Raw genomic sequence first — 54,832 nt, forward strand, 5'->3', positions numbered from 1 at the left:
GATGCCGAAGTCGATGACCCGCGGTCCGTCCGAGGCGAGCAGCACGTTCGACGGCTTGAGGTCCCGGTGCACGATCCCCGCACCGTGGATGGCCTGCAACGCCTCGGCGACCCCCGCCATCAGCCACAGCACTGCCGGCACCGGCAGCTGCCCGCTCCGGGCGACGACGTCCGACAGGGCGGGGCCGGGCACGTACAGCGTGGCCAGCCAGGGCGGTGTGCCGTCCGGGTCGGCGTCGATCAGTTCGGCGGTGTAGGCGCCCTTCACCTTCCGGGCCGCCTGGATCTCCCGGCCGAAGCGTCGCCGGAAGGTCGGGTCGTCGGCCAGTTCCGACCGTACGACCTTGATGGCGATCGGCCGGCCGCCCTGGGTGTGCGACAGGTAGACCCGGCCCATGCCGCCCGCGCCGAGCCGCGCCGCGAGGCGGTAACCGGCCACCGTGCGTGGATCGTCGTCCTGCAAGGGCTGGAAGACCTCGGCCGTGTGGTTCATCGGTTCCTCCCCATGATCCCGATGAGATGACCAGGTCCGCAGCCTATGCGTTGCGGATGACCATGGGTCGGGCCGGGGGCGGTCGCGGCCGCTACGGCATGTCCGGGAGCGCCTTCACCCGGCGCCGCCCCACCTGCGTACGCACCGCGCCCATGCTGGCCGCGATGACCAGGGCGATGGCGGCGGACTGGGTGGCGGACAGGGCCTGGTCGAGGATGAGGAAACCGGCCGCCGCGGCGATGGCGGGCTCCAGGCTCATGAGGATGGCGAAGGTGGGCGCGGGCAGGCGGCGCAGGGCGAGGAGTTCGAGGGTGTAGGGCAGGACGGAGGAGAGCAGGGCGACCCCGGCGCCCAGCGCCAGTGTCATCGGGTCGAGGAGCTTGCCGCCCGACTCGGCGATGCCCAGCGGCAGGAACAGCACCGCCCCGACCGCCATGGCGAGGGCCAGCCCGTCGGCCTGCGGGAAGCGGCGCCCCGTACGCGCGCTGAAGACGATGTACGCCGCCCACATCGCGCCCGCCCCCAGCGCGAAGGCGACGCCGGCCGGGTCGAGGCTGTCGAAGCCGCCGCCACCGAGGAGGAAGACGCCGGCCAGGGCGAGCGCGGCCCAGACCAGGTTGACCGCGCGGCGGGAGGCGAAGACGGAGAGGGCGAGCGGGCCGAGCACCTCCAGGGTGACGGCGGGGCCGAGGGGGATGCGGTCGACGGCCTGGTAGAAGAGGCCGTTCATGCCGGCCATGGCGATGCCGAAGACGACGACCGTGCCCCAGTCGGCCCGGGAGTGGCCGCGCAGCCGGGGCCGGCAGATGAGCAGCAGTACGACGGCGGCCACGGCCAGCCGCAGGGTCACCACGCCGAGCGCGCCGGCCCGGGGCATGAGGCTCACCGCCAACGCTGCGCCGAACTGCACGGAGAGACCACCGGCGAGGACCAGGCCGACCGGCCCCAGGGAACCCCGTCCGCGCGGGGTACCCGCCGGGTCGGAGGCGGGCCCGGTGCCCGCCACAGGTGCGGCGGCCGGGGTTGACGGGGTGGCGGCGCTGGGGGTGGTCACGGGGCCTTCCTGGGTCTTGGCGTCGAGTCTGGGCTCTGAGTCTTGGCGCGGGGAACGAAACTCCTGCCGGGCGCCGCGCATCGCACCGCGCCGGCCGCTCCGGAGTCGCGCCGACCGGTCCAGAGTAATGACCTCCGGACAGGACCGTGCAAGGTTTACACACCTGACGATGAGTCCCTCGGCCCGCCCGGGTCAACTCCGTCCGTCATACGGACCGCCCGCCGCGGCGGGTACGGTCCCCATGGCGCGTCCCGTGCCCGAATCCGTGTTCCGCCCCCACCACATCCCCCGAGGTCCCGTGCGACAACTCCTTGCCCGCCTCTGGCGGCTCCTGCGCCCCGTTCAGAGCCGCGTCATGTGGATCCTGCACGCCAAGTTCGTGGTCGGCGTGACCGGCGTCGTGCGCGACGACGAGGGGCGGGTCCTGCTCCTGAAGCACCGGATGTGGCCGCCGGGCCGCCAGTGGGGCCTGCCGAGCGGTTTCGCGCGCAAGGGCGAGGACTTCCGGGAGACCGTGGTGCGCGAGGTCAGGGAGGAGACGAACCTCGACGTGGAGGTGGGCCGCCTGGTCATGCTGAACAGCGGTTTCCGCACCCGACTCGAGGTGGCCTACGAGGCCCGTCTGCTGGGCGGCGAACTGCGCATCGACCCGTTCGAGATCCTGGAGGCCCGCTGGTGCCGCCCGGAGGAGCTGCCCGAGGGCGTCCAGCCGGTGTGCCATCCGCTGGTGCGGGGCGAGACGGTGCCCTGAATCGCCCGCGCGGGTGTGTCGAAAGCGCCGGTCCCCGATCGACGCAAGAGTGAAGAGGCACACCCACCACCCGAGGAGCACCCCTCATGACCACCGTCACCGCGGACCTGGCCATCACCCTCGACGGATACGTCGCCGGCCCGAACGTCACCCTCGACAACCCGGGAGGCGACGGCGCCGAGCCGATCTTCGAGTGGATCCACACCCTGGCGAGCTGGCGGGAGCGCCAGGGCATGACCGGCGGGGTGGAGAACCGCGACTCCGAACTGGTCCGTGAGTGGTTCGACGCCACCGGGGCGGTGGTCATGGGCCGGACGATGTACGACATGGGCGAGGAGTTCTGGGGCGACGATCCGCCCTTCCGCACCCCGGTCTTCGTCCTCACCAACCGCCCCCGCCCGACCCTCGTCAAGGAGGGCGGCACCACCTTCACCTTCGTCACCGACGGCATCCACAACGCCCTGGAGCAGGCGAAGGCCGCCGCCGGGGGCAGGAACGTGGACATCGGGGGCGGGGCGAGCACGGTGCGGCAGTACCTCGGGGCCGGGCTCGTCGACGAACTCCAGCTGCACGTGGTGCCCGCGCTCCTCGGCGACGGACTGCGCCTCTTCGAGGCACTGGGCCCGGGGCGGCGCGACCTCGAACAGATCAGGGTCGTCGAGACGCCCCTGGCCACCCACCTGAAGTACCGCTTTCCGAAGTGACCCGGACGCCGCCGGTCAGCCCATGCTCTTCGCCCCGTCCAGGGACTCGCGGATGATGTCGGCGTGGCCGGCGTGCTGGGCGGTCTCGGCGACGATGTGCATCAGCACCCGGCGGGCCGACCACTGCCTGTCGGCCTCGAACCACGGGGCCTTCGGCAACGGCTGCGTGGCCCCCAGGTCGGGCAGCGTGGCGACCAGGTCGTCGGTCCGGCGGGCCGCCTCGGCGTAGTCGGCCAGGACCCCGGCCAGCGTCTCACCGGGCAGCATCCGGAACTCGTCGGTCCGCTGGGCCCAGTCGGCCTCGGTCATGGTCGTGAAGTCCCCCATCGCCGACGGGCCGTTCACGATGAAGTTCGCCCAGCCCCGCTCGACCGAGGACACGTGCTTGATCAAGCCGCCCAGGCAGAGCTCGCTCGCGGTGGTCCGGAGTCCGGCCTGCTCGTCGGTGAGGTCACGGGTCGTGAAGCGCAGGAAGTGCCGTTGGTGGGCCAGCATCTCCAGCAGGTCGGCGCGCTCACCGGTGACGGCCGGGGCCTCGGTCGGGTCGCCGGTGGTCAGGTCGCCGGTGGTCAGGTCACGGGTGGTCAGGTCACGGGTGGTCGACTCGTCGAGAGTGTTCATGGTCTCCGCCTTCCGGTGTTCTGCTCCGTCGGTCGAGGACCACGCTAGGGGCCGTATAGGTCAGACTGTGTCCTAGATCGCCCCGGATCGCCCATGGCACGGCGCGGAGTGCCTAGAGCGCCATCTCACCGCCGCCCATCAGCAGGCCCAGCCCCTCGGTGTCGTCGAAGATGTCCCCGGACAGCCGGGTGACGCCCTCGGTGGCGGGTCCCTCCGCCGTGCCGGGCAGCAGCCACACGACGCCGTCGACCGTGTCGCTGCCCGGCCCGGACACCACGAGGTCGGCACGGCCGTCGCCGTCCAGGTCGGTGAGGCCGACCGAAGCGCCGAAGTCGGCGTCCCCGCCCGGGGCCGCGCCGAGATCGTCCCCGTCGAACAACCGGGCCCCGTCACCACTGAGCCCGCCCGGCCCACCCGCCAGGAACAGCACCTGCTCCGGACCCGGCTCCCCGTACACGTCCCACCGGGGCGCCCCGGCCACCACGTCCGCGTATCCGTCGCCGTTGACGTCCCCGGTGTCCAGGGCGACGAAGGCGGCGTCCTCGTCCTGCGGTTCCTCGCCGGGCACGCCCGGGGTGTCCCGTTCGACGGTCGTCGTCCGCTCCCCGGGCCCGGCCTCCGACCCGTACACCACCGTCACCGAGCTGCGGCTCGCGTCGCCGCCCCGAGGGCTGAGGACCAGGTCGCCGTAACCGTCGCCGTCCACGTCGCCGATCGCCCCCTCCCCCGCGTCGGGGAGGCGGGTGCCCTCCGGCTGCGTGAAGCCGTCCCGGCCGCCGCGCAGGTAGCTCACCGGCTGGTTCCTTTCGGACCAGGGCACCTCGGGTCCCGTGTCGGCGTCGTGGAAGCTCACCAGGTCGTCGACGCCGTCGCCGTCGAGGTCCCCGGCGAGGAGGTCGCCGTAGTTCGCGGTGTCGACGTCCGCGGCGGGTCGGCGCGGGGCGGGGACGCGGCCCGTCCCGGCAGGGGTGCCGTCGCGCCCGAAGGGCCCCTTGAGCAGCCCCTTGTCGGAGCCGAGCCCGAAGACCAGGTCGGCGTGCCCGTCCCCGTCGAAGTCACCGCCGGCGAGTTGCTCGTCCAGGATCGGGTTGGTGTCCCAGGCGACGTGACTGACGTCCGTCCCCGGCACCCGGGTGGCGCGCGACAGTCCGCCTTCGGCGCCCCACATGACGATCACGCTCGGCTTCCAGTCGAAGACGGAGGCGGCGAGATCGGTGTACCCGTCCCCGTCGAAGTCGCGGGCCACCACGTCCGACCCGAAGAAGGCCTCGTCGCGGTTCTTCCCGGGTATCCCGGCATCGTCCTGGGTCAGGTACTGGCACCGGCCGACTCCCGTCCCGTCCCCCGCCCCGTACGCGACCTCGATACTCCCGCCCCCGCTCCCGCCCTGCACACTCCCCATCGAGCCGAAGGCCAGGTCGGGGTTGCCGTCGCCGTCGAAGTCGGCGGCGCCCTCCGGGGCGGGCCGGTCCGACGCGGGTGCGGCGGCCGACGCGGCAGCGGTGCCGTGGGCGCCGGTCCCGCAGCCGTGCGGCGCGGCGACGTCGGCCGGCTCGTCGTTCGCGACCACCACACCCGCGGCGACCGCCAACGCGACGACGGCCGCGCCGCCCCCGATCACCCAGGGGCGCTTGCCGCCACGTCGCCGTGGAGCTTCTCCTTGACCACCCGAACCGTCCATAGAAACGATCACGCGAGGGCCACCCCGCGCGGTTCCGGCGGGTCAGGCCGGTCGGCGCCCGACGGCGAGCAGATGCGAACTCGCCGCCAGCAGATCCGAGTGGGGCTCGGCCATACGGGCAGCGGTGAGGACCGACTCGAAGAGGTTCGACTCACGGAACGACTGGCCGGTGTTGCGCTCCGCCGCCGCCAGCAGCGCCCAGGCAGGTCCCTCGATCCCGAACACCTCCGCGCCCACGAAGCCCGCCGCCGCGACCTCGTCGCGCAACTGCTCCCCGGTGTGGAAGTACGCCGTGGTGAACGCCTTCCTCCCGTCGTGGATCTGGGTCGTGAGAATGGTCCCGATGCTCTCCCGCATCGCGTCCTTGTGCAGGTGGGCGTACGCGGCGTGCTCGAACAGCGACGCGTACCGGTTGATGCCCGCCACCGCCAGGAGCCCGCCGGGCTTCAGCACACGGAGAGCCTCCGCCAGCGCACGGTCCCGATCCGCGCGCTCCGGCAGGTGGTAGAGGGGTCCCAGCATGAGCACGACGTCGAAGGAGCCGTCGTCGGCCGTGAGGCGCCGGGCGTCGCCCAACTCGACGGTGGCTCCGGATTCCTTGGCCTGTTCCACATGCCGAGGAATCGGGTCGACCAGATGCACCGCGTACCCGTCCTCGACGAGCCACCGGGCGTGCGTCCCGGGGCCGCCACCGACGTCGAGCACCCGCGCCGGTGGCGAGGGGAGGTGGCGACGCAGCAACTCCTGCGTACGTACCATCTCCAGACGCCCGTCGGCGGTGCTGCTCAGCCGGTCCGCCTCATCGGCGGTCTCGCTGTAGAACCTCACGATCTCCGGCGTTACCTCAAGGCTCGTCATGCGCGCATTCTGGTAGCCGTGCGTCGGGTCAGTCCATGCGGCACGAACAGCTTGCTACGCCTCGACCTCGCCATTCGACCGGCGGTCGACGAAGGAGCCGAGATCGACCTCGGCGCGGATCAGCCCTTCCCCTTTCAGGTGGGCCAGCGCCTTCTGAGCGGTCGACGCCGCGATGGCGAATTCGGTCGACAACTCGACCACCGACGGAACCAGGGCATCAACGGGATAAGTACCGTCCGCGATGCGCGCCTCAATGGCAGCGGCGACCTGCCGCCACACGGGCCGGGTGCGATCAAGCTCGGGAGTCATGCACCGCGCCACTGTCATCAGGCCGGTGAGCCACGAACGAGCCGAGGCCGGGCTCCGTGTAAGTCAGCCCCTCCTCGCGCAGTGCCCGCAGGACCTTGTGCGCGGTCGCGTTGGCGATCCCGAACTCCGCCGTGAGCTGCACGACAGACGGGACGCGGGTACGCGGCGGGTAGGTGCCGTCGGCGATGCGGCCACGCACCACCTCGGCGACCTGACGCCAGCGAGGGATGTCCGGAGCAAACTCGATCACCAATTCAGGATGAGCATACTTAGCGCGATACGCGATACAGAGGATACCTAGCATGCCTAGAATGCCCATGTAACCTAGACCCCCGCGACGGGTGGAGCCGTCCGGGGGCGCGGCCACCAGCCAAACCCAACGGAGCTGATGACATGACCGAGCCTATCGACCGCCTCGTCGCGTGGGTGAGCCTCTTGCTCAAACCCCGAGGCACCCACCCGCGCCCGCCCGCACGCCCCGCACCTCCTCGTCCAGCCGCCACCCGCGTACCCCTCCTCCCCTCCCACCGCAGTCCCTACGGCCTGCCCACCACCCTCGACGGCACCGAGACGGCGGCCGTACGCCCGTACCTCCTCGCGCACCCGCCGTACGAGCTGGAGGCGGCAGCATGACGCAACCGCGCGAACCCCGCCTGCTCCCCTGGTCCGGTCCCGAGGGCAAACCCTGCTACCTGATCACCGACGACGACGGCGGCCCCGTCTCCCGGCTGGCGGACACCACCGAGAGCACACAGCTCGGCATGGGCGCCGAACTCCTCGCCCACGCCCACGACCTCCTCCCCCGCGCCCCGCACGGCGAACTCCGCTACCTCGCCGAACGGCTCACCGAAGCCCTCGCCGATGTGCTGCGCGTGGCCGAAAGCCGGGGACGGAGGCTGAACGGGCTCAACTGAGCGCGTCGAGGACACGCGGGGCGGTTCTGTCCTCGCTTCTCAGGACCGCTCCAGCCCGTCCGCCAGCACCTCCGCCAGGTGACGCCCCCGCACCCCCGCCAACTGCTCAAGCTGCGTCCGGCAGGAGAAGCCGTCCGCCAGGACCACCCCCCCGTCCGGTGCCTCGCGCACCGCCGGGAGCAGCTGGTCCTCCGCGCAGGCGGCCGAGACCTCGTAGTGGCCGTCCTCGAAACCGAAGTTGCCCGCGAGGCCGCAGCAGCCGCCGGTCAGCTCGCCGGTCAGGCCGGCCGCCTCGCGCAGTCGGCGGTCGGCCGCGTCGCCCAGGACCGCGTGCTGGTGGCAGTGGGTCTGGCCGGTGACCGGGCGGTTCACGGCGGGCGGGGTCCAGTCGGGGGCATGGCGCTCCAGCGCCTCCGCGAAGGTCACCACGCGGGCGGCGAGTCGAGCCGCCCGCGGGTCGTCGTGCAGCAGCTCCGGCAGGTCCGTGCGCAGGGCGGCGGCGCAGCTCGGTTCCAGGACGACGACCGGCGCCGAGGTCTCCAGCACCGGGGCCATCAGGTCCAGCGTGCGGCGCATCACCGCACGGGCGCGGTCCAGTTGGCCCGTCGACACGTACGTCAGTCCGCAGCAGACCCGGCCCCGGCGGGCCGTCAGGAGAGAGACCGCCGATTTCGACGTGCCGTCGCCGACCACGGCACGTCCCCGCAGCGTCGGCGGCAGCGCCACCCGCAGCCCCGCCGCCTCCAGCACCCGTACGGCCGCCCGGCCCACGGCCGGTGACAGGTGCTCGGTGAAGGTGTCCGGCCAGAGGACGACCAGGTCACCGGACTCCGACCCCGGCCCCGGCCCGGGCCCGGGCCGTCCGGCGCCCGGACGCCGCCTGCGCCACCACCGGCTGAACGTCTCCCCCGCCAGCCGCGGGACCTCCCGCTCCCCCGCGATCCCGCCCAGCCGTTTCGCCACCGCCGCCAACGGACGCACAGCGGCCAGCCTGTTGACGACCGGCGCCGTACGCGTACGCGCCGCCCAGCGCAGCCACACCGGCAGCCACCCCATCGCGTAGTGGGCGGCAGGGCGGCGGCGGCCGGCGTAGTGGTGGTGCAGGAACTCCGCCTTGTACGTGGCCATGTCGACCTCGACCGGGCAGTCGGAGCGGCAGCCCTTGCAGGACAGGCACAGGTCGAGGGCGTCCCGGACCTCCGTGGAGCGCCAGCCGTCGGTCACCAGCTCACCGGCGAGCATCTCGTGCAGCAGCCGGGCACGCCCGCGCGTGGAGTGCTCCTCCGCACCGGTCGCCCGGAACGACGGGCACATGACCGAGGAGCCCGCCGCCGACGTCGTACGGCACTTGGCGACCCCGACACAGCGCCGCACCGCCGCCGAGAAGTCGCCGCCGTCGGCCGGGTATCCGAACGCCACGTCCACCGGCTCACGCGGCAGGACGGAGAAGCGGAGGTTCGCGTCGAGCGGCGCCGGGCGGACCAGCATCCCCGGGTTGAGGAGGTCGTCCGGGTCCCAGACGGCCTTCGCGCGCTCGAAGAGGGCGACCGTCTCATCGCCGTACATCCTCGGCAGCAGCTCCGCCCGCGCCTGGCCGTCCCCGTGTTCCCCGGAGAGGGACCCTCCGTGTGCCACGACCAGGTCGGCCAGTTCCTCGGAGAAGCGGCGGAAGCGGGCCACCCCGGCGTCCGTCAGCAGGTCGAAGTCGATGCGTACGTGGATGCAGCCGTCCCCGAAGTGCCCGTACGGCGTGCCGCGCAGGCCGTGGGCGGACAGGAGGGCCCGGAAGTCCCGCAGATAGGCGCCCAGCCGGACCGGCGGCACCGCGCAGTCCTCCCAGCCGGGCCACGCCTCCGAGCCGTCCGGCATCCGCGTCGCCGTCCCGCTCGCGTCCTCCCGGATCCGCCACAGCGCCCGCTGCCCGGCCGGGTCGGCCACCACCAGCGCGTCGACGACGTCGGCCGCCCGGACCACCGCCTCCGCACGCGCACGCGCCTCCGCCTCCGACGCCCCGCCCGTCTCCACGAACAGCCACGCCCCGCCCCGGGGCAGCCCGGCCGCGGACGCCGGCGGCACCAGGTCCACCGCCATGCCCTCCACCGTCAGCGGCCCGAGCGGCAGCAGCCCGGCCGCCGCCTCCGCCGCCCCGGCCTCGTCGGCGTAACCGAGCACCGCCAGCGCACGCGCGCGCGGTGCCTCGACCAGCCGGACCACCGCCTCGGTCAGCACGCCCAGCGTGCCCTCCGAGCCGCAGAAGGAGCGGGCCACGTCCGCGCCCCGCTCCGGCAGCAGGGCGTCCAGCGCGTAGCCGGAGATACGGCGGGGCAGGTCGGGGAAGCCGGTGCGCAGCCGTGCCAGGTCGCCGTCCACCAGCTCGCGCAGGCCCTCCGGCGCCCCTGCCCACTCCCGCCCGAGCCGCAGCCGCCGCCCCCGCGCGGTGAGCACCGTCAGCTCGCGCACGCTGTCCGCCGTCGTGCCCCACGCCACCGAGTGGGAGCCGCACGAGTTGTTGCCGATCATTCCGCCGAGCGTGCAGCGGCTGTGAGTGGACGGGTCGGGGCCGAAACGCAGGCCGTGCGGGGCGGCGGCCCGCTGGAGCCGGTCGAGGACGAGCCCCGGCTGGACGACGGCCGTTCGCGCCTCCCGGTCGAGCGAGACCAGCCGGTTCATGTGCCGGGTGAAGTCCAGGACGACGCCCGTGCCGGTCGCCTGACCCGCGATCGACGTGCCGCCGCCGCGCGCCACGACCGGCACCCCGCGCGCCCGGCACACCTCCAGTACCGCCGCCACGTCGTCGGCGTCCCTCGGTGCCACCACACCCAGTGGGACCCGCCGGTAGTTGGACGCGTCCATCGTCGTCAGGGCCCGGGCGGTGACGTCGAACCCGACCTCGCCCCGGACGGCCCCGCGCAGTGCTGCCTCCAGATCGGTCATGTCATCCAGCATGGGCTCTTGTAGCTCGGTACAGGTCCGCACGGCGGAGATCTCGTCTCATCGGACGGACATGTCTCCGTCCGGTTTCGCCGAGGAGATACCCTCCGGCTCGTGGCTGAGATCCAGATTCCTGCTGACATCAAGCCCGCGGACGGTCGATTCGGCGCGGGTCCCTCCAAGGTGCGGGTGGAGGCGCTGGACGCCCTGGCCGCCACCGGTACGTCCCTTCTCGGCACCTCCCACCGACAGGCCCCGGTCAAGAACCTGGTCGGCAAGGTCCGTGAGGGCATCCGCGAGCTGTTCCGGCTCCCCGACGGCTACGAGGTGATCCTCGGCAACGGCGGCTCCACCGCGTTCTGGGACGTCGCGACCCACGGCCTGATCGAGAACAAGTCGCAGCACCTGAGCTTCGGCGAGTTCTCCTCCAAGTTCGCCAAGGCGGCCAAGCTCGCCCCCTGGCTGGCCGAGCCGACCGTCGTCTCCTCGGACCCGGGCACGCACCCGGACGCGCGTGCCGAGGCCGGCGTGGACGTGTACGCGTTCACGCACAACGAGACCTCGACCGGCGTCGCCATGCCCATCAAGCGCGTGGCCGGCGCCGACGAGGGCTCCCTCGTGCTGGTCGACGCGACCTCCGGCGCCGGCGGACTGCCCGTCGACATCGCCGAGACCGACGTCTACTACTTCGCCCCGCAGAAGTCCTTCGCCTCCGACGGCGGCCTGTGGATCGGCGTCTTCTCCCCGGCCGCCATCGAGCGCGCCGAGCGGATCCACGCGAGCGGCCGGCACGTCCCGGAGTTCTTCTCCCTGCCGACCGCGATCGACAACTCCCGCAAGAACCAGACGTACAACACCCCGGCGCTGGCCACCCTGTTCCTGCTGGGCGAGCAGCTCGACTGGATGAACGGCCAGGGCGGTCTGGACTTCACCACCGGCCGGACCAAGGACTCCTCGTCCCGCCTGTACGCCTGGGCGGAGGATGCCAAGTACGCCACCCCGTTCGTCACCGACCCGGCCAAGCGTTCGCAGGTCATCGGCACCATCGACTTCACGGACGAGGTCGACGCCGCCGCCGTCGCCAAGGTGCTGCGCGCCAACGGCGTCGTCGACACCGAGCCGTACCGCAAGCTCGGCCGCAACCAGCTGCGCGTCGCGATGTTCCCGGCGATCGACCCCGCGGACGTCGAGGCGCTCACCAAGTGCGTCGACTACGTGATCGAGAAGCTCTGATCAGCACTCCCGCAGTACGACGATGAGGGGCGCCCGGCGAATGCCGGGCGCCCCTCATCGCTCTCCCGCTCCTACCTGCTGAGCCGCTGGAAGCGACGCACCGCCAGTGGCAGGAAGACCGCCGTCAGGATCACCGGCCACACGCCCGCCATCAGCAGCGCGTGCTGCTCCACCCACGAGTCGCCGCCGCCGACCGGCGTGCCGAACAGCTCGCGGGCCGCCGCCGCCGTGGACGAGATGGGGTTCCACGCGGCCACCCAGCCCAGCCAGTCGGGCATCAGCTGCGGGGCGACGAAGATGCTGGAGATCATCGTCAGCGGGAACGCCACCGCGAACAGGCCGCCCGCCGCTTCCGGGTTGGGGACCAGCAGGCCCAGCCAGACCCCGATCCAGATCAGCGCGAACCGCAGCCACAGCAGCAGTCCGAAGGCGCCCAGGAAGCCCCACCCCCCGTCCGGCCGCCAGCCCATGGCCAGTGCGGTGAGCATCATGATGGCCAGCTCGGCACAGGCGACCACGAGGTCGGTCACACCGCGCCCCGCCACCACGGCCGAGGAGGACATCGGCATGGAGCGGAAACGGTCGATGACGCCCTTGGTGGCGTCGTAGACGACGACGGTCGCGGTGTTGATGAAGCCGAACGCCATGGTCATCACGAACATGCCCGGCATCAGGAAGTCCTTGTAGTCCCCGCCGCCCGGCACCGTCATCGCGCTGCCGAAGACATAGCCGTAGAGGAGGACGGACAGGATCGGGAAGCCGAGCTGCCAGGCGATGTTGACGGGCTGGCGCCGGTAGTGGGTCAGGCCGCGGCGGACGATGTTGCCGCAGTCGGCGAGCAGCCAGTACAGCCGCCCGCGCTCACGCGGGGCCGTCGTCAGGTCGAGGGCGCTCATGCCGCCACCGCCTCCTCTTCCGCACTCGGCTTCTCAGCACTCGAGTTCTCCGTACTCGTACGGTGACCGGTCAGGCGCAGGAACACGTCGTCGAGGCTCGGCCTGCGCAGTCCGATGTCCTCCACCCGGACGCCCTCGTCCTGGAGCGTGCGCGCCACCTCGGTCAGCGCGGACACCCGGTCGGTGACGGGTGCGTGCACGCGCAGCGCCTCCTCGTCGGCCTCGGGTTCGCCGTCGCAGACGCGGGCGACCACCTTCACCGCCCGCGGCATCTCGGCCCGTTCGGCGACCACCACCTCGACGCGGTCGCCGCCGACCAGGTTCTTCAGGCCGTCCGGGGTGTCGTCGGCGATGGACCTGCCCTGGTCGATGACCGTGATGTGCGAGGCGAGCTTGTCGGCCTCCTCCAGGTACTGCGTGGTCAGCAGCACGGTCGTGCCGCTCGCCACCAGCGCGCGGACGGACTCCCAGACCTCGCCGCGACCGCGGGGGTCGAGACCCGTCGTCGGCTCGTCCAGGAACAGCACGGCCGGAGCGAGAATCATCGACGCGGCGAGATCGAGGCGGCGCCGCATGCCGCCGCTGTACTTGCCGACGCCCCGGTCGGCGGCGTCGGCCAGGTCGAACCGCTCCAGCAGCTCGACGGCGCGGGCACGGGCCCGCCTGCCGCCCAGGTGGAACAGGCGCCCGAACATCTCCAGGTTCTGCCGGCCGGTGAGCACCTCGTCCACGGCCGCGTACTGCCCGGTGAGGCCGATCCGCGCCCGTACCTCGCGCGGCTGCCGGGCGACGTCCAGGCCCGCCACCTCGGCCCGTCCCCCGTCCAGCCGGGCCAGCGTGGACAGGATGCGCACGGCGGTGGTCTTGCCCGCGCCGTTCGGCCCGAGCAGGCCGTGCACGGTGCCCTCGCGCACGGCCAGATCGAAGCCGTCGAGGGCGCGTTTCTCGCCGTAACGCTTCTCCAGGCCCTCGGCCCGTACCGCGTATGCGTCGTATGCGTCGCTCATGGGACCCCCTCTCGCTCCCTAACTGAGTACACCGTACCCGATTACGCGTACACCGTACCCAGTTTTTTCTCGCGGACTTAGACTGACCTCATGGCAAGCGGTACGGAGACCAGCGGCAGCGGTGACATCGGCCGCACCCTCGACCTGTTGTGGGACACCGGCCGACGGCCCAGCCGGGGGCCCAAACCGGGCCTGACGCTGGAGCGGATCGTGGAGGTCGCCGTCGAGGTCGCGGACCGGGACGGACTCGGCGCGGTCTCGATGCGCCGGATCGCCACCGAGCTGGGCACCGGAACCATGTCCCTCTACCGCTACGTCCCGGGCAAGGGTGAGCTGATCGACCTGATGCTGGACCGCGTACAGCGCCCGTCCGAGAACCCCGGCGACCTCGGCGACGGCGACTGGCGCTCGGCACTGGAGGCACTCGGCCGCGCCACCCTCGCCCTCTACCGCCGCCACACCTGGCTGCTGGAGGTCAACCAGTCCCGCCCGATCCTCGGCCCGAGCGCGCTGGACGGCATGGAGAAGGTGCTCACCCGGATCAGACCGATGGGCCTGACCGACCCCGAGCTGGTGTCGGCGATCATCATGATCGACGGGTACGTCGTCGGAGCCGCCCGCACGCAGGTGTACGCGGAGGAGGCCGAGCGCACCTCCGGACTGACGGACGCGCAGTTCTGGGAGGCCCAGGAGCCGGTGCTGGTCAAAGCCATGACCAGCGGGCGCTACCCCGTCCTGGCCTCCCTCACCGAGGACGCGTTCGGCGCCGGCTTCGACCACTTCGAGTTCGGGCTGCAGCGCATCCTGGACGGGCTGGAAGTGCTGGTGGCCGCGCGGCGCGCGGCCGGCGGATCAGCGGCGGCGGAAGAGCCGTCGTAGCCCGAAGAACACGGCGGCGCACGCGACGATCAGCCCGACCGCCCCGACCTTGAGCGTGTCCCCGCCCGGACCGTCCGCCCCTGCGGAGTCCTCGCCGGAGGCGTCGGAGCCGCCCCCCGACGACCCGCCGCCGCCCCCGGGCGCGTTCTCGGCCTTCACGGGACTGCCCGCGCCTTCCATTCCGAGCAGCAGCTTCTCACCGTCGGTGGTGTACGTGACGGACTCGCCCTGCCCGAGCGGCACGCTGATCCGCCCCTTGCGCTGGATCTTCCCGCCGTTCCACTCGTACCAGATGCCCCCGAGGTAGCCGCGCACGGCGAGCCGTTCGCCGTCCGGGGAGAAGGCCGCGTCGGTGGCCCAGAGCTCGACGGGAGCGGCACGCCGGAAGACGTTGGTGCCGGAGGAGGACAGCTTCGCCGGGCCCTCGTACAGGTGCCCGCCGTCCTCGTTCTTGTCGATGAGGTAGACCCGCCCGGTCTTCGGGTGGACGGCCATCGACTCGGCGTCGCGGGCGCCGTCCGCGTACTTCACGACGTACTGCGTCGCCTCGACCGTCTGGTCCTTCAGTTCCTTCGGCTCGGGCAGCTCGTAGATCCACACGTGGGGCCAGGTGCCGCCGAGGTTGTCGCCGATGTCGCCGACGAAGATCCGGTTGTCCGGCCCGATGGAGACCGCCTCGACGTCCCGGGGCGTGCCGACGCCGGAGAGCGCGACGCGGGCGACGGTCTCACCGGTGGAGCCGTCCACGGCGTAGAGGTAGGGCCCGTTGTCCTGGTCGTTGTGGGTCCAGTAGACGCCGGGGTGCAGTCGGGAGGCGGCGAGGCCGCTGGACTCGGTGATGCGCGGGTCCTTGATCGTGAAGCCGTCGCTCCCGCCGTCCCCGTCGGCGGCGGAGGCGGGCGCGGCGAACGCGCCCACGAGAAGGGCCGAGGCGAGGAGGGCGAAGGATCGGCGCATGCGCCAAGCCTGCCATCCCGCACGGGCGTTCAGGCTGCGGGCCTGCCCGGGTGGCCGGGCTCACATCGCGCCGACCAGGCGGATCGTCCATGATGAGCGGATGCTCAGGTTCATGTTCGTCGGTGACTCCATGACGATCGGGAGCGCCGGCGAACACACGTGGCGCTACCGGATGTGGCAGCACCTGCGCGACTCCTACGGCCGCCCGTTCACGTTCGTCGGCCCCCGCGAGACGCTGCACGACCAGTCGACGGACGCCCCCACCTCGTACGCCTACGCCGACCCCGGCTTCCCCCGCGCCCACCTGGCCGGCTGGGGCGAGGGCTGGCACCACATGGCCCCGCTGATCGGCGAGACGGTACGGGCCTGCCGCGCGAACGTGCTCCTGGTCTCCCTGGGCCTGATCGACCTCGGCTTCTACACGAACGCGGAGCAGACCGCCGACAACGTCCGGGCCTTCGTGTCCGAGGCACGCTCGGCGAACCCGCGCGTGCGCATGGCCGTGATGCCGGTGATCCCGAACATCCGGGTGGAGGCCGACGAGACCTTCGCCGAGCAGGTCCACCGCTTCAACGAACTCCTGGCCAAGACGATCGCCGGCCTCGACGAACCGGGCTCCTCGCTGCTCCTCGTACCGCCGCCGGTGTCGTACGACTTCCACACGGACACGTACGACGGCACACATCCGAACGAGAGCGGCGAGCACAAGATCGCGGAGGCGTTCGCGGAGGCGATGGACGAGGAGTGGGGGCTGGGCGGGCCCTACGCCGCCGCCTCGTAGGACGCGGCCCGGATCTCCCGGACCAGGTGGCGTTCTGGCATATGCACGCTCTCCCGTGCCCTGGTCGCCGTGCGTATCGTTGTACCGCGCGGCTGTACTCGTCGTTGGGTCAGCCGGGGAGGAGCTGGATCTCACCGGCACCGTCCTCGGCCTCACTCTCAGGACCGACGTCTTTCCCCGCAACTGACCACCCGCCCCGCTTGCCTGGAGCGCACTCCAAGTCGTTGGCTTGGGGCCATGAAGTACACGCAGCTCGGACGCACAGGACTCAAGGTCAGCCGGCTCGTCCTCGGGACCATGAACTTCGGCCCGCAGACCGACGAGGCCGACAGCCACGCCATCATGGACGCGGCGCTGGACGCCGGCATCAACTTCTTCGACACCGCCAACGTGTACGGCTGGGGCGAGAACAAGGGCCGTACCGAGGAGATCATCGGCAACTGGTTCGCCAAGGGCGGCGACCGGCGCGACAAGACCGTCCTCGCCACCAAGGTGTACGGCAACATGGCAGCCGACGGCGAGGCGTGGCCCAACCACGACAAGCTGTCCGCGGTGAACATCCGGCGGGCGGTCGACGCCAGCCTCAAGCGGCTCCGGACCGACCGCATCGACCTGTACCAGTTCCACCACATCGACCGCGCCGCCGGATTCGACGAGATCTGGCAGGCCGTCGACGTACTGGTCCAGCAGGGCAAGATCCTCTACGCCGGGTCCTCGAACTTCCCCGGCTACAAGATCGCCCAGGCCAACGAGACCGCCGCCCGGCGCGGCGGCACCATCGGGCTGGTCAGCGAGCAGTGCCTGTACAACCTCGCCGAGCGCCGCGCCGAGATGGAGGTCATCCCGGCCGCGCGAGACTACGGGCTCGGCGTCATCCCCTGGTCGCCGCTGCACGGCGGGCTGCTCGGCGGGGTCATCAGGAAGGAGGTCCAGGGCGGACGACGTGCCTCCGGGCGGGCGGCCGACACCCTGGCCGACCCCGCGGGCCGCGCCCAGGTCCAGGCCTACGAGGACCTGCTCGACAAGCACGGCATCGAGCCCGGCGAGGCCGCGCTGGCCTGGCTGCTGACCCGGCCCGGCGTGACCGGCCCGATCGTCGGCCCGCGCACCGCGGAGCAGCTCGCGTCGGCGCTGCGGGCCGTGGAGCTGGAGCTGTCGCAGGAGCTGCTGACCGGGCTGGACGAGATCTTCCCGGGCCCGGGCCCGTCGCCGGAGGCGTTCGCCTGGTAGCGGGCGTGAACGGGGCGGCGGCCACCTGACGGCCGTTCAGCCGAGTGCCGCCGCCACCGCCACCACCACGAGCATCAGTACGAGCACACCGGCCATGATCCGGTTACGGGTCTTCGGGTCCACGTCCCCGAGCCTAACCGGAGGCGCCGAGCGGGCTGCGGGCGACCGTCTCGTAACGGGGCTGCTCGCCCGGCACCCCGGACCCGGGCAGGCGGCTGCGCACCAGCGCCAGGTCGCCCACGGTCCAGCTCCGGCTGGTGAAGCCTTCCAGCGCCTCGACGTAGGGACGTACGTCGAACGCCTCCCGGCTGCGGGCGACCGTCAGGTGGGGCTTGTAGCGGCGGTGCTCCCCCATCGGGACGCCGGCCTTGCGCGCCGCCGCCTCCGCCCGGCCGGCCAGCAGCCTCAGAGTGGCGAGATCGCCCTCCGCCCCCGCCCACAGGGCCCGCCCGTGCCCGAACTGACCGCCGCCGCGCAGCGCCAGCTCGAAGGGGGCGGTGCGGTGCGCTGCTCGCTCCAGGCGGGCCGACAGGTCCGGTACGAGGTCGTCGTCGACCTCACCGTAGAAGGCCAGTGTGAAGTGCCACCCCGGGCGGCCGGTCCAGCGCAGCCCGTCCGCGCCGGGCAGCTTCCGCAGCGCGGCCACCTCGGCGGCGAGGGCGGCGGTGACGTCCTTCGGGGGCAGTACGGCGGCGAACAGTCTCATGCCGGTCAGTCTCCCCCTGGGACAGGGCCGACGGCCTCCCCGCGACCGCCCGGGGCCGGCTACGCCGCCGGCGCCAGCTCCTCGCGCCGCTCCCGCGGCACGAACCGCACCCGCGGATGCCCGCGGTGCCAGCCGACCGACAGGCGCAGGTTGCCGACGCGGGCCAGGACCAGGCCGATGACGATCGCGGCCGTCGCGGCCACGGCGCCGCCCGCGGCGAACCCGGCCCGGGCGCCGTAGGTGTCCGTGACCCAGCCGACGATCGGGGCGCCGACCGGGGAGCCGCCGAGGAAGACCATCATGTACAGGGCCATCACACGGCCCCGCATGGCCGGGTCGGTGGACATCTGGATGCTGGTGTTGGCCGTGACGTTGACCGTCATGCTGAAGACGCCTATCGGGACCATCAGCAGCGCGAACAGCCACAGCTCGGGTGCCGTCGCCGCCACCATCTCCAGGGCGCCGAAGGCGAGCGCCGCCGCGATCAGGACGCGCAGCCGGGCCGTGCCGCGCCGGGCGGCGAGCAGGGCACCGGCGAGTGAGCCGACGGCCATGAGGGTGTTGAAGAGGCTGTAGGCGCCCGCGCCCGCGTCGAAGACGTCGTCGGCGAAGGCGGACAGGAAGACCGGGAAGTTGAAACCGAAGGTGCCGATGAAACCGACCAGCACGATGGTCCAGATCAGCTCGGGGCGTCCGGCGACGTAGTGCAGGCCCTCGCGGAGCTGTCCCTTGCCGCGCGGGGCTCGCTGGACGGCACGCAGTTCGCGGGCGCGCATCAGCAGCAGGCAGCCGAGCGGCGCGACGAAGGACAGGCCGTTGGCGAGGAACGCCCAGCCGGTGCCCACCCCGGTGATCATCAGACCGGCGACGGCGGGGCCGACCAGGCGGGCGGACTGGAAGTTGGCCGAGTTGAGGCTGACCGCGTTCTGGAGCTGGTCGCGGCCGACCAGCTCGGCGACGAACGACTGGCGGGCGGGGTTGTCGACGACCGTGGCCAGGCCCATCGCGAAGGCGGCGACGTAGACGTGCCAGACCTGGACGTGGCCGGTCAGGGTGAGCACGGCGAGGAAGAGCGCGGTCACGGCCATCGACGACTGCGTGACCAGCAGCGTGGGGCGCTTGCGCAGGCGGTCGACGAGGACGCCGCCGTAGAGGCCGAAGAGCAGCATCGGCAGGAACTGCAGGGCGGTGGTGATGCCGACGGCGGCCGAGGAGCCGGTGAGGCTCAGCACCAGCCAGTCCTGGGCGATGCGCTGCATCCAGGTGCCGATGTTGGAGACGACCTGGCCCAGGAAGAACAGGCGGTAGTTCCGGACCCTCAGGGAGGCGAACATCGAGGTCTTGCGAGGGCCGTCGGGGGTGGTCGGGTCGTCGTGGCCGTCAGGTGCGGGGGCGGAAGCTGCTCCGGATCCCGTACTCAAAAGGTTTCGCCTCCTCGCGATCGCTGCTTACCGGTGTGCGAGCTTCTCCAGCACGGGGGCGGCGGCGCGCAGTTTCGCCCACTCGTCCTCGTCGAGTCCCTCGACCAGCGTGGCCAGGAACGCGTTCCGCTTGCGGCGGCTCTCCTCGAGCATCACCACGGCCTGCTCGGTCTGCGTCACGACCTTCTGGCGCCGGTCCTCGGGATGCGGCTCCAGCCGGACCAGCCCCTTCGCCTCCAGGAGCGCCACGATGCGGGTCATCGAGGGCGGCTGGACGTGTTCCTTGCGGGCGAGCTCGCCCGGGGTCGCACGGCCGCAGTTGGACAGGGTGCCCAGCACCGACATCTCGGTCGGGCTGAGCGACTCGTCGACCCGCTGGTGCTTGAGCCGACGGGACAACCGCATCACGGCGGAGCGCAGGGAGTTCACGGCGGCGGCGTCGTCGCCATGCTTGAGGTCCGGCATGTTCCTTAGCGTAACTCATTAGTCTCGCGAAATACCACCGCTCAACCAACCGCGTGCCCGTGACACCCGCCACCGAAAACGGGACTTCACCCGTACGAGTGAGCTGCTTCCGGAAATCGGAGCATCACCCGGTCGGTGGGGGCGACCCTCGTGCTCATGGGGACCAGCGTGCTCAGCCTGCGGATGGACGGGGAGCTGCTCGACCGGCTCCGGCACCATGCGGCGAAAAGGGGAATGAGCGTCCAGGACTATGTCGTCCGGACGCTCATTCGGGATGACTTCGACGAGCGGTTCCAGTCCGCCGTGGAGGAGACGGAACGGTTCTACGGGGTCACGTGAGCCCCACCGGTCAGGTGAGACCCAGGGCCGGCATCAGGTAGTAGAAGGCGAACACCGCCGACACCACGTACATCGTGACCGGGACCTCCCGGCCCCGCCCGGCCGCCAGGCGCAGCACCGAGAAGGTGATGAAGCCCATGCCGATGCCGTTGGTGATCGAGTAGGTGAACGGCATCATCAGCATCGTCACGAAGGCCGGGACGGCGATCGTGAAGTCGGCCCAGTCGATCTCCCGGATCGAGCCGGCCAGGATCAGGAAGCCGACCGCGACCAGCGCCGGCGTGGCCGCCTGGGACGGGACCATCGTCGCGACCGGCGTGAGGAACAGCGCCATGGCGAAGAGCGCGCCGGTGACGATGTTCGCGAACCCGGTGCGCGCGCCCTCGCCGACGCCGGCCGTGGACTCCACGAAGCAGGTCGTGGCCGAGGCGGAGCTGGCACCGCCCGCGGCGACCGCGACGCCGTCGACGAAGAGGACCTTGTTGATGCCCGGCATCTGGCCCTGGGCGTCGGTCAGCTTCGCCTCGTCGCTGACGGCCATGATCGTGCCCATGGCGTCGAAGAAGCACGACAGCAGGACGGTGAAGACGAACAGCACGCCGGTCAGGAGGCCGACCTTCCCGAACCCGCCGAACAGGCTGACCTCTCCGACCAGGCCGAAGTCGGGGGTGGCGACGGGGTTGCCGGGCCACTCCGGGGTGGTCAGTCCCCAGGAAGGGATGTCCGCGACCGCGTTGATGATCATCGCGAGGACGGTCATCACGACGATGGAGATCAGGATCGCGCCAGGGGTCCTGCGGACGATCAGCGCCAGGGTCAGCAGCACACCGAGGGCGAAGACCAGCACCGGCCAGCCGAGCAGATGACCGCCGGTGCCCAGCTGGAGGGGCACGGTGGTCTGGGCGGCGTCCGGCATCCGGGTGACGAACCCCGAGTCGACCAGGCCGATCAGCATGATGAACAGGCCGATACCGATGGCGATGGCCTTGCGCAGGCCGTAGGGCACGGCGTTCATCACCCGCTCGCGCAGGCCGGTTGCGACCAGCAGCATGACGATGAAACCGGCCAGCACCACCATGCCCATGGCGTCCGGCCAGGACATCCGCGGGGCGAGCTGGAGGGCGACGACGGAGTTCACGCCGAGACCGGCGGCGAGCGCGATCGGGACGTTGCCGATGACGCCCATCAGGAGCGTGGTGAACGCCGCCGTCAGGGCGGTCGCGGTGACCAGCTGACCGTTGTCGAGCTGGTGGCCGTACATGTCCTTCGCGCTGCCCAGGATGATCGGGTTCAGCACGATGATGTAGGCCATCGCGAAGAAGGTGGCGAAACCGCCCCGGATCTCACGGGGCAGCGTGCTGCCGCGCTCGGAGATCCTGAAGTAGCGGTCGAGGCCGTTCTGAGGGGGCCGCCTGTCTTCGGGCGACTCGGGGGACGGGGGGACCTTGGCGGAGGCCGAGGTGGACATGCGGGACCTCATCACCAACAGGTTCCCCCACGGCCTTATTGGTGCTTCCTACGAATGAAAGCGGTCAGAGACAAACGGGTTCAGTATGAACGTATGAGCCGCCGAGCGCTATCTCCGCGCGTAGACCCGTATGGTGCGACTGCTGTGACGCGCCCGGTGAACGCGCGGTCGGCCGCCTCGTAAGCTGTACGCATGAAGAAGTGGACACCCACGCACGAGGCGCCGGAGCCCCTGGAGGGCCCCGTCGTTCCGACCATCGTCGGCGGCACCGTCCTCTGGTTCGTCCTCTTCCTCGCGCAGCTGCCGTTCTACGGCTGGTTCGACGACCACGGGCACGCCTGGTGGGTGTGGACCTGCCTGGCCGGTGCCGGACTCGGCCTGATCGGCATCTGGTACGTGCGCAGGCGCGACGCCGCGCTCAAGCGGGCGGCGGGGGACGCCGCGTAGTACCACGGCAGCACCGGACGGGCCGCCCCGTCCTGCCCAGGTCGGATCTTCCCCGCAGTCGGCGGGTGAAGCCGTAAGTCCGCACGTAACGTCGAACTCATGACGCATCTCGACGCGGGCGACCGGCTCGATCCCGCGGACCCCGCTCTCGTCCCTTCCCCGGCGACCGGGCTGACCGCCGCCGCGGTCGCCGAACGGGTCGCGCGCGGTCAGGTCAACGACGTGCCGGTGCGCAGCAGCCGTTCGCTGACCGACATCGTCCGCGCCAACGTCTTCACCCGGTTCAACGCGATCATCGGCGTGCTCTGGGTCGTCATGCTGTTCGTCGCGCCGATCCAGGACAGCCTGTTCGGCTTCGTGATCCTCGCCAACACCGGCATCGGCATCGTCCAGGAGTGGCGGGCGAAGAAGACCCTCGACTCCCTGGCCCTGATCGGCGAGGCCCGGCCGACCGTGCGCCGGGACGGGACGGCCGCCGAGATCAGCACGTCGGAGATCGTGCTGGACGACGTCATCGAGTTCGGCCCCGGGGACAAGGCCGTCGTCGACGGTGTGTGCGTCGAGGCGGACGGGCTGGAGATCGACGAGTCCCTGCTGACCGGTGAGGCCGACCCGGTCGTCAAGCAGCCGGGGGACCAGGTCATGTCCGGCAGTTTCGTGGTCGCGGGCGGCGGCGCCTTCCGGGCGACCAAGGTGGGGCGCGAGGCGTACGCGGCGCAGCTCGCCGAGGAGGCCTCCCGTTTCACCCTGGTCCAGTCCGAGCTGCGCTCCGGCATCTCCACCATCCTGAAGTACGTCACCTGGATGATGGTCCCGACCGCGATCGGCCTGATCCTCAGCCAGCTGGTCGCCAAGGACAACGAGCTGGACGACTCCATCGCGCGGACGGTCGGCGGCATCGTGCCGATGGTCCCGGAGGGACTGGTCCTGCTCACCTCCGTCGCCTTCGCGATCGGCGTCATCCGCCTCGGACGCAAGCAGTGCCTCGTCCAGGAGCTGCCCGCCATCGAGGGTCTGGCCCGCGTCGACACCGTCTGCCTGGACAAGACCGGCACCCTCACCGAGGGCGGCATGGACGTCACCGAACTGCGCCCGCTCGGCGGCACCGACGACGGATACGTCCGCACGGTGCTCGGCGCCCTCGGCGAGTCCGACCCGCGCCCGAACGCCTCCCTGCGGGCGATCGTCGACGCCTACCCGGTCGCCGAGTTCACCGAGGAGTGGCGCTGCACCCGGTCGCTGCCCTTCTCCTCCGCCCGCAAGTACAGTGGCGCCTCGTTCAGCGAGGGCGACGGCGTCACCAGCACGTGGCTGCTGGGCGCGCCCGACGTGCTGCTGGCCGAGGACGACCCCGCCCTGGCCGAGACCACGCTCCTCAACGAGCAGGGCCTGCGGGTGCTGCTGCTCGCCCGCGCCACCCGTGACCTGGACGACCCCGAGGTGGCCGGGGACGTCACGCCGGCCGCCCTGGTCGTCCTGGAGCAGCGGCTGCGCCCGGACGCCGCCGACACCCTGCGCTACTTCGCCGACCAGGACGTCCGCGCCAAGGTCATCTCCGGTGACAACGCGGTGTCGGTCGGCGCGGTGGCCACCAAGCTCGGGCTGTCCGGCGCGACCGTCGACGCGCGCCGGCTGCCCGCCGAGCGGGAGGGGATGGCCGAGGCGCTCGACGGGGGCACGGTCTTCGGGCGGGTCACGCCGCAGCAGAAGCGGGACATGGTGGGCGCGCTCCAGTCGCGCGGCCACACGGTCGCGATGACCGGCGACGGCGTGAACGACGTCCTGGCGCTCAAGGACGCCGACATCGGCGTGGCGATGGGCTCGGGCTCGGAGGCCACGCGGGCGGTCGCTCAGATCGTGCTGCTCAACAACAGCTTCGCCACGCTGCCGTCGGTGGTGGCCGAGGGCCGCCGGGTCATCGGCAACATCACCCGGGTCGCGACCCTGTTCCTGGTGAAGACCGTGTACTCGGTGCTGCTGGCCATCCTGGTGGTCTGCTCGCAGGTCGAGTATCCGTTCCTCCCCCGGCACCTCACCCTGCTCTCCACGCTCACCATCGGCGTCCCGGCCTTCTTCCTGGCCCTCGCCCCGAACAAGGAGCGGGCCCAGCCGCACTTCGTACGGCGCGTGATGCGGTACGCGATCCCGGGCGGGGTGCTGGCCGGGGCGGCGACCTTCACGACGTACCTCGTCGCCCGGCAGCACTACTCCGGTCCGGGGGCGCTGGACGCGGAGACGAGCGCGGCGACGCTGACGCTGTTCCTGATCTCGATGTGGGTGCTGGCGATCATCGCGCGGCCCTACACGTGGTGGCGGGTGGCGCTGGTGGCGGCGATGGGCGCGGGCTTCCTGGTGGTGCTGGTGGTGCCGTGGCTCCAGGACTTCTTCGCGCTGAAGCTGGTGGGCGTGACCATGCCGTGGGCCGCCGTCGGCATCGCGGCGGTGACGGCGGCCGTGCTGGAACTCCTGTGGAGGTGGGTCGACCGCCGCGTACCGGCCTAGCCGACCGCCCGGCGGTTGCCGCGCGGGGAGGACACCCGGTCCGAAAAGCGTGAGCATTCCGGCCCCAAGTGTCCTCGTGGCGCTCATCTGAGCGCACGGAGGACACTTGGCCGCCAAGTGCTCACGCCGGCGAGCAAGGCCCTAGTCGAACCAGCGGTCCCGGGCCAGTTCCTCCGTGCGGGACTCGTCCTCCAGCAGGGCGGCGACCTCGAAGCGGCGCGGCCACTGGCCGGCCGCCCAGGCGAGCCCCGCGGCCACGCCCTCCAGCGTCGCGGCGTGCAGCACGCCGTCGTCCGTCAGCCGCCAGTCGATCTCCACGCCGTCGACCACCAGTTCCTCGTGCTCCACGTACGACGCGGGAGTCCGCGTCCCGAGCAGCACCCGCACCGGCTCCGGGACGTCGTGCTCGGCGCCCTCGGAGTCCACCTCGCCGGTGACGGACTCGCTCAGCCGCCGCACCTGGAACAGCTCCGCCAGCCCGGCGGCCCGGTCCGGCCGTACGGGCAGCAGCGGCACGCCCGACGTGAAGGGCAGCAGGTCCGGCGAGTCCACCACCACGGCGTCGGCGGCGTCCACCACCTCCACCCGGCCGTCGACCACGGCCCGCACGTCGTCCGGCAGGGTGACCTGCTCCGGGTCCAGCTCGGCCAGGGCTCCGTACAGGGCGTGCAGCTGGGCCGCCGTGACCGGGCGGCCGGGGTCGGCGAGGCGGTCCAGCAGTTCCGCCGCACCGCCGGGCTCGTCGAGCAGGGCGGCCACCGACGTCCGCACGCCCAGCGCCCGCAGCACCTGCTCGTCCTCGAACCCGGTGGCGTCGGCCTCGTCGTACAGGCCGCGCAACAGCGGGTCGCCGCCGGCCGCGCGCAGACCCGCCGGGCGGCGTCCGCCGAGCACCGGGTGCCCGCGCAGCCACCAGGCGGTGTACGGCCGTACGACCTCGTGGGTTCCGTCGGGCAGGAGGATGCGCACGGGCTGTACGAGGGCGTCGCGCAACGGGGGCCGCGACAGCAGGGCGAGGGCCTCGGGCCACCGGTCGTCGTCCACCAGGTCCAGGTCGCGCACGGCGACGATCTCGGTGGCGACCGGCGGGACGGGAGTGTCCGGGAAGCGGTCGAGGACGTCCTCGCTCCACACGTCCACGGCGTCCAGCAGACCCGCGTCGTCCGGTACGGCGAAGTCGCCCTCGCGGGGCTCCAGTTCGTCCGGGTCCAGGACGACGTCGGTGGCGCGGACCAGGGCGAAGGTGACGAGGACGCCGCAGGCGGCCAGCGGCTCCGGGCCCCACTTCTCGGCCAGCTCCGCGTCCACGGCGGCGAGTTCGTCCTCGCGCATGACCCTGGCGAAGGGGCCGCCGGGGAAGACGAGTTCGCCCGCCGGGGAGAGTTCGCCGTCCTCGTCGGGCAGGGCGAGCGCGCCGAGCCAGGGCTCGTCCCCGGCGTCGAGGCCGGCGTCGCGGACCAGGCCGAGGACGGTGTCGGCCAGTTCGTCGGCGTCGAGGGTGTCCTCCTCCCAGTTGGTGCCGCCCTCGTCCTCCAGGGAGGCGGCGACGGCGGCCCGGACCTGCGGGGTGGTGAGCACGGCGCGCGGGGTGGCCGGGAGGGCGCCGAGCTTCTCCAGGAGGCCGTGGGCGGCATCCGGGTGGGCGACCTTCAGTCCGAGGCGGGTGAGGACCTCCGGGTCGAGGGAGGCGGCGTCCCCGGAGGGCAGCAGCACCTGCCGGGGGCCGATGGTGGTGCGGCCGTCCGCGAGGGGGACGGGCAGGCCGGACAGCCGGTCGGGGTCGACGCCGGCGAGGCTGTCGTAGAGCCGCCGCCACCAGCCGGGAGCCTTCTCCAGACCCGCCAGCCGGTCGATCGCGTCGGTCAGCGGCACCCGGGCCACGCCGAGCGTGCGCAGTTCCACGCGGCGTTCCAGACCGGCGGGGAGCAGCGTCGGCAGCACCTCGGCGAGGACCCGCACGGTGTCGGTGCCCGCGCCCTCCACCACCTCGGCGTCGCGGGGGCGCAGGGACTCGGGCAGGTCGGGGTCGTCCTCGCGCGGTCCGGCGGCGGGCGGCAGGAAGGAGGTGCGCGGCAGCCGGTCGAGGATCGCCTGCCGCAGCACCCCGTCCAGCTCCCCCTTGCCCAGCGGGCCGGGTACGAGGTCGATGAGGCCGGCGCCGACCGGGCGCCAGTCGGCGAGCAGCCCGGCGTAGGCGTCCGCCGCCCGCTCCGTCAGGAAGTCGGTCAGCGGGCCGCGCGCGGCGTGCCGGCGGGTGGAGTCCAGGGGGAAGGAGGCGATGAGCAGCGCGGGGACGCCGAGCGGCTCGTCACTGGGCGTGGGCGCGTGGACGACGGGACTGGTGCGGGGCCGCGCGGGGCCGCCGTCGGCGTCCACGGGCACCGCCCACGTCACGGACCAGTGGGGGCGCAGCCGCTCCTCCACGGGCCGGTCCGCGAGGAGGCCGGGGGTGAGGGGCCCGTGCGCGGCGGCGGTGCGCCAGCGGGTGGCACCCGCACGGGAGTCCTCGACGACGGTCAGGGGGCCCTCGGTACGGCGGGACAGCGTGCGCGCCTCGTCCGCGACCTCCACCACGACCTCCTCGAGGCCCGGCAGGGCGAGGAGCAGGGCGTCGTCCACGGCGTGCAGGAGCCGTTCGGCGAGGCCGGCGGCGGCCGTGTCGCGGAGCGGGAGGATGACGGCCGTGTCGTACGGGCCGGGGGCGGTGCCCTCGGCCGGGAACGGCAGCCGCAGCAGCGGGACGTGCCCGTCGCGCCGCCGGATCTCGTCGCCGAGGCCGGGGCTGTGCCGTGCGGTGTCGGCGGCCAGGCCCCGGGCCTCGACCAGGGACCAGCGCACCCCGCCGTGCCGGCCGACGACGGCGGGCTCGTCGGTGACGGCCAGGACGGCGGCGAAACCGACCCCGAACCGGCCGACCGCGACGTCTGCGGCGTCCCGCTTGGCGGAGGCGCGCAGGGTGGACAGCGACTCGACGCCGGCCGCGTCCAGCGGGGCGCCGGTGTTGGCGGCGACCAGGACGCCGTCGCGCAGGGTGAGCCGGAGCCGGCCGGGCGCACCGGCCCGGGCGGCGGCGTCGGCGGCGTTCTGCGCCAGCTCGACGACCAGCCGGTCGCGGTAGCCGCCGAGGACGAGGTCCTCCTCCGCGTTGGCGTCCTCACGGAACCGGGCCGGGCTCGTCGCCCAGGCGTCCAGCACCCCGCGCCGCAGACGTGCCGTACCGAACGGATCGGCGCCCTCGGCGGCAGGCCGCACGAACATGCTCACGGTGACTCTCCTCATCGACGGACCACGAAGGTACCGCGAGGACACGGCCTCACCGGTCCGAACGCCGGTCAGGGCCCTCCGGGCCCGCCGCCCCTACGAATGCCCGAGCTCCGCCGACGCCTCGTCCTCGGCCACCGGAACCGATCCGGAGTCCGGCGCCGGCCGCAGCGGGAACGGGTCCACCCGCGTCTCGTCGATCACCGGTGGAGCCACCCGCGGCGGCTTCGGCATGACCGCGGCCTCGGAGTGGCCACCGCACCCGTAGGCCAGCGACACCACCCGTCCGTCCGCCGGGGAGAACTCGTTGGCGCACACCCCGAAGGCCTGTCCCAGCGAGCCGCCGATACGCGCCAGGAAGCCGCAGCTCGCGCAGGACGCGGGGGCCGCCTGGGCCATCGCGGTCTTCGGGCCGAAGTCCTCCTCCCAACGGTCCGCGGCGACATGCAGGCCATACCGGGAGAGCACCCGTGTGCGGCGCAGGCCCAGTTCCTCGGCGACGGCCGAGATCGTGCCGCGGGCCGGGACGGTCGACAGCTCGGCGGGCGGTCCGGCCGTGACCTCGGCGTCCTCCGCCTCCACCAGGTCGGCCATCTCGTGGGAGACGGCGGAGTTCGGCGGCGGCTCGTCCTCGCCGGTCCAGCCGGGCTCGAGCCGGAGGTCCTCCGCGTCGGTGGGCAGCAGGTCGCCGGGGCCCATGTCGCCGGGGCGCAGCCGCTCGCTCCACGGCACCCACTCGGGGGCGAGGAGGGCGTCGGGGCCGGGCAGCAGCACCGCCTCGTCCACCGTGACGATCTTGGCGCGGGAGGCGCGGGCCACGGTCACCGCCCAGCGCCAGCCGCGGTACCCCAGCTCCTTGCAGGCGAAGTAGTGCGTGACGACCCGGTCGCCCTCCGACACCAGCCCCTCGTGCTCGCCGACGACGCCGGGGGCGGCGGCCTCCTCGGCTGCCGCGCGGGCGAGGTCGACGGCCTCGGCGCACAGACGGTCAGGGGTGCGGCTTCGCGTTGTCGCTGCGCTCACAGGTATCGCTTCTCTCCATACGCCGTCTCACGAGTGCGCCGCTGCCTGCGAGGGGCGGACGGAGCGGACCTGTGGACCGCGTCGACGTCCGCGCCCGATCGCGCTCGGGCACACCTACGTCATCCATTCTGCGGGATGGCCGTAAGGCGCGCGGCCGAGAACGTTCGCCACGGCGCGCTAGGCACGCTACCTGCTCATGTGCGCTGGGCCTACACCGACGGGAGTTTCGGCGGGGTACGGCCTGGCGTTCCGCGGTGGTGCCGGGGCCCGTGTCACCCGACTCGATCACCGCCATCCGTGCCGTATCGACGCTATAGCCCCCGCTCTCGGGGCACTATGACGGGGTGGCAGCCGCACGGACGGAGTTCAAGGGCGGGAGCCGGAGGCGCGGCCCCGGTTCCCGGTTCCGTGCGGTCGGCCGGGCCCTGCGCCTGCCGGTGACCGGAACCGCGCGCGGCATCCGCCGGGCGACGCACGCGCACGGCGCGGGCGAGTCCGGCCTCGGCAAGCTGATCGAGCTGCACGGGGTGAACGGCGCCGGCGACGTCATGATCACCGTCGCTCTCGCCTCCACCGTCTTCTTCTCCGTCCCCACCGACGAGGCACGCGGCCGGGTCGCGCTCTACCTCGCGATCACCATGGCGCCGTTCACGCTCCTCGCGCCGGTGATCGGCCCGCTCCTGGACCGCCTGCCGCACGGCCGCCGCGCGGCGATGGCGGCCGCGATGGGCGCCCGGGCGGTGCTCGCGCTGGTGCTGTCCGGGGCGGTGATCGGCGGCAGCCTCGAGCTGTACCCGGCCGCGCTCGGGGTGCTGGTCGCCTCGAAGGCGTACGGCGTGGTCAGAAGCGCGGTGGTGCCGCGGTTGCTGCCGCCCCGTTTCTCCCTGGTGAAGGCGAACTCGCGGGTCACGCTGTGCGGGCTGCTGGCCACCGGCGCCGCCGCGCCGATCGCGGTGGCACTCCAGCAGGTCGGACCGCGCTGGCCGCTGTACGGCGCCTTCATGATCTTCATCGCGGGCACCGTCCTGTCGTTCACGCTGCCGCCGAAGGTGGACTCGGCGCGCGGCGAGGACCGGGCGCTGCTCGCCGCGGACGAGCGGCATCTGCACGGCCCGCACCGCAGGCCGGTCAAGCGTCCCGGGCTGCGCACGGTGGGCCCGGCGGTGACGCACGCGCTGGCCGCCAACGCCGGCATCCGCTGCCTGTCCGGCTTCCTGATCTTCTTCCTGGCGTTCCTGCTGCGGGTGCATCCGCTGTCCGGGCAGAGCGCGGCCGTGTCCCTGGGGATCGTGGGCGTCGCGGCCGGTGCGGGCAACGCGCTGGGCACGGCGGTCGGGGCGTGGCTGCGCTCCCGCGCGCCGGAGATCATCATCGTGACGGTCGTCGCGGTCGTACTGGGCACGGCGGTCACGGCCGCGGTGTTCTTCAGCACCGTGCTGGTGGCGTGCCTGGCCGCGGTCGCCGGGTTCGCCCAGGCGCTGGCCAAGCTGTCCCTGGACGCGCTGATCCAGCGGGACGTGCCCGAGCAGGTCCGCACCTCGGCGTTCGCCCGCTCCGAGACGCTGCTCCAGGTCTCCTGGGTGTTCGGCGGTGCGGCGGGCATCGTGCTGCCGCTGAACGGGACGCTGGGCCTGTCGGTGGCCGCCGCGATCATCGCCGCCGGGTGGCTGACGACCGTACGGGGGCTGATCGGCTCGGCCCGGCACGGGGGGCCGGCGCGACCGAGGGTGGCGTGACCACGCCACGCCGTACCCAGGTGGGGGGACGGCTCGAAGCGCCGTATAGCCTTCGCCCATGACCACGTTGCAATCCTCTGTGCGACGCCGCCGCGCCGTCGCCGCCGCCGGCGCCGTATCCGCTGGACTGCTCCTGCTGTCCGCCTGTGACCAGCCGACCCCGATGTCGACGGTCACGGTCGGCAGTGACTCGGTCAGCTCCGACGCCACCTGCGGCGGCGAGGGCAAGGTCCTGGAGACCGCCGAGATCCAGAAGTGCCTGCAGAACGACAACGTCGAGTCCATCACGGTCAACCCCGACGACACGGTGCGCTTCGGCGTGGACCCTGAGGTCGCCGACGAGCGCTGGACGATCCTGATGAACGGTCAGCAGCTGACCGACGACACGGACAACACGTACCGCACGGTCCCGGGCAGCGTGTTCTTCAACGCCCAGTACGGCGCCCAGGGCGACTCGACGCTCGTCACCATCAAGGCCGGCGACGGCAAGGACGACAGCGAGAAGGCGACCGGCCTGTGGTCCTTCAAACTGAAGAAGGACGACTGACCACGTCCTCCGTGCGCGTCCTCGTGGCCACCGCGGTCCCCGTCGAACGGGACGCGGTGGCCCGGGCGTTCCCGGAACGGGGCACCGAGGTGTCCTGCCCCGGGGTGAGCGTTCGGCGGCTTCCGGGCGGCTGGGACCTGGTGGCCGCCGGTGTCGGCCCCGCCCTCGCCGCCGCCTCCACCGCCGCCGCCCTCACCGCCGCGGCCCTCGGCTCCGCGCCCTACGGCCTGGTCGTCTCGGCCGGCATCGGCGGCGGCTTCGCACCCGGGGCGCCCGTCGGCTCGCTCGTCGTCGCCGACGAGATCACCGCGGCCGACCTGGGGGCCGAGACGGCCGACGGCTTCCTGCCGGTCACGGACCTCGGCTTCGGCACCGTCACCCATCACCCGCCGGCCGGTCTCGTCGCCGCCGTGGCCGCCGCGGCCGGGGCCCGCCCCGGCACCGTCCTGACCGGGTCCACCGTCACCGGCACCGCCGAACGCGCCGCGCTGCTGCGCGCCCGCCACCCGCGTGCGCTGGCCGAGGCGATGGAGGGCTTCGGCGTCGCCGAGGCCGCCGCCGCGCACGGGGTGCCCGTGCTGGAACTGCGCGCGGTGTCCAACCCGGTCGGCCCGCGTGACCGCGCCGCCTGGCGCGTCGGCGACGCACTCGCGGCCCTGACGGACGCCTTCGGGAAGCTCGCACCCGTCCTCACGAGTTGGAACCCACATGACGACTGAGCCCTTGACGACCGAGCCCTTGACGACCGAGCCCTTGCGGATCGCGTACTCCCCCTGCCCCAACGACACCTTCGTCTTCGACGCCCTCGCCCACGGCCGCGTCCCGGGCGCCCCCGCCGTCGAGGTGACGTTCGCGGACATCGACGTCACCAACGGCATGGCCGAGCGCGGCGAGTTGGACGTACTGAAGGTGTCGTACGCCGTGCTGCCCCACGTCCTCGGCGAGTACGCCCTGCTGCCCTGCGGGGGTGCGCTGGGCCGTGGCTGCGGGCCGCTGGTGCTGACCGGGGAGGCGGGCACCGACTTGCGGGGCCGCACGGTCGCGGTGCCGAGCGAGACGTCGACGGCGTACCTGCTGTTCCGGCTGTGGGCGGCGGACACGGTGCCCGGCGGGGTGGGCGGGATCGTCGTCATGCCGTTCCACGAGATCATGCCGGCCGTGCGGGACGGGAAGGTCGACGCGGGTCTCGTGATCCACGAGGCGCGCTTCACCTACCGGAACTACGGCCTGCACAAGCTCGCCGACATGGGCGAGCACTGGGAGCGGACGACCGGGCTGCCGATCCCGCTCGGCGCGATCATCGCCAAGCGGTCGCTGGGCGAGGAGACGCTGACCCGCCTCGCCGACTCGGTCGTCGCGTCCGTGCGCGCGGCCTGGGACGACCCGGAGGCGTCCCGGCCGTACGTCATGGAGCACGCCCAGGAGATGGACCCGGCCGTCGCCGACCAGCACATCGGGCTGTACGTCAACGAGTTCACCGCCGGCCTCGGTGAGGACGGCTACGCGGCGGTCCGGGGCCTGCTGACCCGCGCGGCGGCCGAGGGACTGGTACCGGCCCTCGGCCCGGACGCGCTGGCCTTCCCGTAGCACGTGCGGCGTGCGGTCGGACGTCGTGGCGATCGGACGTCGTGGCGGTCGGACGTCGTGGCGGTCAGACGTCGTGCCGGTCAGACGTCGAGCTGGTCCGCCACCGCGCGGAGCAGCCCGGCGATCTTCTTGCCGGCGGTCTTCTCGGGGTAGCGGCCGCGCTCCAGCATCGGGGTGATGTTCTCCAGGAGCGTGGTCAGGTCCTGGACGATGGAGGCCAGCTCGTCGGGTTTCTTGCGCTGCGCCGCCGCGACCGAGGGAGCCGGGTCCAGCAGCGTGAGGGACAGTGCCTGGTCGCCGCGCTGCCCGGCGACGACGCCGAACTCCACGCGCTGGCCCGGCTTCAGTGCCTCGACTCCGGCGGGGAGGACCGAGGAATGGACGAAGACGTCACCGCCGTCGTCGCGGGAGAGAAAGCCGAAGCCCTTCTCACTGTTGAACCACTTGACCTTGCCGGTAGGCACGTCTGTCCTCGTCCTCGTACTCGTCGGAAAACTGCTCGGAAACGGCTCTTGATAGCACTTGGGCGGGTCGTCCGGACCCGCCGGTACCAAGGCTAATGGTCTTCAGGCCGGTGACAAGACGTCCCCCGGTCGTTCCCCAGGCCTGGGAACTACCCTGGTCGGGTGCGTGACAAAACCCAAACGAATTCCGCCGCGCCCGGTGACCGACTGATCCGCGCCGGTGCGATCGTCTTCTTCATCGGTACCGTGGCCACTCTGGTCACGGTGGCCCCGCTGCTTCTGGGGACGACGCCCTTTCCCACCTACATGTTCGGCTTGAGCATGCTGATGGGAGTGGGCTTCCTGATCGCCGGTGCGGGGGTGTTCCAGTCGATCGCGGCGGGCCGGCGTCAGGCGCGCGCCGCGGCCGGCCCGTCGGCGGCGCCGTCGCGGTAGCCCGCGAGCCATGCCGGGAACCGTGTCAGGTCGGCGAGGACCACGTCGGCGCCGGCCGCGCGCAGTTCCTCGGCGCTGCACGGTCCGCTGGGGACGGCCACGGAGTGGGCGCCGGCGGTGCGTGCGCCGCGTACGTCGCCGAGGTGGTCGCCGACATAGACGTCCGCGCCGTGTGCGCGCAGCGCCACGGCCTTCCGCTCGGCCCACAGGCCGCCGATCACGGCGTCCGGCTCGATGCCGAGGTGGGCCAGGTGCAGCTTGGCGTTCGGCTCGTACTTGGCGGTGACGACGATCGCCCGTCCGCCGGCCTCGCGCACGGCCGCGACGGCCTCCCGGGCGCCGGGCAGCGCGGGCGTGGCGGCGACGGCGTACGTCGGGTACATCTCCCGGTACAGGTCGGCGGTGGCCGCGATCTCGTCGGCCGGGAACCAGTGGGCCAGCTCCTCCTCCAGCGGCGGCCCGAGCCGCGTGACGGCCAGATCGGCGTCGACGTACGTCCCGGTCCGCTCGGTCAGCGCCAGGTAGCAGGCGCGGATGCCGGGGCGTGAGTCGATCAGCGTCATGTCGAGATCGAAACCGACGGTGGGCGCGGGACGGGTGGTGGAGGAGGCCATGGGCCCCATTGTGCCGGTCGGGCCTACGGGCACGGACGCACCGGGGCACACGCCCGGTACGCCGCTCCGCCGGGTCAGGCCCGGGGGCGGCGGGAGCGCCACAGGAGGTACAGGGCCGTGGCGACGGCGGCGCTGCGCAGGACCCAGGGCCAGGTCTCGGCGACGGCGTCGTTCATGTGGCCCTCGGTGATCGTTTCGCCCCAGTGGCCCTTCGTGCGGCCCCACAGCCAGACGGCGCCGGCGGCGGCGACCGTGCCGGGCAGGCCCAGTACCGCCCACTTCGACTGGGCCGGGGTCAGGCGGCGCGAGAGGTAGGCGATCAGCCAGCCCAGGCCCAGTGGGAGGAGGTCGCCGAGGACGGCGCCGGCGACCAGCAGGGCGGCGGCGAGCAGCAACAGCGGGTTGTTCCAGCCGCCCTCGGGCCACAGGCGGGGCAGGCGGCGGCGCGCGGCTCCGCCCGGTTTCCCGGCGACCGGCTCCACCACCTCCTCCGCCGCCTCCTCCACCGCCTCCGCGGCCACCTTCCCAGCGGCCCCGTTCCTCTTGGCCCTCCCGGCCCTTCCGGCCGTCCCGCCCGTCTCGTCCTCGTCCTCGTCCCGCGGCGGGGGCTTGAGCAGCTCCGGGATCTCCACGCCGCCGACGAACCCCGGCACGCTGTCGACCCCGCCCCCGAACGGGCCGTTGTCCACGCGCCACCAGTCCGGCCGGGTGCCGCTGTCCCCCAGCTCGTGCGCGCTCGCCAGGTGCGGAGGCGAGGGAGCCGGCGCGGATGCCGACTCGGGCGCGGCCGGGCGGGGGCGCGGTACGGCGCGCCGCAGGCCCTTGGGCCGCTCCGCCTTGCGTGGCCCGCCCTCGCGCTGGACGGGCACGGCGGTGGGCGGCGGCACCGACGGCCGCCGGACTCCGCTCGTACCGCCCGCCGCGTCGACGACGTCGTCCGGGCTGCCGAGCCGGTCCAGGATGCGGCGGACGGCGGCGGGACTGTCCACGGTGGTCCTGGCGCGGTGCCGGTCGATCTCGTCGCGCAGCTCGGAGACGAGCCGCATGCGGGTGGCCGACGGCAGTTGCCGCTGCTGGGCCACGTCGCCGACGCGGCTCAGGTACTCGTAGACGACCTGGTCGCTCTCGATCCCCACGGAGCCCTCCGGGGCGGTGTGTTGTGGTACGCCGTCGCACGAAGGTACCGAATCCTCCCGTGTGCGGCGGACGCGCACCGCGCGACCGCACGCGCACCCCGCCGTCGTACCCACCCGCTAACGTGGGCCGGATGAGCACCGAGGAGAAGTCCGCGGCCCCCCGGTCCCTCGCGGAGGCGCTCCGCGTCAGGGACGACGTCTCGCTGGCCGCCCTCCTGCGCAGCCGTCCCGACCTCGTCACCCCCGTGCCCACGGACCTCACGCAGCTCGCCACCCGGGCCGGCACCCGGGCGTCGGTCGTCCGGGCGCTGGAGCGGCTGGACCGGTTCGCGCTGCAGACGGCGGAGGCGCTGGCGGTGGCGGCGGACCCGGCCCCGTACGACGAACTGCTCGGGCTCATGGCGGGTGACGAGCGGGACCCGGTCGTCGCGGCGGCCCTGCCCCGGGCCGTCGCCCTCCTGCGCGAACAGGCGCTGGTGTGGGGCTCCGACGACCGGCTGCGACTGGTGCGTACCGCCCGTGAGCTGCTCGCGCCGTCCCCGCAGCACCCGTCCCCGACGGGGCTTGGTCCCACCGTGCGGGAGGCGACGGCGGGGATGTCGCCGGGCCGGATCCAGGAGATCCTGGCCGCCGCCGGCCTGCCCTCGACCCACGACTCCGTCTCCGCCGTGTCGGCGCTCGGCGACCTGTTCGCCGACCGGCCCCGGATGGCGAGGCTCCTCGCCGGACTGCCCGGCGAGTCCCGCGAGGTGCTGGCCCGGCTGGTGTGGGGCCCGCCGTACGGCCAGGTCACCCATGATCCGGCGGCGCACCTGCGCCACCTGCTGGACAGCGGCCTGCTGCTGCCGACCGCGCCCGGCACGGTCGTCCTGCCCCGCGAGGTCGCCCTGCACCTGCGCGCCGGCCGCGCGCACCGCACGCCCGAGCCGGTGCCGCCGCCGGTGGAGGCCGCCGCCACGCATCGTCCACAGGTTGTGGACGCCACCGCGGCCGGGCAGGCCCTGGCGGCGCTGGCGACCGTCGAGGAGCTGCTGAAGGAGTGGGACGAGGGCGGCCCGGTGGTACTGCGGGCCGGCGGGCTGAGCGTGCGCGACCTGAAGCGGACGGCCGTCGCCCTGGACGTGCCCGAACCGGTGGCCGCCTTCTGGGCCGAACTGGCCTACGCGGCCGGGCTGATCGCCTCCGACGGGGAGGCCGAGGAGCGGTACGCGGCGACCCCGGCGTACGACGAGTGGCGGGAGCTGCCTCCCGCGGAGCGCTGGGCGCGGCTCGCCGGGACGTGGCTGACGGCCACCCGCACGCCGGGGGTGGTCGGCGGGCGGGACGCGAAGGACCGCACGCTCTCGGCGCTCGGCCCGAACCTGGACCGTTCGGCGGCGCCGGAGGTACGGCACCGGGTGCTGGCCCTGCTGGCGGGGCTGCCGGAGGGTGCCTCGCCCACGCAGGAGTCGGTGCTGGCCCGGCTGCGCTGGGAGCGTCCGCTGCGCGGGCCCCGGCGGGACGGGCGGGACGGGCAGGACGACGACCTGCGCACCCGGCTGGCCCGCTGGACGCTGTCCGAGGCCGAGCTGCTGGGCGTCACCGGGCGGGGCGCGCTGGCGGCGCCGGGGCGGGCGCTGATCGGGGCGCCCGAGCCGCCTCGTCCGGCACAGGCGCCCGAGGCGGCCGAGGGGCCCGGCGACAAGCTCCCCGTCCACCACCGCACGCCTGCCGCCCCCGCTCCCCCGAGCCCCGCCGAACAGGCCGCCGCCACCGCGCGGGCCGCCCGGCTGCTGGCGCCGCTGCTCCCCGAACCGCTGGACCACGTGCTGCTCCAGGCCGACCTGACCGCGGTGGCTCCGGGGCCGCTGGAGCGTGGGCTGGCCGACGTGCTGGGGGTGCTCGCGGATGTGGAGTCCAAGGGCGGGGCGACCGTCTACCGGTTCACGCCGGGCTCGGTGCGCCGCGCGCTGGACGCCGGTCAGACCGCCGCCGACCTGCATGCCTTTCTCGCCCGGCACTCCCGCACGCCGGTGCCGCAGCCGCTCACGTACCTGATCGACGACGTCTCCCGGCGGCACGGGCGGCTGCGGGTGGGCGCGGCGTCGGCGTACGTGCGCTGCGACGACGACGCGACGCTGGACGAGATCCTCGCCGACAAGCGGTCCGCCGGCCTCGGCCTGCGCCGCCTCGCGCCGACCGTGCTGGCCGCGCAGGCCGACCCGGCGGCGCTGCTGGAAGGGCTGCGCGCCATGGGGTTCGCACCGGCCGCCGAGTCCGCCGCGGGCGATGTGCTGATCACCCGTGCCGACGCCCACCGCACGCCGCCGCGGGCGGCCCCGGAGCCGGTTCCGGACGGTCCGCCGGTTCCCGACGACACGCTCCTGACGGCGGCGATCCGCGCCGTCCGGGCCGGTGACCTGGCCGCCACGGCCCCGCGCAAACCGGGCGCCGGGAGCGATGCGGACGGCGTCCCGGCGGCGGGCGGCGAGCTGCCGCGCACGGGTGCCGCCGAAACCCTCGCCACCATGCAGGCGGCCGTCATGACCGGCGAGGCGCTGTGGATCGGCTACGTGAACGCCGAGGGCGCCGCCAGCCAGCGCGTCATCGCCCCGATCCGGGTCGAGGGCGGCTTCGTGACGGCGTACGACCACACGGCGGACGAGGTGCGCACGTATCCGCTGCACCGGGTCACCGGCGTGGCCGAACTCGCCGACGACGCGTTGTGACCCCCCAGTCCTACGCGCTCGCGCCGGAACTCCGCCTTCTTGCGCACTTTCGGGTGTACGGCGTGGTTCATGCACGCCACGCCGGGTGATTCGCACCTGCGAGGGAGCTTTTTTCATATTCCGCATCGAGTCGTCGGCGGTCGGGCAGCCACCGGGTGCCCTGCAGTCGAACCGAAAGGGAGAACCCGATGCGTACTGCCGTTCGCCGTGTCGCCACCGTCCTGACCTCCACCGCCGCGCTGGTCGCGGCGTTCGCCGCCGAGGCCGCCGCGGTCGGCATCGACCTCGGCGGAGGCGTGACCCTCTGACCGCCGTCCGATCGCCGCGGATCGCTCTCTGATCGCTCTCTGATCGCTCTCTGATCGCTCTCTGATCCCCCGCTGATCCATCCGGTCGGCGTCCCCGTCGGCGGGCCGGGCCCCCAGTCCCCTTGGGCCCGGCCCGCTCCGGATTCCTCCCCCACCCTTCCTTCGCCCTTCCCTGAACCCGCTGAACCCGAAAGGCCGGACACCCCATGCGTCCCGAGCTCCCCGATCCCGCCCGTTCCGCCGCCCGTTCCGCCGTCGCGGTCTCCGTCGCCGCTCTGATCACCGCCGCGGCGCTGTTCGGTGCGCTCGCCCCCGAGGCCACCGCACTGCCGCTGCCCCCGCCGGCCACCGGTGTGGAGTCCCTGGTCACGGAGGGGGTCACCATCGAAGGGCCACTGATCAACAACATCGCCATCCGGTAGCCCGGCCCCGCGATCAGGCACACTGGACGTTTGGCCGATCCGTCCAGTCGCTGTCGGCCGTACGCACGCGAAGGGGTGCCGCCCGTGAATGGTCCGCTGATCGTCCAGTCCGACAAAACCCTGCTCCTCGAAGTCGACCACGAGCAGGCCGGCGACTGCCGTCGGGCCATCGCGCCGTTCGCCGAACTGGAGCGGGCGCCGGAGCACATCCACACCTACCGGGTGACCCCGCTGGGCCTGTGGAACGCGCGGGCGGCGGGCCACGACGCCGAGCAGGTCGTGGACGCCCTCGTCGAGTACAGCCGCTATCCGGTGCCGCACGCGCTGCTCGTCGACATCGCCGAGACGATGGACCGCTACGGCCGCCTCACCCTGTCCAAGCACCCGGCGCACGGGCTGGTCCTGACGACCACCGACCGGCCGGTGCTGGAGGAGGTCCTGAAGTCGAAGCGGATCGCGCCGCTGGTCGGCAACCGCATCGATCCCGACACGGTGGCCGTGCACCCCTCCGAGCGCGGGCAGATCAAGCAGACGCTGCTGAAGCTGGGCTGGCCCGCCGAGGATCTCGCCGGGTACGTCGACGGCGAGGCGCACCCCATCGAGCTGGCCGAGGACGGGTGGGCGCTGCGGCCGTACCAGAAGCAGGCGGTGGAGAACTTCTGGCACGGCGGCAGCGGTGTCGTCGTGCTCCCCTGCGGCGCGGGCAAGACGCTGGTCGGGGCGGGTTCGATGGCGCAGGCCAAGTCGACGACGCTGATCCTGGTCACCAACACCGTCTCCGCCCGGCAGTGGAAGCACGAGCTGGTGAAGCGCACGAGCCTGACCGAGGACGAGATCGGCGAGTACAGCGGGACGAAGAAGGAGATCCGGCCCGTCACCATCGCCACGTACCAGGTGCTGACGACCAGGCGGAAGGGCGTCTACCCGCACCTGGAGCTGTTCGACTCCCGGGACTGGGGGCTGGTCGTCTACGACGAGGTGCACCTGCTGCCGGCGCCGGTCTTCAAGTTCACCGCCGACCTCCAGGCCCGGCGGCGGCTCGGCCTGACCGCGACGCTCGTCCGGGAGGACGGCCGCGAGTCGGACGTGTTCTCCCTCATCGGCCCGAAGCGTTTCGACGCGCCGTGGAAGGAGATCGAGGCGCAGGGCTACATCGCGCCCGCCGACTGCGTGGAGGTCCGGGTCAACCTCACCGACTCCGAGCGCCTCGCGTACGCCACCGCCGAGACGGAGGAGAAGTACCGCTTCTGCGCGACGACCGCGACCAAGCGGAAGGTGACCGAGGCGATCGTGCGGCGCTTCGCCGGGCAGCAGATCCTCGTCATCGGCCAGTACATCGACCAGCTCGACGAACTCGGCGAGCACCTGGGCGCGCCGGTCATCAAGGGCGAGACGTCCAACGCCCAGCGGGAGAAGCTCTTCGAGGCCTTCCGCCAGGGCGAGATCAGCGTCCTCGTCGTCTCCAAGGTCGCGAACTTCTCGATCGACCTGCCGGAGGCGACGGTCGCCATCCAGGTGTCGGGCACCTTCGGCTCCCGGCAGGAGGAGGCCCAGCGGCTCGGCCGGGTGCTGCGCCCGAAGGCCGACGGCCACCAGGCGCACTTCTACTCGGTCGTCGCCCGCGACACGCTCGACCAGGACTTCGCCGCCCACCGGCAGCGCTTCCTGGCGGAGCAGGGCTACGCCTACAGGATCATGGACGCGGACGAGCTGCTGACGGAGAGCTGAGCCGACGGCGTCCAGGGGCCGGCGCTCAGCGGCGGCGGACGCCGGCCTCCTCGCCGTACTCGCCGAGCACGACCACGTCGAAGGCGGCGCCCGCGAACACCCTGACGGCGCGCACGGCGTCACCGAGCCGGTGCCGGTGGCTGCCGGCCACGGGCGTGGCACCGGACGCGCGGCCCGGTGCCGGGGCGGGGGAGATGGTTGCTGCGCTCATGTCTCCATGGTGCGACCGCGGGCACCGGACCGGCATCGGTCTGCGGACCGAGCCTCCTCCACCCCCGGGTACGCCTCCGGGGGGACGCCTTCCCCTCAGGTCGGAGGGCGCCGACCCCTAGGGGTCGGGAAAACCCGTTGGCCCGCCCGGCCCGCGCTCCCCTAGAATCTCCGCTCTTGCCCGCCTCCCCACGGAGTGCCGCCGTCCGGACGGAAACCGGTCGGCCCACCGCGCGAAGCCCGCGCCCACCACACCGCAGGTCACCCGGAGGCACCCCCTTGTCCACGCCCGTCCACGACGACCCTCTGTACAAGGAGCGCCGCCACCTGGCCGCCTCCCGTTCGGCCCTGCGCACCATGCGTGAGGACGTCGAGTCCCTGGACATCACCGACGTCACCGCGAACTGGGTCAACGCCGCGGTCCTGGAGAGCCAGATCGAGCAGCGCATCAAAGCGCTGGCCGACCTCAGCGAGACGCCCCTGTTCTTCGGCCGGCTCGACTACCTGCACGCTCCCGGTGCCGAGCGGGCGGCGGGCGGCGAGGGGGAGCGCCCGCCGCCGGAGGCCGCTTATCAGACACTGCACGTGGGGCGCCGGCACGTGCACGACGCGGACGGCGACCCGATGGTGGTCGACTGGCGGGCACCGGTCTCGCAGCCGTTCTACCGCGCGTCGAAGAAGGACCCACTGGACATCGCGCTGCGCCGCCGCTTCGGCTACACCGGCGGGGACCTCACGGCGTACGAGGACGAGCATCTGTCCGACCCGGCCGAGGCGGCGGTCACCAGCAAGCTGCTCCAGCAGGAGATCGAGCGGCCCCGCGTCGGTCCGATGCGTGACATCGTGGCGACCATCCAGCCCGAGCAGGACGAGATCGTGCGCGCCGGGCTGGCCGGTTCGGTCTGTGTGCAGGGCGGTCCCGGCACCGGCAAGACGGCCGTCGGCCTGCACCGGGTCGCCTACCTCCTGTACGCCCACCGCGAGCGCCTGGCCCGCACCGGCACCCTGGTCATCGGGCCGAACAAGTCCTTCCTGCACTACATCGAGCAAGTCCTGCCGGCCCTGGGCGAGCTGACGGTCCGCCAGGCCACCGTCGACGATCTGGTGGCACACGTCGAGGTGAGCGGCGCGGACGAGGCGACGACGGCGGTGATCAAAGGCGACGCGCGGATGGCGGAGGTCCTGCGCAAGGCCCTCTACTCGCACGTGACCCTGCCCACCGAGGGCGTCGTCGTGGTGCGCGGCGCACGCCGCTGGCGGGTGGCCGCGTACGAGGTGGAGGAGATCGTCCGCGAGCTGCTCGCCCGGGACATCCGCTACGGCGCCGCCCGCGAGGCCCTCCCCCAGCGCATCGCGCACGCCGTGCTGGTGCAGATGGAGCGGGCCGGTGAGGCGCCGGACGACCGGGTGCAGAACGCGGTGGCGCGCAACGCGGCCGTGAAGGCGCTGGTGAAGACCGTCTGGCCGCAGGTCGACCCCGCGAGGCTCGTTCTGCGCCTGCTCTCCGACGCGGACTTCCTCGCCGAGCACGCCGAAGGTGTCCTCACCGAGGAGGAGCGGAAGGCGGTGCTGTGGGTGAAGCCGCCGCGCTCCGTGAAGTCCGCCAGGTGGGCACCCGCCGACGCCGTGCTGATCGACGAGGCGACCGACCTGATCGAGCGCACCCACTCCCTCGGGCACGTGGTCCTCGACGAGGCGCAGGACCTGTCCCCGATGCAGTACCGCGCGGTGGGCCGGCGCTGCACCACCGGCTCGGTGACCGTCCTCGGCGACCTGGCGCAGGGCACCACGCCGTGGGCGACCCGCAGCTGGGCCGAGGCGCTGGCCCACCTGGGCAAGGGCGAGGCCGTGGTCGAGGAGCTGACGGCCGGTTTCCGGGTGCCGACGGACGTCATCGCGTACGCCTCCCGGCTGCTGCCGTACATCGCGCCGGGCCTGACGCCGGTGGCGTCGATCCGTGAGAACCCGGGCTTCTTCGACGTCCGTACGACCGCCGAGGGAACGGCCGACGTGGTGTCCGCCTGCCGCGAGCTGCTGGAGCGCGAGGGCTCGGTCGGCCTGATCGCCGCCGACGCGCGGGTGCCGGAGCTGGCGAAGGCCCTCGGGTCGGCGGGGATCGGCTTCGTCGGACCGGGCGAGCAGACGACCCACGCCACCCGCCTGACCCTGGTGCCGGCGTCGCTGGCCAAGGGCCTGGAGTACGACTACGTGGTCCTGGACGAGCCGCGGGCCGTGGTGGACGGGGAGCCGGACGAGCGGACCGGGCTGCGACGGCTGTACGTGGCGCTGACCCGCGCGGTGTCGGGACTGATCGTGACGCACGGGGCGGGGCTGCCGCCGCAGCTGGCGGCGTAGCCGGCGGGGCCGCTCGAGCGGGGACCGCAGTCGCCGCCGGGGACGTGGGCCACGCGGCCCGGCACCGGCCGGATGCCGCCGCGCCCACCCGTGCCGCCCCAGGCGGCACGATCGCCCGCGGTCACGCGGGACCCGATCACGCGCTCACGCGGACGCGGTCACACGGACGCGGTTACACGGACGCGGTCACACGGACCACGGTCGCACAGGACGCGATCACGCGGACGCGGTCGCACGGGGCGCGGTCACGTCCCCAGGACCCGCCGCCACTGTGCGACCGCTTCCGCCGACACCGGCCCGTCCCACCCGGCGGGCCGTGCCGCGCCGCCGATGTGGAAGCCGTCGATTCCCGCGTCCAGCAGGCCGGGCACATGGTCCAGCCGCAGGCCGCCGCCGACCAGGAGCTGCTGCTCGTAGCCCGGCTCCCCCCGCCGCCGCGCCTCGGCGAGCAGTACGGTCAGGCCGTCGTCCACGCCGCCGGCCGCCCCCGCCGTCAGATAGGTGTCCAGGCCCGGGAAGTCCGCGAGCTGCTTGCGCAGGGCGTCCCGGTTGGAGGCGCGGTCGATCGCGCGGTGGAACGTCCACCGGCACCCGCCCAGCACCCCGGCGACCCGCTCCACCGCGTCCAGGTCCACCTCACCGTCCGCGTCGAGGAACCCGAGCACGAACTGCGTGGCCCCGGCCTCCCGCATCTCCGCGGCGACCCGAGCCAGCCGTTCGGCGTCCCCCGCGGCGAACCCGTCCGCGAGCCGCAGCATCACCCGTACGTCGATGTCGACGGCGGCGCGGATCGCGGCGACGGTCGCGGCCGACGGGGTGAGTCCGTCGGCCGCCATGTCGGTGACCAGTTCGAGGCGATCCGCGCCTCCGGCCTGAGCGGCGACCGCGTCCTCGACGTCGAGGGCGATCACCTCCAGGACTGCACGCTTGCTCATGGGACCCCATTCGTCGGCCTGCTACAGGTCTAGTCCAATCTAAGACTACGCCCAGACAGCCGGCCGGGGCTCCCCCTCACCCTCGGACGGCCACGCTCAGCCGCCGAAGAGGTTCAGCTCCTCCGCCTCCACCCCGGCCAGCTCGTATCCGGCCGCGTCGTCCACGGACCGGCCCGCGTACAGCCGTACGAGGGTGGCGGCGTCCCCGATGAACCGCCCCGGCGGCCGCTCACCGCTGACCGCCCCCAGCTTCAGGGGCTCGTCCACGTCGTCGAGGTCGGCGTGCAGCGGCACGTGACCGCGGTCGCGGGTGAGCGTGCCGAGCAGCGCCAGCGCGTCCGGCAGCCCACGCCCCGCGTACGCACCCGGCTCGCCGAGGGCCGCCCGCACATCACCCGCGTGCACCCACTCGCCCAGCGCGATCGCGTCCAGGACACCGCCCGCGCGGCCGATCAGCGGACCGGCCTCGGTCATGCCGCGCTCCAGTTCGTCGAGGATCCGGGCGTTCGTCCAGTCGGCGCGTTCGTCGATGTCGCGGTGGTTGGAGGCGGGCGAGAAGACACCGTCCTCGTAGCGTTTCTCCACCACCCGGATCAGCGCGCTGGAGCAGTGCGCCAGCACGTCCCGCACGGTCCAGCCGGGACACGCGGCCACCGGCAGCGCGAAGTCCCCGTCGGGCCGGGAGCGCAGCAGCGGCAGCAGTTCGTCCCGCTCGATGGCCAGCAGCCGCCCGGGGACCTCGGGGTCGCGTACGTCGTGCACGTCAGCAGGAGTCGTCATGGGCTCCACGGTAGGGCCCGGCCCGGCTCCCGGTCAGCGTTCCAGCAGGTCGTCCAGTTCCGCGGCGTAGAGCTGGGCGGGGTCGAACGCCATGCCGGTGAAGTGGCCCGCGAGTTCCAGGGACAGCACACCGTGCAGGCGGGTCCAGACGGTCAGGGCGCGGTGGAGGGCGGCGGGCGCGGCGGGGTGGCCGTCCGCCCATTCCCGGTGGCCTTCGAGGTGCGTGCCGAACGGTGTCGCGGGGCGGTCCGAGGGCAGTGCGGCGCAGGCGTCGAGGATGACCGCCATGGTCTCGGAGGCGATCTCGGTGACGTCGTCGGGCGCGCGGTAGCCCGGGACGGGGGTGCCGTAGATGAGGAAGTACCGCTGGGGGTCGGCCAGGGCCCAGGCGCGCAGGGCGTGCGCGAGCCCGGCCAGGTCGGCACCGGCCTCGCCCGCCGCCCGGAAGGTGTCGGCGAGGCTCCGGTAGGCGTCCCTGATGAGTTCGGTGATCAGCTCGTCGCGGCCGGCGAAGTACCGGTAGAGGGCGGGTCCGCTCAGGCCCATCCGCTTGGCGATCGCGTTGAGCGAGAGCGCGGACGCGCCCGCCGTGGCGATCTGCTCCCACGCGTGTTCCTTGATCTCCGCGCGCACCTGTGTGCGGTAGCGCTCGCGCGGAGTCCCCGTGCGCGCCTGCGTCATGATCCGCCGCCTCTCCTCTTCCGGGCTTTTCCGGGCTTCCGGGCTTCCGGCTTCCGGCTTCCGGACTCCTGACTCCGGCTTCCGGGCTTCCGGGCTTCCGTGTGACCGCGACGCCAAGATTCAGTTAGATACTGTCACGAAAGCGAACGGCCGGTGCGCCACCCTCGCTGGAAGAATGGGCGCATGGCCGATCTCGACGCCCTGCGCTCCCGTTTCGCCCGCGCCCTGGACGGAGCCGCCGCCCCCGGTTCCGGCCGTCCCGATCCGGCGCCGTACGCCGACAACCTGCTCGCCCGCTGGCAGGAGCCCCAGCGGCGGTACCACACGCTCGCGCACCTCACCGCGGTCCTGGACCACGTCGACGTACTGGAGGAGTACGCCGACGACCCCGACGTCGTGCGCCTCGCCGCCTGGTTCCACGACGCCGTCTACCTCCCCGAGCGATCCGAGAACGAGGAACGCTCGGCCCGCCTCGCCGAGCGAGCGCTGCCCGAGGCCGGGGTTCCGGCGGACAAGACCGCCGAGGTGGCCCGGCTGGTCCGCCTCACCGTCACCCACGCCCCCGCCGGCGACGACCGGGACGGACGGGTGCTGTGCGACGCGGACCTGGCGATCCTCGCCTCGCCGCCGTCGGCGTACGCCGCGTACACGGCGGCCGTACGGCAGGAGTACCACTTCGTCCCGGACGACGCCTTCCGCGAGGGCCGGGCCGCCGTCCTCCGCCAACTCCTCGACCTTCCCCGGCTGTTCCACACCCCGCACGGGCAGCGGGAGTGGGAGGCGACCGCCCGCTACAACCTCACCGGCGAGCTGGAAATGCTGTCGCTCGGGGACAGCCCGGCCCCGTAGTCTGCCCGGCATGCGGAGCATGGGTGGGGAACAGGTGGAGGAGGCCGTCGCGGGCGCCGTCGCGCTGCTGCGGACGGCGGTGGACCGGGACTGGGAGGCGGCGCCGGCCGGGCGGCTGGAGTGGAGCTGCCGGTACACGGCGGAGCACATCGCGGGCGACCTCATCACCTACGCGGGCCAGCTCGCCGGACGCGCCACCGAGGCCTACGTCCCCTTCGAGATCACCCTCGACGACGGCACGGACAACGAGGGCGTCCTGCACGTCGTCGAGACGACCGGCGCGCTGCTCGCCGCCACCCTCCGCACCATCCCGCGCGAGGTCCGCGCCTTCCACCCGTACCCCTTCCGCAGCGCGAACCGCGAGGGTTTCGCCGCCATGGGGGTCACCGAGGTGCTCGTGCACACGCACGACATCGCCGAGGGCCTCGGGCTGGCCTACGAGCCGCCCGCCGAGCTGTGCGCGGACGTCCTCGCCCGGCTCTTCCCGCACGTCCGGCCCGGCGCCGACCCCTGGCGCACCCTGCTGTGGGCCACCGGCCGCGGTGAACTGCCCGAACGCGCCCCGGTCACCGATTGGCGCTGGCGCAACAACCTGGTGATCCCCGCCGAGCGCCTCACCCTCCAGGGCGTCTGCCCGGCCGCCGCCACCGACCTGGCCGCGGGCGGCGACGGCGGCTTCGAATGGGTCGAGGGCGGGCCCTTCCAGGGCACCCGGGACGCCGCCGGGATGCTCCTGAAGGCGTACGAGGCGGGCGTACACCGGCCGGAGTGGGGCGTGTTCGCACTCGTGCGCCGGCAGGACGGCCGCGCGGTAGGCGGCATGGGCTTCCACGGGCCGCCGGACGAGGACGGCCGGGTGGAGATCGGCTACGACCTCGCCGAGACCGCCCGCGGCCACGGCTACGCCACCGAGGGCCTGCGCGCGCTGTCCGCGTGGGCGCTGGCGCGCGAGGAGGTCACGTCCGTCTGCGCGACGACCGAGCACGCCAACCTCGCCTCCCAGGCCGTGATCGTCCGCGCCGGTTTCCGCCAGGTCGCCGGGGACGAGGAGCAGCTCGCCTACGAGCTGCGGGGCCCGCGCGGCTGAGTCCCGCACTGTCGAGTCCCGCCCTTCCTGCGCCGCAGCCCCGCCCCGTGCAGCAGCCGCACCACCTCGCGGCTGCTGACCTCCAGCGCACCGGCGGACACGACTTCGGCGTACCGCTGGGCGGGGATGTCGTAGTGGTCGCGTTCGAAGGCGCGGCGCGGCACGCCCAGGGCCGCGGCGAACGCGTGCAGTTCGGCGTAGGAGACGTCGCTGACGAGGTGCGACCACATGCGGCCGTGGCCCGGCCAGGCCGGCGGGTCGATGTAGACGGTCACCGGTTCGTCCTCACGAGGGTGTGCCGCCGATGGCCGCGCCCAGCGAGCCGACCGCCGCGACCTTGACGCCCGCCTTGCCGCACACCCAGTGCGGGTCGGGGCCGAGTTCGGGCTCGACGTCCAGCGCGTGCGGGTCGCCGGAGCCGCACACCGGGCACAGCGGCCAGCGGCCGTACCGCTCCAGCAGGGCGTCCTGCACGTCCTGCGCCACCAGGCCGGTCACGAACTCCGCGCCCTCGGGCCACTGCTCGACCCACCAGCGCCGCTGTACGACGGACTCCTCGACCAGCGACACGACGTCCGGCTCGGCGACCTGGCCCGCCACCAGGTCGGCGAGCACGAGGGCGCGCGCGGCGTGCAACACCTGCTCCAGGGGGCTGATGGGGTCCATGCACCCATTGTGCGCACTCTTGACCCGCGCACCGAAACGAAAATATCTTTCATGAGTGACCGATGAAGTGAAGGAAACTTTCGGCAGTGCGAGTGGCAACGCGACCGGTGGCCGCCGCGGCGCCGGAAGCGGGGGCGGGAGCGGAACCGGGAGCGCGCCGCCCGCGCCCGCCGCCCTCGCGGCCAAGGTGCGCACGCTGGCGCCTTCGATGACCCGTTCCATGCAGCGGGTCGCCGAGGCCGTCGCGGGCGACCCGGCCGGCTGCGCGGCCCTCACGGTCACCGGCCTCGCCGAGCTGACCGGCACCAGCGAGGCGACCGTCGTACGCACCGCCCGGCTGCTCGGCTACCCCGGCTACCGCGACCTGCGCCTCGCGCTGGCCGGACTCGCCGCCCAGCAGCAGTCCGGCCGCGCGCCCGCCATCACGACCGACATCGCGGTCGACGACCCGATCGCCGACGTCGTCGCCAAACTCGCCTATGACGAGCAGCAGACCCTCGCCGACACCGCCGCCGCCCTGGACACCGTCCAGCTCGGCGCGGCCGTCGCCGCGCTCGCCGCCGCCCGCCGCACCGACGTGTACGGCATCGGCGCCTCCGGCCTGGTCGCGCAGGACCTCACCCAGAAACTCCTGCGCATAGGGCTCATAGCCCACGCCCCCGGCGATCCGCACCTCGCCGTCACCAACGCGGTGCAGCTGCGCGCCGGGGACGTCGCCCTCGCCATCACGCACTCCGGGTCGACGGGCGACGTCATCGAACCGCTGCGGGTCGCCTTCGAGCGCGGCGCGACGACCGTCGCCATCACCGGCCGGCCCGACAGCCCCGTCACGCAGTACGCCGACCACGTGCTGACCACGTCCACGTCGCGGGAGAGCGAGCTGCGGCCGGCGGCGATGTCGTCGCGGACCAGTCAGCTGCTGGTGGTGGACTGCCTGTTCGTGGGGGTGGCGCAGCGGACGTACGAGTCGGCCGCGCCGGCTCTGGCGGCTTCCTACGAGGCGTTGGCGCACCGGCATGGGCATCGCGGTAGACCGTAGGCACCGAGCCCTCGGGCAAGCACAGGCACCGAAGTTGAAAAGAGCGGCTTCCTCATGACTGCAACCCCCCACCACCCCGACCTCCGTTCCCAGTTGGAGACGCTGACCACCGAGGCGTTCCGGCCCGAGCTGGCCGAGATCGACCGGATGCCCACCCTGGACATCGCGCGGGTGATGAACGGCGAGGACACCGCCGTGCCCGCCGCCGTCGCCGAGCGGCTGCCCGAGATCGCCGCCACCATCGACGCCGTGGCCGCCCGGATGGCGCGCGGCGGGCGGCTGGTCTACGCGGGCGCCGGTACGGCCGGCCGGCTCGGCGTGCTGGACGCCTCGGAGTGCCCGCCCACCTTCAGCACCGCCCCCGGACAGGTGGTCGGCCTGATCGCGGGCGGCCCGGAGGCCATGGTCACCTCCGTCGAGGGCGCCGAGGACTCGGCCGAGCTGGCCCGCGCCGACCTGGACGCCCTCGCCCTGACCTCGGACGACGCGGTGGTCGGCGTCTCCGCCTCCGGCCGCACGCCGTACGCTCTCGGCGCCGTCGAGCACGCCCGCGCCCTCGGCGCCCTGACCGTCGGCCTCGCCTGCAACCGGGGCAGCGCCCTGGCCGCCGCCGCCGAGCACGGCATCGAGGTCGTCACCGGGCCCGAGCTGATCACCGGCTCCACCCGCCTGAAGGCCGGTACGGCGCAGAAGCTGGTCCTGAACATGCTGTCGACGATCACGATGATCCGCCTCGGCAAGACGTACGGGAACCTGATGGTGGACGTCCGCGCCTCCAACGAGAAGCTGCGCGCCCGCTCGCGCCGCATCGTCGCACTCGCCACCGGAGCCGCCGACGACGAGATCGAGCGCGCGCTGACCGCCACCGACGGCGAGGTCAAGCACGCGATCCTGACCCTGCTGGCCGATGTGGACGGCCCGACGGCCGCCCGCCTTCTGGAGGACTCCGGCGGCCACCTGCGCGCCGCGCTGGCGGCGGCGAAGGGCTGACCGCACGCTCGGGGGGTGCACAAGGACCCCACCACCACGGCCGCCGTCCTCCTCCCCCTGGTCGGCGGCGCCGCGAACGTCACCTCCGTCGCCCACTGCATGACCCGCCTCCGCCTGGGCCTGGCCGACCGCGCCCGGGTGGAGGACGCGGCGCTGCGGACGCTGCCCGGCGTGCTCGGGGTGGTCGAGGACGGCGACTCGTACCAAGTCGTGCTGGGGCCGGGGGTGGTCGGGCGGGTGGCGGAGGCCTTCGAGGCACTGCTGGGGACCGGTGGAGGCGACACGGCGGACGGTCTCACCGTCACGACGACCGGCGGCACAGGCACGACGACCGGTGGCAGAGGCACGACGTCGGGCGGCGCAGGCACGACGGCCGGCGGCACAGGCACACCGGTTACTCCCGCCGGCACGGCGGACGCCCTCGCCCTGCGCGGCGCCGCGCTGAAGGCGCGGCAGAGGCGGCGCAACGCGACCCCGCTCAAGACGGCCCTGCGCCGCGTCGCGAACATCTTCGTTCCGCTCATCCCCGCCCTGATCGGCTGCGGCATCCTGGCGGGCGTCGCCGGCCTCTTGACGAATCTGGGACGGCTCCCCGGCATCACCCCCGCCCTGGCCGCCCTCTCCTCCGCCTTCATGGCGCTGATCGCGGTGTTCGTCGGCCACAACACGGCGAAGGAGTTCGGCGGCACGCCCGTGCTGGGCGGCGCGGTCGCCGCCGTCGTCGTCTATCCGGGCGTGGCGAACGTGACCGCGTTCGGCGTCGCGCTCGCCCCCGGCCAGGGCGGCGTCCTCGGCGCGCTGGCCGCCGCGCTGCTGGGCACCCGCGTCGAGAAGTGGTGCCGTGCCCGCCTCCCCGGCACTCTGGACGTCCTGCTCACCCCGACGCTGACGGTCCTGGTCTCCGGCCTGGTCACCCTCTACGTCCTCATGTACGCGGCCGGCGAGGTCGCCACGGCCATCGGGACGGCCTCGAACTGGCTCCTGACGACGACGGGCCCCCTGGCCGGCCTGGTCCTCGGCGGCCTCTTCCTCCCCCTGGTGATGCTGGGCCTCCACCAGGCCCTCATCCCCATCCACACCACCCTCGTCGAGCAGCAGGGCCACACCGTCCTGCTCCCCATCCTGGCCATGGCGGGCGCCGGCCAGGTGGGCGCGGCGGCGGCGGTCTACGTCCGTCTGCGCCACGACACGTCTCTGCGTACGACGATCAGGTCCGCGCTCCCGGCCGGCCTGCTCGGCGTCGGCGAACCCCTGATCTACGGCGTCTCCCTTCCCCTGGGCCGCCCGTTCCTCACGGCCTGCGTGGGCGGGGCGGCGGGCGGCGCCTTCGTCGGTCTGTTCGCGATGCTCGGCACCGACGTGGGCGCGACGGCGATCGGCCCCTCGGGCTGGGCGCTGTTCCCGCTCCTCGCGGGCGGCGGAGGCTGGGCGGCGACGGCGGGGGTGTACGGCGGCGGGCTGCTCACCGGGTACGCGGTCGGTTTCGCGGCCACGTACTTCTTCGGCCTGGACGACGGCGCCGTCCGCGCCGTGTGCGACTCTGGGGAACATGAACCACGCCCAGCTGACCGCCCTGGGCCGCGCCCTGCGTCTCCTCGGTGAGCACGGCGAGGCCCTGACCGCCGACACGCCGGACGCCAAGGTGCACGAGATCCGCGCGGACCTCAAGCGGGCGATGGACCAGCTGGAGGAGAGCGTCTCGACGGCGGCCCCCAGCACCCGCTGCCCGGAGCACCCGAACGGCCCGGTCGACAAGGCCGCCCCCGACCTGTGCCTCCTGTGCGAGACCCGCCGCCGCACCGCCCGCCGCGCCGAGTACAACGGCGGCCCGCTCCCGGCCCGGCCCACCGAACCGGTCCAGTCCCGGTACGGGACGCGCGGCGAGCGGCCGCAGCCCCAGCAGCGCTGGCTGCCCGAGCTGTGGAACGGCCAGGCGTGGCAGCTGTGCGGCACCCCGCGCCGCGACCGCCGCGAGGCCGAGCTGTACATCGCGGCCCAACTGCGCGGTCCGCGTGCCGCGATGGCGTACCGGCTGGTCCACGAGTTCACGGACTACGAGGTGCTGCGGGTGTGGGGCACGCCGGTCCGGGTGGACATCGAGCCGATGGGTGGCTTCTGACTGGTGCGACGGAACGACCAGCGCCGCGCCGCCCTCGTCGACGCCGCGATCGAGGTGCTGGCCGCGCAGGGCGCGCGGGGCCTGACCTTCCGGGCGGTGGACACGGAGGCCGCGGTACCGGCCGGGACCGCGTCCAACTACTTCGCGAACCGCGACGACCTGCTCACCCAGGCGGGTGCCCGCGTCTACGAGCGCCTGCACCCCGACGAGGCCGCCCTCGCCCGCCGGCGCACGGCAGGTCGCGACCGGGACACCTACGTCGAGCTGATGCGTGAACTGGTCGACCGCGTCGCCTCGTTCCGCACCGGCTACCTCGCCCTGCTGGAACTACGTCTGGAGGCCACCCGGCGCCCCGGCCTGCGCGCGGTGCTGACCGAACGCGTCCGCGAGGACGTCGCCGCCAGCGTCGCCTACCACGAGGCGTCCGGCCTCCCCGGCGACGCCATGGCCGTCAAGCTGCTCCACCTCGCCCTGAACTGGCTGATCGTCGAACAGCTCACCCTGCCGGACGTGTTCACCGAGGAGGAGCGGGACCAGCTGGTGGCGGCGGCGGTCGAACGCATCGTGGTGCCGGACGGACCGGACCGGGACTGATCCCCCGCCCGGTCAGATCTGGTTCTCACCGCCGTCGACGTACCAGTTGGCGCCGAGGACGAAGCTGCTCTGTCCCGAGGCGAGGAAGGCCACCACCGCGGCGACCTCCTCGGGGCGCCCCATCCGGCCCATGGCCGTGTCCCCGGCGAGCTTTTCCAGGACGGAGGACGCGTTCTCCCCGCCGAAGAGGTTGGTGATCCCGGGGGTGTCGACCGGCCCCGGGGAGATCGCGTTGACCCGGACACCACGCCCCTTGAGTTCATTGGCCCAGCCCCGCGCGAAGGTCCGGACGGCGGCCTTGGAGGCGGCGTACAGACTGAACGCCTCCGCGCCGTTGTCCGCGGCGGTGGAGGCGTTGAGGATCACCGAGGCACCGTCGTTCAGCAGCGGCAACGCCTTCTGCACGGTGAAGAGCGTGCCCCGCACGTTGACGCCGAAGATCTCGTCGATCTGCTCCTCGGTGATCTCCTCCAGCGGCACGAGCGCGGCGATCGCCGCGTTGGCGAAGACCACGTCGAGCCCACGGCCGCGAGCGCGGACCGCTTCGTAGAGCCGGTCCAGGTCGGCCGGGTCCGAGACATCACCGGCCACGGCGGTGACCCTCTGCGCGCCGATGACTTCCACGGCCGCGTCCAGCGCGGCCTTGCGCCGGCCGGTGATGAACACATGCGCGCCCTCGTCCGCCAGCCGCACCGCACTGGCCAGGCCGATCCCCGTGCCGCCGCCGGTGACGACGGCGGTCTTGCCTTCGAGCTGTCCCATGGTGAATGACCTCCGATGACATTCAGTACCGAGCGGTACTGAAAGCGACCGTAGCACATCTGTACCGACCGATACGAAAGACGTAGACTGGGCACCATGGAGACGCGACAGAAGGGGCCGACCGGCCGGCCGAGGGGCTTCGACGCCGACGAGGCCCTGGAAAAGGCCATGCGAATCTTCTGGGAGCAGGGCTACGAGGGCGCCAGCCTCACCGACCTGACCAGCGCCATGGGCATCACCCGCACCAGCATGTACGCGGCCTTCGGCAACAAGGAGGAGCTGTTCCGCAAGGCGCTCGAGCGCTACGAGGAGGGCCCCGCCTCGTACGTCGCCCGCGCCCTGCGCAAGCCCACCGCCCGCGAGGTGGCCACGGCGTTCCTGAACGGCGCCGTGGAGGTCAGCACCCGCCCCGACTGCCCGACCGGATGCCTCGGCGTCCAGGGCTCCCTGGCCTCCGGCGAGACGGGACGCTCCGCACGTGACCTGCTCGCCGACTGGCGCGAAGGGGGTGTCGCCCAACTCCGCGACCGGTTCCGGCAGGCGGTCGACGACGGCGACCTGCCCCCCGGCACCGACCCGCTGCACCTCGCCCGTTACCTCATGACGTTCGCCAACGGCATCTCCGTACAGGCCACCGGGGGCGCCACCCGGGAGGACCTCCAACGGGTGGCCGACATGGCCCTGCGCGACTGGCCGCCCGCCTGACGGCACCCTCTCTAGGGCCGTACGCTCTCGTGGTTCGTCCGGCGCAGCCGCGCCCTCAGCACCTCCTCCGGCTGCGCCACGGCCACGGACGCCCGCGGGCAGTCCCACTCCCGGCCTCCCGCGACCGGCCGCAGCCGCACACTGCCTCCCCCGTGTCCCATCACCTCCCCCACACGCCCGTCCCTGGCGTCCACGGCATGCGTGCCGACGGCCGGCCGCTCGCCCCGCACCACCGACGCCAGCCGCTCCGCGACCCGGACGTTGCACCGCCCCAGGTCGACCAGGGCGAACGGCTCGTCACTCGCGCCGGTCACCGGATCGACGCACAGGGACGGCAGTACGACACCGGCGCCCACGAGGGCCTGCCGCAGGGACTCGACGACTTCTTCGGTCGACCGCACCCTTCCTCACCTCCACGCTGAGTTCGTGATTCACGACACAGCGT

Annotated in this window: 56 protein-coding genes (1 of these 56 running past the window's edge); 28 read left to right on the forward strand and 28 right to left on the reverse strand. The window is 73.2% G+C overall.

Annotated features, from left to right (window positions below; genetic code table 11):
- Positions 1-492 carry the 5' end (the start) of a serine/threonine-protein kinase gene (locus ACZ4V1_RS15485; protein WP_468335105.1) on the reverse strand. 1,386 nt of this gene lie to the left of the window's left edge, so only the first 492 of its 1,878 coding nucleotides appear in the window; the start codon lies at positions 490-492; its stop codon lies beyond the left edge, outside the window.
- Between the two features lie 91 nt (positions 493-583).
- A complete protein-coding gene (locus ACZ4V1_RS15490; RefSeq protein WP_468335108.1) occupies positions 584-1,546 on the reverse strand; it encodes an EamA family transporter in 963 nt (320 codons plus the stop codon).
- Positions 1,547-1,844: 298 nt separating this feature from the next.
- On the opposite strand from ACZ4V1_RS15490, the gene ACZ4V1_RS15495 reads away from it, so the two are divergent.
- Together ACZ4V1_RS15495 and ACZ4V1_RS15500 are read left to right on the forward strand one after the other, a co-directional pair.
- Positions 1,845-2,297, forward strand: coding sequence for an NUDIX hydrolase (locus tag ACZ4V1_RS15495; protein WP_468335111.1), 453 nt, complete (start codon positions 1,845-1,847; stop codon positions 2,295-2,297).
- 86 nt (positions 2,298-2,383) lie between these two features.
- On the forward strand, positions 2,384-3,001 hold the full coding sequence (locus ACZ4V1_RS15500) for a dihydrofolate reductase family protein (protein WP_468335115.1): 618 nt from the start codon (positions 2,384-2,386) through the stop codon (positions 2,999-3,001).
- Between the two features lie 15 nt (positions 3,002-3,016).
- Here the strand turns inward: ACZ4V1_RS15500 and ACZ4V1_RS15505 are convergent, their stop codons facing one another.
- The 5 genes from ACZ4V1_RS15505 to ACZ4V1_RS15525 all read right to left on the reverse strand — a co-directional run bounded on the left by ACZ4V1_RS15505 (position 3,017) and on the right by ACZ4V1_RS15525 (position 6,720).
- A complete protein-coding gene (locus ACZ4V1_RS15505) occupies positions 3,017-3,496 on the reverse strand; it encodes a DinB family protein (RefSeq protein ID WP_468335688.1) in 480 nt (159 codons plus the stop codon).
- A gap of 238 nt (positions 3,497-3,734) precedes the next feature.
- Positions 3,735-5,243, reverse strand: coding sequence for a VCBS repeat-containing protein (locus ACZ4V1_RS15510; protein ID WP_468335118.1), 1,509 nt, complete (start codon positions 5,241-5,243; stop codon positions 3,735-3,737).
- A gap of 102 nt (positions 5,244-5,345) precedes the next feature.
- Entirely contained in the window at positions 5,346-6,161 is an 816-nt protein-coding gene (locus ACZ4V1_RS15515) for a class I SAM-dependent methyltransferase (RefSeq protein WP_468335121.1), read from the reverse strand.
- Between the two features lie 54 nt (positions 6,162-6,215).
- Positions 6,216-6,470, reverse strand: coding sequence for a GntR family transcriptional regulator (locus ACZ4V1_RS15520; protein WP_468335124.1), 255 nt, complete (start codon positions 6,468-6,470; stop codon positions 6,216-6,218).
- Entirely contained in the window at positions 6,454-6,720 is a 267-nt protein-coding gene (locus ACZ4V1_RS15525) for a GntR family transcriptional regulator (RefSeq protein WP_386512975.1), read from the reverse strand. Before ACZ4V1_RS15525 ends, ACZ4V1_RS15520 begins: the two co-directional genes overlap by 17 nt.
- A 143-nt stretch (positions 6,721-6,863) precedes the next feature.
- Between ACZ4V1_RS15525 and ACZ4V1_RS15530 the strand changes: the two genes are divergently transcribed.
- Positions 6,864-7,103, forward strand: a complete 240-nt coding sequence (locus tag ACZ4V1_RS15530; RefSeq protein WP_468335127.1) for a hypothetical protein — start codon at positions 6,864-6,866, stop codon at positions 7,101-7,103.
- Positions 7,100-7,384 carry a hypothetical protein gene (locus tag ACZ4V1_RS15535; protein ID WP_468335130.1) on the forward strand — a complete coding sequence of 95 codons (285 nt, stop codon included), beginning with the start codon at positions 7,100-7,102 and terminating at the stop codon, positions 7,382-7,384. The genes ACZ4V1_RS15530 and ACZ4V1_RS15535 overlap by 4 nt, the downstream gene beginning before the upstream one ends.
- A gap of 39 nt (positions 7,385-7,423) precedes the next feature.
- On the opposite strand, the gene ACZ4V1_RS15540 is transcribed toward ACZ4V1_RS15535, so the two are convergent.
- Positions 7,424-10,318 (reverse strand): FAD-binding and (Fe-S)-binding domain-containing protein, encoded by a 2,895-nt coding sequence (locus ACZ4V1_RS15540; RefSeq protein ID WP_468335133.1) that lies wholly within the window; start codon positions 10,316-10,318, stop codon positions 7,424-7,426.
- Positions 10,319-10,429: 111 nt separating this feature from the next.
- Between ACZ4V1_RS15540 and serC the strand changes: the two genes are divergently transcribed.
- Entirely contained in the window at positions 10,430-11,548 is a 1,119-nt protein-coding gene (serC, locus tag ACZ4V1_RS15545) for a phosphoserine transaminase (RefSeq protein WP_468335136.1), read from the forward strand.
- Between the two features lie 71 nt (positions 11,549-11,619).
- Here the strand turns inward: serC and ACZ4V1_RS15550 are convergent, their stop codons facing one another.
- Positions 11,620-12,444 (reverse strand): ABC transporter permease, encoded by an 825-nt coding sequence (locus ACZ4V1_RS15550; RefSeq protein ID WP_468335139.1) that lies wholly within the window; start codon positions 12,442-12,444, stop codon positions 11,620-11,622.
- Positions 12,441-13,451 (reverse strand): ATP-binding cassette domain-containing protein, encoded by a 1,011-nt coding sequence (locus ACZ4V1_RS15555; RefSeq protein ID WP_468335142.1) that lies wholly within the window; start codon positions 13,449-13,451, stop codon positions 12,441-12,443. Before ACZ4V1_RS15555 ends, ACZ4V1_RS15550 begins: the two co-directional genes overlap by 4 nt.
- Before the next feature lie 90 nt (positions 13,452-13,541).
- Here ACZ4V1_RS15555 and ACZ4V1_RS15560 point away from each other — a divergent pair, with 90 nt between their 5' ends.
- Positions 13,542-14,330, forward strand: coding sequence for a TetR/AcrR family transcriptional regulator (locus ACZ4V1_RS15560; RefSeq protein ID WP_468335145.1), 789 nt, complete (start codon positions 13,542-13,544; stop codon positions 14,328-14,330).
- Here the strand turns inward: ACZ4V1_RS15560 and ACZ4V1_RS15565 are convergent.
- The gene (locus ACZ4V1_RS15565) at positions 14,304-15,287 is read right to left on the reverse strand and encodes a WD40 repeat domain-containing protein (RefSeq protein ID WP_468335149.1); all 984 of its coding nucleotides are present in this window, start codon (positions 15,285-15,287) and stop codon (positions 14,304-14,306) included. The two genes, ACZ4V1_RS15560 and ACZ4V1_RS15565, sit on opposite strands and share 27 nt — an antisense overlap.
- A gap of 100 nt (positions 15,288-15,387) precedes the next feature.
- On the opposite strand from ACZ4V1_RS15565, the gene ACZ4V1_RS15570 reads away from it, so the two are divergent.
- Both ACZ4V1_RS15570 and ACZ4V1_RS15575 read left to right on the forward strand, forming a co-directional pair.
- Positions 15,388-16,068 carry an SGNH/GDSL hydrolase family protein gene (locus ACZ4V1_RS15570; protein ID WP_468335152.1) on the forward strand — a complete coding sequence of 227 codons (681 nt, stop codon included), beginning with the start codon at positions 15,388-15,390 and terminating at the stop codon, positions 16,066-16,068.
- Between the two features lie 237 nt (positions 16,069-16,305).
- Positions 16,306-17,298, forward strand: coding sequence for an aldo/keto reductase (locus ACZ4V1_RS15575; protein ID WP_468335155.1), 993 nt, complete (start codon positions 16,306-16,308; stop codon positions 17,296-17,298).
- A gap of 133 nt (positions 17,299-17,431) precedes the next feature.
- Here the strand turns inward: ACZ4V1_RS15575 and thpR are convergent, their stop codons facing one another.
- From thpR to ACZ4V1_RS15590, 3 genes are read right to left on the reverse strand one after another with little or no spacing between them, the layout of a single operon-like run.
- On the reverse strand, positions 17,432-18,004 hold the full coding sequence (thpR, locus tag ACZ4V1_RS15580; protein WP_468335158.1) for an RNA 2',3'-cyclic phosphodiesterase: 573 nt from the start codon (positions 18,002-18,004) through the stop codon (positions 17,432-17,434).
- A gap of 59 nt (positions 18,005-18,063) precedes the next feature.
- Entirely contained in the window at positions 18,064-19,425 is a 1,362-nt protein-coding gene (locus tag ACZ4V1_RS15585) for an MFS transporter (RefSeq protein ID WP_468335161.1), read from the reverse strand.
- A 27-nt stretch (positions 19,426-19,452) separates the two neighbouring features.
- On the reverse strand, positions 19,453-19,890 hold the full coding sequence (locus ACZ4V1_RS15590; protein WP_468335164.1) for a MarR family winged helix-turn-helix transcriptional regulator: 438 nt from the start codon (positions 19,888-19,890) through the stop codon (positions 19,453-19,455).
- 150 nt (positions 19,891-20,040) lie between these two features.
- On the opposite strand from ACZ4V1_RS15590, the gene ACZ4V1_RS15595 reads away from it, so the two are divergent.
- Positions 20,041-20,229: a ribbon-helix-helix protein, CopG family gene (locus ACZ4V1_RS15595; RefSeq protein ID WP_468335691.1), complete on the forward strand. Its 189-nt coding sequence runs from the start codon at positions 20,041-20,043 to the stop codon at positions 20,227-20,229.
- A gap of 10 nt (positions 20,230-20,239) precedes the next feature.
- On the opposite strand, the gene ACZ4V1_RS15600 is transcribed toward ACZ4V1_RS15595, so the two are convergent.
- Positions 20,240-21,697: an NCS2 family permease gene (locus ACZ4V1_RS15600; protein ID WP_468335167.1), complete on the reverse strand. Its 1,458-nt coding sequence runs from the start codon at positions 21,695-21,697 to the stop codon at positions 20,240-20,242.
- Positions 21,698-21,889: 192 nt separating this feature from the next.
- Here ACZ4V1_RS15600 and ACZ4V1_RS15605 point away from each other — a divergent pair, with 192 nt between their 5' ends.
- Complete coding sequence (locus ACZ4V1_RS15605) at positions 21,890-22,144, forward strand: DUF2530 domain-containing protein (protein WP_468335170.1); 255 nt, start codon at positions 21,890-21,892, stop codon at positions 22,142-22,144.
- 99 nt (positions 22,145-22,243) lie between these two features.
- Positions 22,244-24,646 carry a cation-translocating P-type ATPase gene (locus tag ACZ4V1_RS15610; protein ID WP_468335173.1) on the forward strand — a complete coding sequence of 801 codons (2,403 nt, stop codon included), beginning with the start codon at positions 22,244-22,246 and terminating at the stop codon, positions 24,644-24,646.
- Positions 24,647-24,787: 141 nt separating this feature from the next.
- On the opposite strand, the gene ACZ4V1_RS15615 is transcribed toward ACZ4V1_RS15610, so the two are convergent.
- Both ACZ4V1_RS15615 and ACZ4V1_RS15620 read right to left on the reverse strand, forming a co-directional pair.
- Positions 24,788-27,910: a sacsin N-terminal ATP-binding-like domain-containing protein gene (locus ACZ4V1_RS15615; RefSeq protein WP_468335176.1), complete on the reverse strand. Its 3,123-nt coding sequence runs from the start codon at positions 27,908-27,910 to the stop codon at positions 24,788-24,790.
- 93 nt (positions 27,911-28,003) lie between these two features.
- Positions 28,004-28,930 carry a DUF3027 domain-containing protein gene (locus ACZ4V1_RS15620; RefSeq protein ID WP_468335179.1) on the reverse strand — a complete coding sequence of 309 codons (927 nt, stop codon included), beginning with the start codon at positions 28,928-28,930 and terminating at the stop codon, positions 28,004-28,006.
- A gap of 344 nt (positions 28,931-29,274) precedes the next feature.
- Here ACZ4V1_RS15620 and ACZ4V1_RS15625 point away from each other — a divergent pair, with 344 nt between their 5' ends.
- Genes ACZ4V1_RS15625 through ACZ4V1_RS15640 form a run of 4 tightly spaced genes read left to right on the forward strand, consistent with a single transcriptional unit; the run spans position 29,275 to position 32,800 of the window.
- Positions 29,275-30,666 (forward strand): MFS transporter, encoded by a 1,392-nt coding sequence (locus tag ACZ4V1_RS15625; protein ID WP_468335181.1) that lies wholly within the window; start codon positions 29,275-29,277, stop codon positions 30,664-30,666.
- Positions 30,667-30,724: 58 nt separating this feature from the next.
- Entirely contained in the window at positions 30,725-31,213 is a 489-nt protein-coding gene (locus tag ACZ4V1_RS15630; protein ID WP_468335184.1) for a DUF2771 domain-containing protein, read from the forward strand.
- 11 nt (positions 31,214-31,224) lie between these two features.
- Positions 31,225-31,932 carry a futalosine hydrolase gene (locus ACZ4V1_RS15635; protein WP_468335187.1) on the forward strand — a complete coding sequence of 236 codons (708 nt, stop codon included), beginning with the start codon at positions 31,225-31,227 and terminating at the stop codon, positions 31,930-31,932.
- On the forward strand, positions 31,922-32,800 hold the full coding sequence (locus tag ACZ4V1_RS15640; protein WP_468335190.1) for a 1,4-dihydroxy-6-naphthoate synthase: 879 nt from the start codon (positions 31,922-31,924) through the stop codon (positions 32,798-32,800). Before ACZ4V1_RS15635 ends, ACZ4V1_RS15640 begins: the two co-directional genes overlap by 11 nt.
- A gap of 80 nt (positions 32,801-32,880) precedes the next feature.
- Here the strand turns inward: ACZ4V1_RS15640 and ACZ4V1_RS15645 are convergent, their stop codons facing one another.
- The gene (locus tag ACZ4V1_RS15645) at positions 32,881-33,264 is read right to left on the reverse strand and encodes a cold-shock protein (protein WP_053132946.1); all 384 of its coding nucleotides are present in this window, start codon (positions 33,262-33,264) and stop codon (positions 32,881-32,883) included.
- A 162-nt stretch (positions 33,265-33,426) separates the two neighbouring features.
- Between ACZ4V1_RS15645 and ACZ4V1_RS15650 the strand changes: the two genes are divergently transcribed.
- Complete coding sequence (locus ACZ4V1_RS15650; protein ID WP_468335193.1) at positions 33,427-33,699, forward strand: hypothetical protein; 273 nt, start codon at positions 33,427-33,429, stop codon at positions 33,697-33,699.
- Here ACZ4V1_RS15650 and ACZ4V1_RS15655 read toward each other — a convergent pair.
- Both ACZ4V1_RS15655 and ACZ4V1_RS15660 read right to left on the reverse strand, forming a co-directional pair.
- Positions 33,654-34,322, reverse strand: a complete 669-nt coding sequence (locus ACZ4V1_RS15655; protein WP_468335694.1) for an HAD family hydrolase — start codon at positions 34,320-34,322, stop codon at positions 33,654-33,656. The two genes, ACZ4V1_RS15650 and ACZ4V1_RS15655, sit on opposite strands and share 46 nt — an antisense overlap.
- A 65-nt stretch (positions 34,323-34,387) precedes the next feature.
- Positions 34,388-35,449 carry a hypothetical protein gene (locus tag ACZ4V1_RS15660; RefSeq protein WP_468335195.1) on the reverse strand — a complete coding sequence of 354 codons (1,062 nt, stop codon included), beginning with the start codon at positions 35,447-35,449 and terminating at the stop codon, positions 34,388-34,390.
- Between the two features lie 131 nt (positions 35,450-35,580).
- Here ACZ4V1_RS15660 and ACZ4V1_RS15665 point away from each other — a divergent pair, with 131 nt between their 5' ends.
- The 3 genes from ACZ4V1_RS15665 to ACZ4V1_RS15675 all read left to right on the forward strand — a co-directional run bounded on the left by ACZ4V1_RS15665 (position 35,581) and on the right by ACZ4V1_RS15675 (position 40,615).
- Positions 35,581-38,157 (forward strand): helicase-associated domain-containing protein, encoded by a 2,577-nt coding sequence (locus tag ACZ4V1_RS15665; RefSeq protein ID WP_468335198.1) that lies wholly within the window; start codon positions 35,581-35,583, stop codon positions 38,155-38,157.
- A 514-nt stretch (positions 38,158-38,671) separates the two neighbouring features.
- Positions 38,672-38,887 carry a hypothetical protein gene (locus ACZ4V1_RS15670; protein ID WP_468335201.1) on the forward strand — a complete coding sequence of 72 codons (216 nt, stop codon included), beginning with the start codon at positions 38,672-38,674 and terminating at the stop codon, positions 38,885-38,887.
- Positions 38,888-38,971: 84 nt separating this feature from the next.
- On the forward strand, positions 38,972-40,615 hold the full coding sequence (locus ACZ4V1_RS15675) for a DNA repair helicase XPB (protein WP_468335204.1): 1,644 nt from the start codon (positions 38,972-38,974) through the stop codon (positions 40,613-40,615).
- Positions 40,616-40,640: 25 nt separating this feature from the next.
- Here the strand turns inward: ACZ4V1_RS15675 and ACZ4V1_RS15680 are convergent, their stop codons facing one another.
- Positions 40,641-40,826, reverse strand: a complete 186-nt coding sequence (locus tag ACZ4V1_RS15680) for a hypothetical protein (RefSeq protein ID WP_351389353.1) — start codon at positions 40,824-40,826, stop codon at positions 40,641-40,643.
- 278 nt (positions 40,827-41,104) lie between these two features.
- Between ACZ4V1_RS15680 and ACZ4V1_RS15685 the strand changes: the two genes are divergently transcribed.
- Positions 41,105-43,180 (forward strand): HelD family protein, encoded by a 2,076-nt coding sequence (locus tag ACZ4V1_RS15685; protein WP_468335208.1) that lies wholly within the window; start codon positions 41,105-41,107, stop codon positions 43,178-43,180.
- 245 nt (positions 43,181-43,425) lie between these two features.
- Here ACZ4V1_RS15685 and ACZ4V1_RS15690 read toward each other — a convergent pair whose 3' ends face one another.
- The 3 genes from ACZ4V1_RS15690 to ACZ4V1_RS15700 all read right to left on the reverse strand — a co-directional run bounded on the left by ACZ4V1_RS15690 (position 43,426) and on the right by ACZ4V1_RS15700 (position 45,576).
- A complete protein-coding gene (locus ACZ4V1_RS15690; protein ID WP_468335211.1) occupies positions 43,426-44,115 on the reverse strand; it encodes a copper homeostasis protein CutC in 690 nt (229 codons plus the stop codon).
- A 96-nt stretch (positions 44,116-44,211) separates the two neighbouring features.
- Positions 44,212-44,895, reverse strand: coding sequence for a maleylpyruvate isomerase family mycothiol-dependent enzyme (locus tag ACZ4V1_RS15695; RefSeq protein WP_468335214.1), 684 nt, complete (start codon positions 44,893-44,895; stop codon positions 44,212-44,214).
- A gap of 33 nt (positions 44,896-44,928) precedes the next feature.
- On the reverse strand, positions 44,929-45,576 hold the full coding sequence (locus ACZ4V1_RS15700) for a TetR/AcrR family transcriptional regulator (RefSeq protein WP_468335217.1): 648 nt from the start codon (positions 45,574-45,576) through the stop codon (positions 44,929-44,931).
- Positions 45,577-45,759: 183 nt separating this feature from the next.
- On the opposite strand from ACZ4V1_RS15700, the gene ACZ4V1_RS15705 reads away from it, so the two are divergent.
- A complete protein-coding gene (locus ACZ4V1_RS15705) occupies positions 45,760-46,425 on the forward strand; it encodes an HD domain-containing protein (protein ID WP_468335220.1) in 666 nt (221 codons plus the stop codon).
- 10 nt (positions 46,426-46,435) lie between these two features.
- Positions 46,436-47,512: a GNAT family N-acetyltransferase gene (locus tag ACZ4V1_RS15710; protein ID WP_468335223.1), complete on the forward strand. Its 1,077-nt coding sequence runs from the start codon at positions 46,436-46,438 to the stop codon at positions 47,510-47,512.
- Here the strand turns inward: ACZ4V1_RS15710 and ACZ4V1_RS15715 are convergent.
- Positions 47,485-47,787: a DUF4031 domain-containing protein gene (locus tag ACZ4V1_RS15715; RefSeq protein WP_468335225.1), complete on the reverse strand. Its 303-nt coding sequence runs from the start codon at positions 47,785-47,787 to the stop codon at positions 47,485-47,487. The genes ACZ4V1_RS15710 and ACZ4V1_RS15715 overlap by 28 nt on opposite strands.
- A 10-nt stretch (positions 47,788-47,797) precedes the next feature.
- Positions 47,798-48,178: a hypothetical protein gene (locus ACZ4V1_RS15720; RefSeq protein WP_468335228.1), complete on the reverse strand. Its 381-nt coding sequence runs from the start codon at positions 48,176-48,178 to the stop codon at positions 47,798-47,800.
- Between the two features lie 55 nt (positions 48,179-48,233).
- Between ACZ4V1_RS15720 and ACZ4V1_RS15725 the strand changes: the two genes are divergently transcribed.
- Genes ACZ4V1_RS15725 through ACZ4V1_RS15745 form a run of 5 tightly spaced genes read left to right on the forward strand, consistent with a single transcriptional unit; the run spans position 48,234 to position 52,920 of the window.
- Complete coding sequence (locus tag ACZ4V1_RS15725) at positions 48,234-49,217, forward strand: MurR/RpiR family transcriptional regulator (protein WP_468335231.1); 984 nt, start codon at positions 48,234-48,236, stop codon at positions 49,215-49,217.
- A 54-nt stretch (positions 49,218-49,271) separates the two neighbouring features.
- Entirely contained in the window at positions 49,272-50,207 is a 936-nt protein-coding gene (gene murQ / locus ACZ4V1_RS15730; protein WP_468335234.1) for an N-acetylmuramic acid 6-phosphate etherase, read from the forward strand.
- 15 nt (positions 50,208-50,222) lie between these two features.
- Positions 50,223-51,809 carry a PTS transporter subunit EIIC gene (locus ACZ4V1_RS15735; RefSeq protein ID WP_468335238.1) on the forward strand — a complete coding sequence of 529 codons (1,587 nt, stop codon included), beginning with the start codon at positions 50,223-50,225 and terminating at the stop codon, positions 51,807-51,809.
- Entirely contained in the window at positions 51,757-52,326 is a 570-nt protein-coding gene (locus ACZ4V1_RS15740; protein WP_468335241.1) for a hypothetical protein, read from the forward strand. The genes ACZ4V1_RS15735 and ACZ4V1_RS15740 overlap by 53 nt, the downstream gene beginning before the upstream one ends.
- Positions 52,327-52,920, forward strand: coding sequence for a TetR/AcrR family transcriptional regulator (locus ACZ4V1_RS15745; protein ID WP_468335697.1), 594 nt, complete (start codon positions 52,327-52,329; stop codon positions 52,918-52,920). It abuts the gene before it with no gap.
- A gap of 12 nt (positions 52,921-52,932) precedes the next feature.
- Here the strand turns inward: ACZ4V1_RS15745 and ACZ4V1_RS15750 are convergent, their stop codons facing one another.
- On the reverse strand, positions 52,933-53,682 hold the full coding sequence (locus ACZ4V1_RS15750) for an SDR family NAD(P)-dependent oxidoreductase (protein WP_468335244.1): 750 nt from the start codon (positions 53,680-53,682) through the stop codon (positions 52,933-52,935).
- A 96-nt stretch (positions 53,683-53,778) separates the two neighbouring features.
- On the opposite strand from ACZ4V1_RS15750, the gene ACZ4V1_RS15755 reads away from it, so the two are divergent.
- Positions 53,779-54,387, forward strand: a complete 609-nt coding sequence (locus tag ACZ4V1_RS15755; protein WP_468335247.1) for a TetR/AcrR family transcriptional regulator — start codon at positions 53,779-53,781, stop codon at positions 54,385-54,387.
- Positions 54,388-54,398: 11 nt separating this feature from the next.
- On the opposite strand, the gene ACZ4V1_RS15760 is transcribed toward ACZ4V1_RS15755, so the two are convergent.
- Positions 54,399-54,788, reverse strand: a complete 390-nt coding sequence (locus ACZ4V1_RS15760; protein WP_468335250.1) for a hypothetical protein — start codon at positions 54,786-54,788, stop codon at positions 54,399-54,401.
- Positions 54,789-54,832: the final 44 nt, after the last annotated feature.

The sequence above is a fragment of the Streptomyces sp. NPDC028991 genome, assembly GCF_055564775.1.

What these genes read in the sequence shown, in the direction of transcription:
- ACZ4V1_RS15530 (WP_468335127.1), top strand. Translation starts at nt 6,864, where the DNA reads ATGACCGAGCCTATCGACCGCCTCGTCGCGTGGGTGAGCCTCTTGCTC.
- ACZ4V1_RS15690 (WP_468335211.1), bottom strand. Translation starts at nt 44,115, where the DNA reads ATGAGCAAGCGTGCAGTCCTGGAGGTGATCGCCCTCGACGTCGAGGAC.
- ACZ4V1_RS15515 (WP_468335121.1), bottom strand. Translation starts at nt 6,161, where the DNA reads ATGACGAGCCTTGAGGTAACGCCGGAGATCGTGAGGTTCTACAGCGAG.
- ACZ4V1_RS15680 (WP_351389353.1), bottom strand. Translation starts at nt 40,826, where the DNA reads ATGAGCGCAGCAACCATCTCCCCCGCCCCGGCACCGGGCCGCGCGTCC.
- ACZ4V1_RS15695 (WP_468335214.1), bottom strand. Translation starts at nt 44,895, where the DNA reads ATGACGACTCCTGCTGACGTGCACGACGTACGCGACCCCGAGGTCCCC.
- ACZ4V1_RS15655 (WP_468335694.1), bottom strand. Translation starts at nt 34,322, where the DNA reads ATGGGGCCCATGGCCTCCTCCACCACCCGTCCCGCGCCCACCGTCGGT.
- ACZ4V1_RS15710 (WP_468335223.1), top strand. Translation starts at nt 46,436, where the DNA reads ATGCGGAGCATGGGTGGGGAACAGGTGGAGGAGGCCGTCGCGGGCGCC.
- ACZ4V1_RS15590 (WP_468335164.1), bottom strand. Translation starts at nt 19,890, where the DNA reads ATGCCGGACCTCAAGCATGGCGACGACGCCGCCGCCGTGAACTCCCTG.
- ACZ4V1_RS15740 (WP_468335241.1), top strand. Translation starts at nt 51,757, where the DNA reads ATGAACCACGCCCAGCTGACCGCCCTGGGCCGCGCCCTGCGTCTCCTC.
- ACZ4V1_RS15755 (WP_468335247.1), top strand. Translation starts at nt 53,779, where the DNA reads ATGGAGACGCGACAGAAGGGGCCGACCGGCCGGCCGAGGGGCTTCGAC.
- ACZ4V1_RS15720 (WP_468335228.1), bottom strand. Translation starts at nt 48,178, where the DNA reads ATGGACCCCATCAGCCCCCTGGAGCAGGTGTTGCACGCCGCGCGCGCC.
- ACZ4V1_RS15540 (WP_468335133.1), bottom strand. Translation starts at nt 10,318, where the DNA reads ATGACCGATCTGGAGGCAGCACTGCGCGGGGCCGTCCGGGGCGAGGTC.
- ACZ4V1_RS15575 (WP_468335155.1), top strand. Translation starts at nt 16,306, where the DNA reads ATGAAGTACACGCAGCTCGGACGCACAGGACTCAAGGTCAGCCGGCTC.
- ACZ4V1_RS15560 (WP_468335145.1), top strand. Translation starts at nt 13,542, where the DNA reads ATGGCAAGCGGTACGGAGACCAGCGGCAGCGGTGACATCGGCCGCACC.
- ACZ4V1_RS15670 (WP_468335201.1), top strand. Translation starts at nt 38,672, where the DNA reads ATGCGTCCCGAGCTCCCCGATCCCGCCCGTTCCGCCGCCCGTTCCGCC.
- ACZ4V1_RS15505 (WP_468335688.1), bottom strand. Translation starts at nt 3,496, where the DNA reads ATGCTGGCCCACCAACGGCACTTCCTGCGCTTCACGACCCGTGACCTC.
- ACZ4V1_RS15665 (WP_468335198.1), top strand. Translation starts at nt 35,581, where the DNA reads ATGAGCACCGAGGAGAAGTCCGCGGCCCCCCGGTCCCTCGCGGAGGCG.
- thpR (WP_468335158.1), bottom strand. Translation starts at nt 18,004, where the DNA reads ATGAGACTGTTCGCCGCCGTACTGCCCCCGAAGGACGTCACCGCCGCC.
- ACZ4V1_RS15700 (WP_468335217.1), bottom strand. Translation starts at nt 45,576, where the DNA reads ATGACGCAGGCGCGCACGGGGACTCCGCGCGAGCGCTACCGCACACAG.
- ACZ4V1_RS15610 (WP_468335173.1), top strand. Translation starts at nt 22,244, where the DNA reads ATGACGCATCTCGACGCGGGCGACCGGCTCGATCCCGCGGACCCCGCT.
- ACZ4V1_RS15640 (WP_468335190.1), top strand. Translation starts at nt 31,922, where the DNA reads ATGACGACTGAGCCCTTGACGACCGAGCCCTTGACGACCGAGCCCTTG.
- ACZ4V1_RS15750 (WP_468335244.1), bottom strand. Translation starts at nt 53,682, where the DNA reads ATGGGACAGCTCGAAGGCAAGACCGCCGTCGTCACCGGCGGCGGCACG.
- ACZ4V1_RS15605 (WP_468335170.1), top strand. Translation starts at nt 21,890, where the DNA reads ATGAAGAAGTGGACACCCACGCACGAGGCGCCGGAGCCCCTGGAGGGC.
- ACZ4V1_RS15550 (WP_468335139.1), bottom strand. Translation starts at nt 12,444, where the DNA reads ATGAGCGCCCTCGACCTGACGACGGCCCCGCGTGAGCGCGGGCGGCTG.
- ACZ4V1_RS15500 (WP_468335115.1), top strand. Translation starts at nt 2,384, where the DNA reads ATGACCACCGTCACCGCGGACCTGGCCATCACCCTCGACGGATACGTC.
- ACZ4V1_RS15630 (WP_468335184.1), top strand. Translation starts at nt 30,725, where the DNA reads ATGACCACGTTGCAATCCTCTGTGCGACGCCGCCGCGCCGTCGCCGCC.
- ACZ4V1_RS15555 (WP_468335142.1), bottom strand. Translation starts at nt 13,451, where the DNA reads ATGAGCGACGCATACGACGCATACGCGGTACGGGCCGAGGGCCTGGAG.
- ACZ4V1_RS15705 (WP_468335220.1), top strand. Translation starts at nt 45,760, where the DNA reads ATGGCCGATCTCGACGCCCTGCGCTCCCGTTTCGCCCGCGCCCTGGAC.
- ACZ4V1_RS15535 (WP_468335130.1), top strand. Translation starts at nt 7,100, where the DNA reads ATGACGCAACCGCGCGAACCCCGCCTGCTCCCCTGGTCCGGTCCCGAG.
- ACZ4V1_RS15565 (WP_468335149.1), bottom strand. Translation starts at nt 15,287, where the DNA reads ATGCGCCGATCCTTCGCCCTCCTCGCCTCGGCCCTTCTCGTGGGCGCG.
- ACZ4V1_RS15600 (WP_468335167.1), bottom strand. Translation starts at nt 21,697, where the DNA reads ATGTCCACCTCGGCCTCCGCCAAGGTCCCCCCGTCCCCCGAGTCGCCC.
- ACZ4V1_RS15570 (WP_468335152.1), top strand. Translation starts at nt 15,388, where the DNA reads ATGCTCAGGTTCATGTTCGTCGGTGACTCCATGACGATCGGGAGCGCC.
- murQ (WP_468335234.1), top strand. Translation starts at nt 49,272, where the DNA reads ATGACTGCAACCCCCCACCACCCCGACCTCCGTTCCCAGTTGGAGACG.
- ACZ4V1_RS15520 (WP_468335124.1), bottom strand. Translation starts at nt 6,470, where the DNA reads ATGACTCCCGAGCTTGATCGCACCCGGCCCGTGTGGCGGCAGGTCGCC.